This window comes from Alphaproteobacteria bacterium (assembly GCA_040216735.1).
GTDB lineage: Bacteria > Pseudomonadota > Alphaproteobacteria > SHVP01 > SHVP01 > CALJDF01.
Map to the genome: position 1 here is coordinate 57,672 of JAVJOO010000005.1, position 56,877 is coordinate 114,548.

Genomic DNA, 56,877 nt, shown 5'->3' on the forward strand with positions numbered 1-56,877 from the left:
GTACGGCGGATTGTTTGTCGCCTTCGGCCTTGAGGATTTCGGCACGCTTAACGCGCTCGGCCTTCATCTGCATCGCCATGGCGTCGACCAAGTCGCGCGGTGGGGATAAATCCTTGATTTCGACGCGGGTGACCTTCACCCCCCAGGGGTTGGTTGCTGCGTCGATCACCCGCAACAGGCGTTCGTTGATGTCGTCGCGCTTGGACAGCACGTCGTCGAGCGGCATGGACCCGATCACCGACCGAATGTTGGTCATGGTGATGTTCGTCATCGCCCGAGGTAAATCGCGGACTTCGTAGGCCGCGCGCGCCGCATCGACAATTTGGAAGAAGCATACTGCGTCGCAGGTGACCGAGGCGTTGTCCATCGTGATGACGTCCTGCGCCGGGATATCGAGCACACTTTCCTGCATCGACAGGCGGTGCCCGATTCGATCGATAAAGGGAACGATCAGGTGAAGGCCCGGCGAGAGCGTGCGGGTGTAGCGGCCAAAACGTTCGAGCGTAAACTCGAACGCCTGTGGTACCTGTTTCACGCCGGAAAAAATAAAAACGATCGTCACGAGGACGACCGCAATCACGAAAAAGAGAAACGGACTCGGGGTAAAGGCCTGCACTGCGTCCATATACGATCCTCCTAATGTCCGACCTTATGTCAGGTTCAGACGGGATTTCCGCCGAAGTCTACTTGCCAACTGGACACGGAGTCCAACCAGGACCACAAGGCGCAGCTCTCAATATTTCATTTAATATCAATTATTTATTGGAATAACCTTATTCAGTGCATTAGGACTCAGATAGGCCAAGCAGCTCCTGGCGCAAAACCTTCATTTCCTTGAGTTCGAAATTGAGATCTTTGATCTTGCCCGCTTTACGGGTGATGAGGTCCCCTAGCCGTTTGATGACGCGATCGACGGTTCGAACGACCTCATCAATCTGACCTTGGTTGCGACACGCCAAGACGACCTCCTGGTCCATCATCAACGTGGCGTAGGCCTGCACGTTGTTCTTGCCGAGTTCGGTGAGCTTGGCGTCGAGTTCTTCCCACGCTTCCCGCCAATCGTGATAAACCGACCCAGCGGGAGCCTGGCGACGCCCCTGTTTACGGCGCGTCACCTCGGTTTCCATCTGCACCATAATGCGCACGAACTGCCACACCACGATGCGAAGCTCGGTCATCGTTCCTACCTCTAGCGCCGTTTCTTGCGCTTGGTGATGTCGGGATCCCACACGGTCTTTTTGAGATCGAGCGGATAGCCGTAGGTATAGTCGTAGGACGGCTTGATCACGTATTTGCGGTCGAACGGCGTCCAGTTATAGGGCTCGCCCGAGCGAATAATGTGGGGCCAATCTGGGTGGGCGAACAACGGTCGCCCAACGGCCACGAGGTCCCCGGCGCCCGAGGTGATGACCTCCTCGATATCGGCGCCTTCGGCGATTCCGCCGTTCACGATCATCGGTTTGCCGCTGGCCTCGCGGAGAACCTCGGGCATGGGCCGGTCTGAATTGGGGTCGCGGTTGTCCTTCCAGTCGAAACTCGACCAGTGCAATGCGTCTACCGGCGCGTTCGCGAGCGCCTTACCTACCTCCGCAGCGTAACCCACACCACCCGGCCAAGCCCCGCCGAAGGCGTCCACACCGTCCTGGGACAAACGCAGAATGATGAGCTTTTGGGGGCCGATCGCGTCACGGACGAGTTGGCAGGCCTCTACCGCAGCGCGGACGTTGTTCTCGGCGGATCCGCCGTATTCGTCGGTCCGATTATTCTGCGTTGGATCGATGAACTGGTAGTAGAGATAACCGTTGGCACCGTGAATCTCGACCCCGTCGAACCCTGCCTCGACACCGCGTACCGCCGCCTCGGCAAATCCTTCAGCAATCCGGCGGATTTCGGCCTTGGTTGCTTCGCGGGCCGGCGGAAAAGTCACGAGCGGCCACGGCGGTTGCAGCCCACGATTGTGCATTTCTTCGTCCGTATCGGAATAGAGCACCGCACCCGAACTGTGGGTCGCACTGGCGCTTACCGGCGACTCCCCTTCATAGAGGCAGCGCGGATCCGAGACCCGACCGCCATGCATTAGCTGAAGAATCGCAAGCGCCCCGTTGTCATGGATCGCCCGAACGCTTTTTTTCCATCCCTCGACATGTTTGGGCGTCTCGCAGCCGGGTTGGTTCAAATAGGCGACCGACCCCAATTCGTCGTTGGTGTAGGTGCCTTCGGTAATGACCATCGCGACTCCGCCGCGGGCGCGCCGCCCATAATAGGCCGCCATCTCATCGGTGGGCGTACCGTCATCCTCGGACGACTGCCGGGTGAGCGGCGCCATGGCGATACGGTTCTTCAGGGTGAAGGTCCCTAAAGTGAGAGGTGAGAAGGCTTTGGGGAACCGTTCGGACATGCGGAGACCACTTCTGTTTGGGTTGATTGGATCGACGCGCCGCGCAATTGGCGGCGGCGGTACATTAACCAGACGGTACGCCGCTGAACAGGCCGGAGCAGCCCCTGCCACCGGCCCGGCCAAAGGTCCGGACGTTCTCTTGTTTTCCCAATGTAACCGGGTAGTCTAACCGCCGTTTTTGGGTCGCCTCGGTCGGGGCGATCGCGCGTGGGAGGAGCAATCGACATGGCACGAATCGGCGTCGACGTAGGCGGCACATTTACAGACCTCGTTCTAGAGAAGGGCCCGCGGGACGTTTACGTCCACAAAGTCCCAAGCACACCGGAAGACCAGTCGATCGGGGTTGTGCGCGGGGTCCGCGAGATTTGCGAAATCGGCAACGTGCGGCCCAAGGACATCGACCTGATCGTCCATGGCACGACGGTCGCGACCAACATCACGCTTGAGCACAACGGCTCCGAAGTCGGCATGCTGACAAGCCGGGGCTTTCGCGACATTCTCCACATCGCCCGGCACAAGCGTCCACACAACTTCTCCCTCCAATTCGACGCGCCGTGGCAAAGCATGCCCTTGGTCAAACGGCGTAACCGTATCTCCATTACCGAACGTGTGATGCCCCCGACGGGCGAGATCGAAACGCCGCTCAACGAGCAAGAGGTCCGCGATGCGTGCAAATTGTTCGCCGAACGCGGGGTCGAAGCGGTCATCATTTGCTTCATGTTCTCGTTCCTCAATCCAAAGCATGAGATGGCGGCGAAGAAGATCGTTCAGCAGGAACTCCCGAACGTCTTCCTGTCCACATCCTGCGAAGTGATCGACGTGATCCGCGAATACGAGCGGTTCTCGACGACTGCCATGAACGCCTATGTCGGCCCCAAGACCTCCAGCTATATCCGCAACTTGGATCGCAAGCTGAAGAGCGAAGGCGTCTCCGCCGAGCTGCGGATCATGCAGTCCAACGGCGGTGTCGCGACCGTCGACATGGCATCCGAGCGACCGGTCACTATCTTGATGTCGGGCCCCGCCGGCGGGGTCATCGGCGGACGTTGGGCGGGCGGCCTCTCGAAAGAGAAGAACGTCATTACCGTCGATATCGGCGGCACTTCGGCCGATATCTCGACGATTCCGAACGGCGAAATCCGGATCATGAACCCGCGCGATACCTACGTCGGGGATTACCCGGTTCTGGCGCCGATGATCGATCTGGCCACCATTGGCGCAGGCGGCGGTTCTATTGCCTTCATCGACCAGGGCGGCGCGTTCCGCGTCGGCCCCAAATCCGCTGGTGCCGACCCCGGCCCGGCCTGCTACGCGCGCGGCGGCACCGAGCCTACGGTCACCGATGCTCAGGTTGCGCTGGGCCGCCTCGACGTCGACAAATTCCTTGGCGGCGACATGACGATCAAGCCGGAGCTGTCGCAAAAAGTGATTGCCGATCGGATCGCCAAACCGCTCGGGATGAGCGTCAAGGATGCCGCCCTCGGGATCATCAAGGTGATCAATTCGAACATGGCGCTGGCGATCCGCGCCAACTCCGTCGCGCGCGGGTTTGATCCTCGCGAGTTCGCCCTGATGCCGTTCGGCGGCGCGGGGCCGTTGCATGGTGTCGCCTTGGCCAAGGAAGTTTCGGCTAAGGAGGTTATCGTTCCACCCGCCCCGGGGATTAACGCGGCGATCGGCCTCCTGGAAACCGACATGCAGTACGAGTTCACCCGCTCGGCGCCGTTGATCCTGGCGACCGCGACGGCAAAAGACTACACGCGGATCAACGCAGCGCTGGAAAAACTCGAAAAGCTCTGCCGCGAACGGTTGACCGCCGACGGCATACCGAAATCGAAGCAAAAACTCCTGCGCGTCGCCGAGTGCCGCTACCACGGCCAAGGGTTCGAACTGCGGGCCGATCTGCCGTCCGGCAAACTTTCCGACAAGAACAAGAAGGTCGTGATCGACAACTTCCACAAACAGCACGATCTCGACTACGGCTATACCTTCGGGTCCGACCAGGTCGAAATCATGACCCTGCGGGTCATCGGCGTTGCTGCCGTAGAGCCCCTCACCTGGCCAAAGCTGAAGAAAGCGCCTGCCGGTGCCGCTAAGAAGAAAGCATTGCAGGCCGCTTTCATGTACTCACGAAAGACCACGTTCGACGATGGCAAAACCGTCGATACACCACGCTACGACCGCGGCAAGTTGCTGGCCGGCCATGAAATCGCCGGCCCCGCTATCCTGTTGCAGCACAACTCGACAACGCTCGTCCCGCCCGGCTACCGGGCCCGGGTGAGCGATTTTGGTAACATTCACATCAAAAGTGTCTAAAATCCCGTCAGATTAGGAGTGCCCCATGGCTCGCAAGACCACGGCGAAATCAGCGAAAACTGCTTCGGCGCGCAAGACTACGAAAACCGCTGCGAAGCGAACGACCGCAAAACGCCCGGCCAAAAGCGCGGCAAAAGGTTCGGCCAAGAGGACCCCGCCGCGGGCAGCGAAGCGGCCCGCGAAGAAAGCGTCGGCGAAGCGAAAAAAGACCGGCGTTGATCCGATTACTTTGCAGGTGATCGGCGGCGCGCTCCACACGGCGGCGCGGGAGATGGGTCACGTGCTTTATCGGATGTCCTTCTCGTCGATCATTCGCGAGTCGGAAGATCTGGGCGCCGGCCTATTCGACGCCAACTACCAGACGCTAAGCGAGTCCGATTCAACCCCGCTGCACATCGGATCGATCCCGGGCTATCTGCGCGGCATGGCCGAAACGCTGCAAGACGGAGAGTGGTACGAAGGCGACGTTGTCATCCACAACCACCCCTACTACGGCGCCTCGCATTCGCCGGATATCGCGGTCGCGATCCCGATCTTCTGGGAAGGCAAGCTGGTCGGCTTCTCGGCCAATACGGCCCACCATGTCGATATCGGCGCGGCGACACCGGGGTTGATCATCGACATCCCGGACGTGTTCGCCGAGGGCATGTTGATGGCGGGCCTAAAACTCTACCGCAAAGGGGTCCGCAACGAAGGACTGTGGCAGTTCATCCAATACAACAGCCGCACGGCCAAGATGTTGATGGACGATATCGAAGCGCAGGTCGCTTCGGCCCGGCTCGGCGTCGAGCGCTACAAAGATCTGATCCGCCAGTACGGCTACGACACGTTCAAAGCCTCGTGCGACGAGCTGATGGACTACACCGAGCGGATGATGCGCCAGGAGATCCGCAAGATCCCCAACGGCACCTACCGTGCAGAAGGCTGGATGGACGACGACGGTCGCAATCGCGGTCAAAAGCTGCCGATCAAGGTAGCCGTCACCATCAAGGACGACACCGTCTCGGTCGACTTGACCGGATCGGCAGACCAAGTGCCGACAGGGTTCAACGTCCCCTTCGACGGCTCGACCAAGGTGGCCGTCTACTGCGCGTTCCGTTCGCTCCTTCTCGATCAAGCGCTCACCGAGGTCTATATCCCCTCCAACGAGGGGTCGTTCAGACCGATCGAGGTTATTGCGCCGCTGGGATCGATCTTCAATCCGAAGTTCCCAGCAGCAGCCGAAGCGCGCTTCACCCAGTGTAACCGCGTGATCGACTGTATCCTCCGCGCCCTTGCCCCCGTCATCCCGACGAAGGTAACGGCCGGCAACTCCGCAAGCCTGTCGTTCATTTCCTACGCCGGCCTCAAGCCGTCGGGCGATTACTGGGTATTCCTCGAGGTCAACGAGGGTTCCTACGGCGCGCGCGCGACCAAGGATGGCCCAGACTCCATCGACAACCTGATGTGCAACACCCGAAACAACCCGCTCGAGGATCTCGGGATGCACTTGCCAATGGTGTGCGATCGCTACGAATTACGCGACGATGTCATGCCCGGCGCCGGAAAAATGCGCGGTGGGATCGGTGTCGTGAAATCCCAACGTGTGCTGACCGAGGGGGTCATCACCCATGAGTGCGACCGGCATACCGATGTCCCCTGGGGCGCCTTCGGCGGCCACGAAGGCGCGGTCGGTAAGGTCGTTCGCTATAACACCAAGCGGGCCGGCTCCGATGTGGAGATGCCCGCGAAGTTCTCCGGGATCGGCATCGAAGCCAACGACGTCATCTCCTTTTACGGCCCCTGCGGCGGCGGCTACGGCGACCCGCTGGACCGACCGGCAGAGCAAGTCCTGGAAGATGTCTGGGACGACTTCTGCACGATCGACCATGCGCGCAAGGCCTACGGCGTTGTGATTTCCAAGAACCTGAAACTCGACGCCAACGCGACCGAGACACTGCGCAAACAGATGCGCCGGACATCGAAAGTTGCGGCGGAATAGTTTTCATACTTCGGTGGCGGGCCCGTCCTTATTAGGGCGGGCCCCGTCTTTGAGCGATGCGTCTTTTCGCGCCTAAGCCCAAGAAAACCCTAGGGCGCCCGGCCGGCGGCAAGTCCAATGCCGCCGACGGTCCCGAGGAAAAAATGACTCCGGGTGAGTTGGTTCGCATTGGCACCAAGCTCCACGGGCGGGAATGGCACGCGGCTCTGGCCGAGGACATCGGCAGCAAGTATGCCGACGTTCATTTCTGGGCGCAGGGCGAACAAGAAATTCCACGGAATGTCGCCCGGCTGGTACGCATTCTCAACCTTCTTCCTATGGGCGAGCGCGACCGGCTCGTCAAGAAAGCCCGCTCGGCCGCGCTCTAGCCTAAAACGCGAAAAGCCCCCTCCGGGGCAGGAGAGGGCTTTTCCGGTTCAGCGCCGAACCAAACATGACTCAAAATAGCGCCAACCGTGTATCGGATCGCTCGCTGAGCGAACCGTGACGGGAGGGAGAAAAGGTCACGATCCACCTTGGGGAGGCATAGGGTCTGTGACCCTGTCGCGGTCCGCTCAAGCGATCCTGGGACCTTATGTAGCCCGCCCCTGTCGTCTGCACTATTCGGACGAATCCCTAACCATGTACGTACATATGCATGATCCCGGCGGAGGCTAGAAGGGATATAGCAGGCCGTCTATGGCCATAAAAAAAGGCCGGCGAACCGGCCTTTTTCAAGTCTTCGGTCGTTCAGCCGCCAGGGAACAAGGACAGGAGAGCCTTTGGTCCGGCATTGGCGATTGCCAAGGAGCGCGCACCCAACTCTTCCTTGACCCGCGACGCCGACAGGTTCGCGGCCTCAGAACCAAGGTCCGCATCGACGAGATTGCCAACACCTTCCCTGAGTACGTTGTCCAGGCGGGTCGTAAACTCGCTCTGATCAGCGATCCGCTGCGCCGAGCTCCCAAGATTGGCCAAGCCCGAACTGGCCTGGGCGATCGCATTGTCGACCGCCGCGAGCGCCGACGCCGCATCGCCCGATGTCGCGACCGACAGACTGTCGATCCCGAGGCCCTGGGCACTGAAGTCCTGGGCGCCGACGTTGAACGTGTCGCCGTTTTCGCTAGCCAGCACAGCGAAGTCCTGGGCGCCATTCTCGATGAGGTTGGTCCCGCCGAAGGACGAAGAGGAGGTTACCGTATTCACCTGATCGACGAGTTGCTGAACCTCAGCACCGATCGCATCGCGGCTCGCTTGGTCCAGTGCTGGATCGCTCGCCTGAACGATCTTGCCTTTGATTTCTGTCAGAAGATCGCCCACGACCTGTCCGCCAGAGATCGCCGTCCCGACCACCGATTCGGCGCTATTGAGCGTTGTCTTGACGGCGGCCGCGCCAGCGGATTGCCCTTGGAGAACCTGTGCGATCGCGAAGATCGCCGAGTTGTCTTTCGGTCCGTTGATCTTCAGTCCCGTCGAAATACGATCTTGAGTCGTATTCAGGCGGCTAAGGGTCTTGTTGAACTGCTGGATTCCCAGCGCGGAATTCGAATTGATCGGATCTACCATGTTGGCTCTCTCGTGTTCGGCTTGTCTGCCAACGACATTCTATCGCGCCAACGCATCCTGCGCCTTGCGCTCAAGCCGATACGTTCCGTCCTGACGTTTCCGGGTTTGGTTGTGCCAGGGACACTCCAAAATTGGGACTTGTACCGGCGATCGTCAAGCGAAACAAACATCGCCATTTCTCTAAAATTTTGCCTAAATTGGAATCATTGTCGCGGCCCGGCGCACCGTATAGAAACGCGCCACACAGGGAGGACTCGTCCATGCTGAAAATCTGGGGCCGCGATACTTCGTCGAACGTCCAAAAGCCCCTATGGGCCGCGGAGGAGCTTGGGCTGACCTACGAGCGGATCGATGTAGGGGGACCCTTCGGCGGACTCGACGATCCGGCGTTCACCGCGATCAATCCCAACAAGAAGATCCCCGTGATCGATCATGACGGATTCGTTCTATGGGAATCCAATGCCATTACGCGCTACCTCGCCGGCCTCGATAGCTCCGGAAAACTGTGGCCGAAAAGTGCGCATGACCGCGCCCTCGCCGATCAATGGATGGATTGGTGCAATAGCCACCTGTGGCCGGTCTTTCCGACCGTGATTATCGGCCTGCTCCGTACCCCGCCGGAGAAACGCGACAACGCCGCGATCGCGCGGGCCAACGAGATATTGGAGACAGAATGGGCGGTGCTCGATCGCCAGCTCGCGAAAACGCCCTACGTTGCCGGCGATTCGTTCAGCGCCGGCGACATACCGGCCGGTGTCTTCGCGTGGCGGCGCTACGAGCTTCCGATCCAGCGCAACGCTCTGCCCAATCTCGATGCCTGGTATGGCCGCCTGAAGGAACGGCCGGCCTACCAGAAAATCGTCATGACGCCGCTGAGCTAAGGCGATCTACAGGCCTTTCAGGGTCTGACCGTCGTCGACGGTGATCACCGAGCCGGTGACGAAATTCGACTGCGGCGAGACCAAGAGGCGAAGAGCTCCGTCGAGATCGCGGGGGTGCCCGACTCGCTTGCGCAACAGTTTGGCAATCTGTCCCTTACCGGCTTCGGAATTGAAGTGCCCGGTGTTGATCTCGGTTTCGATGTATCCCGGCGCGATCGCGTTGACCTGGATGTCGAAACGCGCCCATTCGAGCGCCATGGCGCGCGTCATCTGAACGACAGCGGCCTTCGACATGCTATAGAGCGACAGACCGGTTAGCACACTGCTCGCCAGCACCGAGGCGATATTCACGATTTTGCCGCCTTGCTCGCGCGCGATCATCGCCTGCCCCACTGACTGCGCCACCAACCACGCACCGCGTTGATTGGTTCCCATCAAACGGTCGTAGTCGTCCAGGGTGAAATCCGTGATCCGTTTTTCGATGGAAATGCCGGCGTTATTGACCAAGATGTCGACCCCGCCACCGTCGATTGCGGAGGCGATGGCAGATGCAACGCTGCCGGGATCCGCAACATCGAGTTCGATCGCCCGGGCATCGCCGTGGGCGGCCTCGATCGACGCAACCAGACTCGTCAATCGGTCGACCCGACGCGCCGCCAGCAAGACCTGCGCGCCGTCCGCCGCAAGAACCTCAGCGAAACGCGCCCCCAACCCGCTCGACGCACCGGTTACCAATGCGCGCTTGCCCTTCAAAGTCTGTGTCGTCACGGAATGCTTCTCCTTGGCGGGTTCGCGTTCTCGCGCCCGCTTCCGATTTTGATCTATACTGTCGGTATCATGAAAATAGATATCATATCAGACACCATTTGCCCCTGGTGCTTCGTCGGCAAACGCCGCTTGGAAGCGGCTTTGGCCAAACGCCCCGATCTCGATGTCGACATTGTGTGGCACCCCTATCAGCTCAATCCTTCGACACCTAAAGAAGGCGTCGACCGAAAAGACTATTTGCGCGAGAAGTTCGGCAGCGAAAGCTATCCCGAGGGGATGCTCGACGCGTTGACCCAAGCAGGCGAATCGAGCGGTCTCGACTTCAAGTTAAACACGATGAACCGCGTGCCCAACACCATCGATTCCCACAGAGTACTTCACTGGGCACGCGATACAGGCCATCAGAACGCGCTCGCCGAAATTCTCTTTCGTCGCTACTTCCTCGATAACGAAGACATCGGAGATGCCGAAACGCTGATCGCTGCGGCGGTCGAGGCCGGCATGGACGGGAATACCGTTCGCGCCCGCCTGGGCGACGATACAGATGACGAGGCGGTGCGTGCTGAAGCGCAGCATGCCTCACAGATGGGCATCACGGGCGTTCCGACGTTCATCGTCAATAATCAGTACGCCGTGCAGGGCGCCCAAACGTCCGACGTTTTTCTTCAAGTCTTCGAGAAGATCGCCGAGCTTCAGGCAGCCGGCGACGGCGCCGCGGTGGCGGCCGGCGACTGAGTCGCGATCGCCGCGAGGTTTCGGACGAGGTGGTCGACGCCTCGGATGCGCTCGCGCTCCTCGGCCCAATCCCGTCCGTACACCAAGGTGTGGTCGGGCCGTAGCTTGGCGGTTGTCGCATGGCGACCGATGAATTCGACGAGTCCTGCGGGATTGGTAAAGCGATTCTTGCGAAAGACGATGGTCGCGCCGCGGGGTCCCGCGTCGAGCTTCTCGATACCCGCAACCCGGCACGACGCCTTGACCTTGACGACATCCAGTAGATGTTCGACCTCGCTCGGGAGGTCGCCGAACCGATCGATCAGCTCGGCGCCGAACGCGTCGATCTCGCCCGCTGTTTCCAACCGACTGAGCCGACGGTAGAGCCCCAAGCGGGTATCCAAATCGTCGACGAAACGTTCCGGGATCAGGACCGATGTGCCGAGGTTGATCTGGGGCGACCAATGGGCATCGTCTTCCGCCTGATCCGTGCCATGCCGCGCGGTGGCAACGGCCTCCTCCAGCATCTCCTGGAACAGCTCGATCCCGACCTCGCGGATGTGGCCGGACTGTTCCTCCCCGAGAAGGTTGCCCGCGCCGCGAATATCGAGGTCGTGACTGGCCAAGGTGAACCCGGCGCCGAGTTGGTCGAGCGTCTGCATAACTTCAAGTCGCTTTTGAGCGTGCGCCGTCGGCACGACACCCGGAACGACCGTCAAATAGGCATAGGCCCTTGTCTTGGACCGGCCGATGCGGCCGCGGAGCTGATAGAGCTGCGCTAGACCGAACATATCGGCCCGGTGAATGACCATGGTATTGGCCGCCGGCACGTCCAGGCCGGATTCGACGATGTTGGTCGAGATCAGGACGTCAAATCCGCCCTCGTAGAAGGACCGCATGATATCGTCGAGGTCCCGCGCATTCATCTGCCCGTGGGCGACCGCAAACTTCACCTCTGGCACCTGTTCGCGCAAATAGGTTTGGGCCTCGACCAAATCCGTGATCCGAGGGCAAACGTAGAACGACTGGCCACCCCGGAAATGTTCCCGAAGCAATGCCTCGCGCACCGTGACCGGGTCGAACGGCATGATGAATGTCCGCACCGCCAGTCGATCAACCGGCGGCGTCGCGATGAGACTGAGTTCACGCAGACCCGACATCGCCATCTGGAGCGTGCGTGGAATGGGAGTCGCCGTCATGGTGAGAACGTGCACTTCGTTGCGGAGCCGCTTCAGCCGTTCCTTATGGCCAACCCCAAAGTGCTGCTCCTCGTCGACGATCAGCAAACCGAGATCGCGGAACTTCACATCCTTGGCCAAAAGGGCATGGGTCCCGATCACGATATCGACCGCACCTGCAGTGAGCCCACGCTTGGTTTCGGACGCCTGTTTCCCAGTCACCATGCGCGAAAGCTGGCCGATATTGACGGGCAGACCGGCGAACCGGGTCCGAAAGGTCTCGTAGTGCTGCCGGGCTAGGAGGGTCGTGGGTACGACGACGGCAACCTGGTGCCCCGCGAGGGCCGCCACGAAAGCCGATCGCAAGGCAACCTCGGTCTTGCCGAAGCCCACGTCACCGCATATCAACCGGTCCATCGGACGCCCCGAACCTAGGTCACCGACGACCTCGGCCACCGCAGTTTGCTGATCATCCGTCAACTCGTAGGGAAAACGCGCGCAGAACTCCTCGTACGCACCGGGCGGCGGGACGATGGGCACGCCCTTTCGCGCGACGCGTGCGGCGGCGACCTTGATCAACTCCTCCGCCATATCCTTGAGGCGCTTCTTGAGTTTCGCACGGCGCGACTGCCAACCCGTGCCCCCGAGGCGATCCAAGTTCGCACTCGATTCGGCGCCGCCATAACGCGAGAGCACCTCGATGTTTTCGACCGGGACAAAGAGCCGGGCGTTGTCTGCATAGGTCAATGCAACGCAGTCGTGCGGCGCACCCGTCACATCAAGGGTCTGCAAGCCCTCGTAGCGCCCGATACCATGGTCGACGTGCACCACGAGGTCGCCCGGTTCCAGGCTTGAAACCTCGCTGATGAAGGTTTCGGCTTTGCGCGACGACCGGCGGGCGCGCCGGGTCAGCGTATCGCCCAGGATGTCCTGCTCGGTCAGGACGGCGATATCGTCGGCGACAAACCCGTTTTCGAGGGGAAGGACGGCAAGGGCAATCGCCGTTCGCGGCAACGCCAGGACCTCGGGCCAAGAATCGACGCGCGCCGTCGCACCGGCTTCCTGCGTCGCCAAAAGGCGCTCCGTTCGATCGCGCGTACCTGCGGTATAGTTGGCAACGACCACGCGTCGCCCCTCGCCCTGCAGTTTTCGAATGTGGTTCAGGAGGGCGCCGACCAAATCAACGTCGGCCTGCGCCCGTTCCGGCGCGAAGTCCCGCCCCACGGCCCCGCCGGCCTCGACGATCCGGCGTTTCCCTGCGGGCGCGCGAAACTGGTCGAATGACAGACTTGCCCGGGCCTCCCTAAGGGCATGCCACTCGTCAGGGGTCAGATAAAGCGTGTCGGGTGGCAGCGCCCGGTACACCGTCGCGGCGTCGAGCCGTTTGGTCAGTGCCTCGCGGCGCGCGTTATAGGCGTCGTCCACCGTCTCGAAACGCGCCTTGGCCGCATCGTCGGCGAGATGGTCCAGAGCAACGGTCGCGTCCGGTAGAAAATCGAACAGGGTGGCGAGCCCTTCATGGAACAAAGGCAGCCAGTGCTCCATCCCGGCATGACGCCTCCCCTCCGACACCGCTTCGTAAAGCTGGTCGCCGTCGATAGCGTTGCCGAAACGTTGGCGGTAGGCGTTGCGAAATCGATCGATCGCGGTTTGGTCGAAGGGAAATTCACCGACGGCTTCCAGCCGCAACTCGGTCAAGCGGGTGCGCGATACTTGGGTCAGCGGATCGAAGGTCCGCACCGCCTCAAGATCGTCGCCAAAGAGGTCGAGCCGAACGGGTTCGGCGGCGCCGGGCGAAAAAACATCGATGATCCCCCCGCGCACCGCGAATTCGCCGGGCTCGCGGACCGTACCCACTCGGGCATATCCGTGGCGGACCAGATAGTCGGTGAACTCGGCAACTCGCAAGGGTTCGCCCGGTTTCACGACATAGGATGCTTGGAGAACGCTGTCGCGCGGCGGCACCCGCATCAGCGCGGCATTGACGGTAGCCACGACAATCGCGGGGGCGCCGGGCGTCGTCTTCGCCAACTGGGTCAGCCCCGTCATGCGCGCCGCGACGACTTCTTGGTTCGGCGACACCCGGTCGTAGGGAAGGCAGTCCCAGGACGGAAAGACGATGACCGGAAGGTCGGGGGCGAAAAAGCGCAGCGCATCCGCGAGGGCCGCTTGGCGGTCGCCGTCCCGGGCGACGAAGATCACCTGGGGCGCTATACCCGAACGCACCAAGTCGACAAGAACCCGCGCGTCATGTCCCGGTGGGGCACCTTCGATGACGAGCGACGACACTTTCTTTATTTCTATGTTTCTCAATAAGTTATTCATAAATTCTAAAGTCAAATATTAACTCAAGAATAGGACTGCGAACGGCCGCAGGCACAGGCGCCTGCCCCATGTACCAGGCCATCAAATCCGGTTCCGGCAGTTCGAGGACAGCTTCGAATTGGTCCAGCGCCACGGCGTCCATCGTGGCGAGGTGCCGGTCGGCGAATCGGCCGAGCAGCAGGTCGGCCTCTTGGGTACCGCGATGCCAGCTTCGGAACAAAATTCGTTTCCGGCGGGAAACCGTGGCTTCGTCGTCGTTTTGCATGCTCTCAACACAAACGGCCACGACCCGGGGCCAGAATGACACCGGGTGTGGCAAAGATCGGGGCCCTAAGCTAAGGTCACCGCTTCCCCCGAACAAGAGCCCCTGAACGGTGGCCCAGCGTCCGGAAATTCTCTTTCCCCTCTTCAAGCCGGTAACGACGCTCCCTGGTGTGGGCCCAAAGATTGGCGCCCTGATCGCCAAGGTAACCGGCGACCGGATCGTCGATCTGTGCTGGCATCTGCCGTCCGGTCTGATCGATCGGCGCTTCGCCCCCAAGGTTGCCGAGGCGCCCGAGGGATCGATCGCCACGCTCACAGTCCGCGTCGATGCCCACACGCCCGCACCGACGCGGCGATTACCCTACAAAGTGCGTTGCTCGGACGAAACCGGCTTTATCACCCTGACCTTTTTTAATGCCCGCGCGGATTACTTGAAGGCGCAGTTGCCCGAGGGTGAAACGAGGGTCGTGAGCGGGCGAATCGAACGGTACGGCGCGGAGCGCCAGATGGCGCATCCCGACTGGATCACCAAACCCGAAGAGGCCCAGGACATCATCGGCGTCGAGCCCACCTACCCGCTGACCGCAGGTCTGACGTCAAAACCCCTGTTGAAAGCCATCGCCGCGGCCCTGCGTCAAGTGACCGCGCTTCCCGAATGGCAAGACGAGGCGGCCCGCACGCGACATGCTTGGCCGACGTGGCACGAGGCATTACTCGCCGCCCACAAACCTGAGGAATTGGCCGACCTCGAGCCGAACGCATCGGCGCGCCAACGTTTGGCCTATGACGAACTGTTGGCCAACCAACTCGCCCTATCCCTGGTACGCCAACGCACCCATCGCACCCGCGGCGCACCGCTTGCCGGCACCGGCGCGCTGCAAAGGAAGGTGATCGAGAATCTGCCCTTCACCTTGACTTCGGCGCAGACCCAGGCACTGGCAGAAATCGCCGGCGACCTTGCCGCGCCCCACCGCATGTTGCGCCTCCTGCAAGGCGATGTCGGCAGCGGCAAGACCGTTGTGGCACTGCTCGCGATGCTGATCGCCGTGGAGAGCGGTTACCAAGCCGCCTTGATGGCACCCACTGAACTCTTGGCGCGCCAGCACCTGAGGGTTCTAGAGCAGCTCGCGGCGCCAGCCGGCATTTCCATTGCCCTCCTGACCGGCCGCGAGAAGGGAAAGGCGCGCGACGCCCTGCTCAGCGACCTTCAGGACGGCACGACGCATATCGCCATCGGGACTCATGCCCTTTTTCAGGAAGGCGTAGCCTTCAAGAATCTCGGACTGGCGATCATCGACGAACAGCATCGGTTCGGGGTGCACCAGCGGCTTGCCCTGACCGCCAAAACCAACGCTACTTCGGGCGAGACCAACACACTCCTGATGACGGCAACGCCGATCCCACGGACGCTAGCGCTCACGGCTTACGGCGACATGGACGTTTCACGGCTCATGGGAAAACCGCCCGGTCGCCAGCCCGTCGACACCCGGACTATTCCGCTCTCCCGACTGGCGGAAGTCAGCGAATCGCTGCGCCGTGCGATCGACGGCGGCGCGCGCATCTACTGGGTCTGCCCCCTGGTGGCGGAATCCGAACTTATCGACGTCGCCGCGGCGGAAGATCGAGCGGACGATTTGCGCCAGCGGTTCGGCGGGCGTGTGGGGCTCGCCCACGGCCAAATGAAGGGCCCCGAACGCGACAACGTCATGGCCCAATTTGCCGCGGGCGATCTGGACATTTTGGTCGCGACGACGGTGATCGAGGTCGGCGTCGACGTCCCCGAGGCGACAGTGATGGTCATCGAACACGCCGAACGATTCGGGCTGGCGCAGCTTCACCAACTGCGCGGCCGCGTCGGGCGCGGCAGCGGACGCTCGACCTGCCTGCTGCTCTACGCGCAGCCCCTTGGCGAGACTGCGCAGGCACGGCTGACAATTATGCGGGAGACCGACGACGGGTTTCGCATCGCCGAGGAAGACCTGCGCCTGCGCGGCGCCGGCGAGGTCCTGGGAACGCGTCAGAGCGGCCTCCCCGATTTCCGTCTCGCGGACATCGAGGCGCATCAAGCGCTCCTCGAAGCCGCGTCCGACGAAGCGCGACTGATCCTCGAAACGGACCCCGAGTTGAAAGGGCCGCGCGGCAAGGCGTTGCGGGTGCTGCTATACTTGTTCGAGCGTGACGCGGCGGTGCGCTATTTACGCTCCGGTTGAACGACCGTTTGCCCCTGGGGCTCCAGGAATTCCGGCTGGTCCAACCGCGAGTTTATGACCGGCGATTTTTGCGCCGATGTTTTGCGCGGATCTTTGGGTGTCACTAGGCCGCCGGAGATCACCATCTTGATGCCCTCCTCCACTGACATGTGCAGCACCACAAGATCGCGGCGCGGCACGAAGAGAAGGAACCCCGAGGTCGGGTTGGGCGTCGTTGGCAAAAACACATTCACTACGTCGTCCTCGGTGAGATTTTGGATTTCCCCCCGGGTCGAACTGGTGACGAAGCCCACCGCCCAGATGCCGCGGCGCGGATACTCCACCAGCACGACCTCGCGAAACGAGGAGGACGATTGCTGAATCACCGCGTCGAAGATTTGCTTCAACGCCCCGTAAATCGAGCGGATGACAGGCATCCGGTCGACCAACCGTTCGCTATAAGCGAGCAACGACCGGCCAAGGTAATTCCGCGTCAGAAATCCGATAATCGTCAGAAGAACCAAGACAATGACGACCCCGGAACCCGGTAAGCCATACTGGGTATAGACGTCCGTATAGCGCGCAGGAATGAATCCAGCGACCGAGTCGTCGATAAACTCGACAACCTGGACCGCTAACCAAATTGTGATCCCAATGGGGGCCGAAACGACCAACCCGGTGAGGAAATTGGCCCGGAGCCGTCGGAAGCGACCCGGCTTAGGGATATCGTGGATTAACGGCTTCGGCCCTCCGTCCGGCAGAGGGGTCTCGTTTGGCGTATCATCCATGACTACACTTCGGTGCGGGGTGAGCGTGGGCCCTTATATGGAAGTCCGCACGGTGGTTGTCCAGTTACAAGCGGCTAGTGCAGCCTTACCATCACCCGAGTGAAACAAATGAACGCCTCCGCATCACCGCGTTTGCTCTCGCTAGCAACCGTTGTCCCACCCCACCGGTTGAATCAGGACGAGGTCCTCCCGGTCGCGCAATCGCATTTCGGGCCGAACAACCCCAATTTCGAGCGACTGATGTCGGTCTATCGTAACGCCGCGGTCGAAACACGATATTCGTGCGTCCCGCTGAGTTGGTATACGTCGGATCACACCTTTCGCGAGCGCAACGAACTGTACATCGAGAACGCAACCGCGCTCCTCGTCGAGGCAGCCCGGCGCGCGATTGCGGAAGCCAGCCTGGAAATCGCCGATATCGGCGGAATCGTGACCGTTTCCAGTACCGGCGTCGCCACCCCCAGCCTCGATGCCTTGGTCATGGAACGGTTGCAGTTGCCACGCGACATTGTACGCCTTCCCATCTTCGGCCTGGGTTGCGCGGGCGGCGTCGTCGGCCTGTCGCGCGCCGCCGCGTTAGCGCGGGCCGAACCCACGCGCCGTATCTTGTTCTTGGTTGTCGAACTGTGTGGCCTTACCTTTCGCCACAACGACTTTTCGAAAAGCAACATCGTCGCAACCGCCCTCTTCGGCGACGGTGCCGCAGGTGCCGTGATCGGTTGCGAAGGCGACGGGCCGGCTATCGCGCATTGGGGCGAATACACCTGGCCCGCAACCCTTGGCATGATGGGTTGGGATGTGCGCGACGACGGTCTGGCCGTCATTTTCTCGCGCGACATTCCGACGTTCGTGCGGCGGGAAATGAGGGACGCCCTGGAGCGGTTTCTCGCGACCAACGAGATCGCAAAGGGGCAATTCGATACCTTTGTCAGCCACCCCGGCGGCGCTAAGGTTATCGACGCCCTTGAAGACATCTTTGGGCTGGCCACTGGCGCCCTCGCCGATTCGCGTACGGTCCTGCGGGACTTCGGCAACATGTCCGCGGCCACGGTTCTTTTCGTCCTGCGGGGCGCCCTCGACGCGGATCGCGCCATCGGGCGAACGCTGCTCACCACGCTGGGCCCCGGCTTTACCGCCGGTTTCCTGACGTTGAACACCTGACAATGGAATGGCTCTACCCGGTCTTGGTTTTGGTCGCCCTCCAGCGCATCGCCGAGCTTATGCTCGCTCGATACAACACTACGCGCCTGCGCGCGGCGGGTGCGATCGAACACGGCGCCGCCCACTATCCCCTATTCGTCGTTCTTCACGGCGCGTGGTTGCTCTCCCTTGCCGTTCTCGTTCCCGGCGATCAGGCACCCAACTTCATTCTCCTTACCATTTTCGCCGTTCTGCAAATTGGGCGTATCTGGGTGATTGCGTCGCTCGGGCGGTATTGGTCGACGCGAATTCTAACGATCCCCGGCGCTCCTTTGATGCGCCGTGGCCCCTACCGATTCTTGCGCCATCCGAACTATGCTATCGTCGTCGCCGAAATCGCGATACTGCCACTCGCGTTCGAAGCCTGGGCTGTCGCTACGACGTTTTCCGTTCTAAACTTGGCCCTCGTCGGTTGGCGCATACGGATTGAGGACGCCGCCCTAAATGAACGCAGAACCCTATCGAGCGATCGCAAAACGCCTTAGCGCGGCCACCTTGCTGGCGTTTTTCGGAACGGTCGTTTTCATCGCCGATTCGCGCGCGGACTACATCCAAGGCGAACAGGCCTACAGTCTGCGTCAGTTCACCCGTGCAATCGAAGAATTCAAGCCGCTGCTTGAACGCGGACATTCGGGCGCGGAAATGATGACCGGGCTAATGTACCTCCAAGGAGATGGCTACCCGCGTAACCCAGCAAAAGCTGCAGTGTGGCTTTACAAGGCGGCAACCAAAGGCGACCACAGCGCCCAACTGGTCTTCGGGTCGCAGCGCCTCTATGGGCACGGGGTCAACCGCGACCTGGTCGATGCGTTCAAGTGGCTCACCCTTGCTGCAAGCTCGGAGAACGCCGGCGTCGTGCAGCAGGCCATCGTCTTCCGCGACGCCGCACAAGCGTCCATGACGTCACAGGAGATCGAAGCCGCCAGGAAAAGCGCCGCGCGATTTCGTCCGTGGCGCGACGGGTTCGTGAACGAAGACTAGCGGGTAAAGATTTCCGGCGATCGACTCGCCCCGGCGCGCTCCCATAGCGCGAGCCAGCGTCCGCGAAACGGTTGAACATAGAGCGCGGTGCCCTCATCGATATCGTCGCGACGCCGATGTAGGTAGACCGCGACCCCGTCAGGATGGGCGTCGAACCACGCGACCACCTCGTTCCCGTCGATCACATCCAGCGGCTTCTCCAGTCGTCCCAAGTACTGGAACTGACCATGATACTTGCCGATGTGCGCGACCGGCTTCCCGGCATCGAATACCGTGCGAATCCGCTGGGCCGGTTCGCGGAGGTCATAAAGATGTACCAGGGCCGGCCCGGCGAAAATATGTACCGCGACGACTGCGACGGCGGCCTGGACCGCAAGCGTTTGCACCTGCCTGTTGACGTCCCGGCCGACCCCGCCAAACCCCAGCACGACAACGATGAGAAGCAGCGCACCTGCAATGACCGACTCCTGTCCCACCCGGATCGGCGCATCGCTCGCCAATGCGATGGCGAGATCCGGTCGGATCCCGACGACAACCATCGCACCGCCGACAAGGACAAGAAAAATCAGAGGGATAGCCAATGTCCACTTGGGCGCTTCGAACGCGCTGATCGTCGTGAGCGCACGGGCCGCTAGGAGCGCGAACGCCGGTACGGCAGGCAGGAAATAGTGCGGCTGTTTGTCGGTGAACAGCGACAGGACGACGAACGCGGCAACAAGCCATACACCGGCGAAGCGTACCCCGGGGTCGCGGCGCCAGTCGGCAGCCCATAGCCCGCGCCACAGCGTTGGCCAAAGAACCCACGGGAACAAAAGCGCGAGAAGCGCCGGCGCGTACCACCAGAACGGCCGGCCATGGGAAAACGATCCCGCGATCCGCTCGGTCGTTTGCCCCAGGAAGATGGCCCGCGCAAATGCCTCGCCGCCCGACAAGGCGGCAGGGATCGCCCAGGCAAGGGCAATCCCCGCACCAGCGATCACCGCGACGAGAAGGAGAGGATACCAATTGCGCACGCCGACCCTCACGCGCGCTTCCGCCGGCGCCCACCACACAGGTGCTAGGAGGGCCGCAGGCAGCGTGAAAACCAAGACGACAGGGCCCTTGGCGAGGACGCCCAAACCGACACCGAGCGCAAAAAGGATCCAGCCTTGGACGAACTTGCCGCGCTTCAGCGCACCGCCGTCCGCCCGCGCCGTCGCCGCCACGGCGATCCCGACCAGCGCCGTCAATACGCAAAACATGACCATCGTATCGAACATGCTGAGCGTCGTGGTCCCGAGCCAGAGCAGCGTTCCACTGAGGATCCACGGCGCGCTTAGTTGTGCGGTACGGGAACCCGGCCAAAGTAGGCGCGCCAACCGAAAGGTCATAAAGACAGAGGCAAGACCGAACGTCGGAGCAACCAACCTGGCCCATACCTCGACCGGCCCGAAGACGTACCAGCCCGCATTGATGAGCCAGAACAACAGCGGGGGTTTGTGGCTGTAGAAGGTGCCGTTCAGTTCGGGAACGAGCAGGTTCCCGCTTCGCCACATCTCCCAGGCTACGGCGAGATAACGCGTTTCGTCGAGCGGCATCAAGGGCCGCATGATCAGGCCGGTCGCTACCGTCCCCCCCCACAGAAGCGTCCAGGCCAAAAAGTGTGGCAGATTCTTATTCATACGCGACGCAATGGGCCCCCGCCCCGCGCACTACGCCCCCGGCGCCGAAGCTGCGCGCCGCTCCCGGAAAATCAAATAGAGATTACGCGAATAGATCAGCAAACCCGCCGCCTGCCCAACAATGAATACTGGGTCCTCACGGTAAATCGCATAGCTCAGAAGCGTCACCCCGCCAGCTAGACTAAAGTACCAAAAGACCACCGGCACAACGCTCCGCTTGCGCCATTCGCTCGCGATCCACTGGGCCAGGAACCGGCCGCTGAATAATGCCTGTCCGGCAAAGCCCACAATCGTCCAAAGGAGTGTTGTACTCATCGCCTAGTGACTCCTGGAATCGCGATTCTGTTCATCGGCATCTACCACTACCCGCCGCCGTTGTAACCACATTACCCCGACCAGGTCGACAAGCCCGACCGCAAGGCGCCCCCACATGCCGTAATGCGAACGGCCGCCGCCCCGCGGTCGATGTCCGACGTTTTGCGAAATGACGGTGCCGCCCAGCCAGATAAACAATGCCGGCAGAAAGCGATGAAAGTGATTGAAGTGGGGCAACGTCAGCATCGCATCACGCGGGAAAAGTTTTAGGCCGCAGCCCGTGTCCGGCGTCCGGTCCCCGAGCAACCGCGCGCGAACACCATTGGCAATGCGGGATTGGAGCCGTTTGCGCACCGTGTCGCGGCGCTTGTGACGGCGTCCGGCAACCAAAAGCGGTCGGCTTGTGTCCGCCGCGTCGCGAACGGCCAACAACTTGAGGATGTCAGCCGGGTCGTTCTGGCCGTCGCCGTCTAGGGTCGCGATCCACGGCGCTTTGGCCGCCCGCGCTCCGGTCAGGACCGCGGCGCTTTGCCCTGCCTGGCGCCGGTGCCGGATGACCCGAAGCTCGGGCGTCGTCTCCAACAATGCCGCCCAGGTCGACGGCGACGCATCGTCGCTGGCATCGTCGGCAATCACCACCTCGAACGACACGTGCCCCCGGAGGGCCGCGACGATCTCCTCCACGAGCGCACCGATATTGTCGGCTTCGTTATGAACAGGGACCACAACCGAAAGATCGCAGCCGGACGATCCGGCGGCGGCGCTAGCCTGCTCCTCAGCGGGATATGAACCGGGATCGACGGAACTCACTGCCGGTCAGTCGACCGCGTTCAGGTTTTGTGGACTGGCCACCTTTGGCATGACCATCCCCTCCGGAGAGGACAGCTCCGCAAGACGCTCGAGCCGCTCTTTGTCGCGCACGTAGAGCGCCTTGCTCTTGCGCTCGACGATCCCCGCTTGCGCCAACTGACCGAGAACCCGCGCGACGGTCTCGCGTGTCGTACTGGCGCGACTCGCGATTTCACTGTGGCTCAGCATCGGGCGAATGACCCAAAGATCGGGCACTGCGACGTCCCGGTCGGTCAAGCGAAGCAGTTCAACGTAGACCCGTTGCACTGCGCGCAGCGTACTCAGGTCCATGATTCGATCGTCGGCGACGCGGATGATCCCCGCCATGCGTTGGAGAACATGCATCGCGACGGTCGGGTGCTTCACCAACAAGCGGCTGAATACCGCTGGTGTGATCGAGGCAACGGCACAGTCGGTGATGGCTACGACATTGGCCGAGCGGCGCTGGCCGTCGACCGCCGAAAGTTCGCCGAAGTAGCTGCCGGAATTGACGGTTGCCAATGCGATCTCCCGCCCCGAGGTGGAGAAGTTGACGATCCGCACAGACCCGCTCACCACGAAATAGACATCGCGGTTGTCGCTGTCCCGCTCGACGATTTGCCCGCCGGCTGGATAGGTGTTCCATTTGCAACGGCTCTCCAGAGCCGTCACTTCCTCGGGCGGAAGATTCACAAACAATTGAATGCCGCGAAGGGTTTTGTCAGAAGACGTCGACATGTGGATGCATCAATCGGTGATTGGCAGCCCTAAATTGGGGTCTCGGTGCCCAAGGCACCAGCCTTTTCCTAACACGGCCCGTCATGCGCCGCATGGCCAAATCGCAATAGGGGAGCCAAAAATGCCTAAAGCTCTATGGAACGGTGCTGTGATCGCCGACAGCGACACCGTCGAGGAAGTCGAAGGAAACATATATTTTCCGCTGTCGAGCGTCCGGCCAGAGTTTCTGAAAGACAGTGCCAAAACGTCAGTTTGCCCGTGGAAAGGAACCGCCAATTACTTTTCCCTGGTCGTGGAAGGCGCCGAGAACACCGACGCCGCCTGGACCTATCGGGCGCCTAAGGGCGCAGCCGGCAAGATCAAGGATCATGTCGCGTTTTGGCGCGGCGTCGCCGTCGAACGTTAGCTATACGGCAGGCAGCGACGCCAACGACAATCGGCCAGGGAACGAAACCGCACTATCCCCAGACGCGACCGGGCGCTAAATTCCAACGTCCGTCATGATCGGTTCGGAGCACGAAAGCGATCGCCAATCTAGGTATTTTCCCTCTGTCCAGCCGCCAGCGCGCCGCGCTGCGGCAGGTTGTTTTCGGACTGACAGCCTCCTTGACTGCCTTTGCGGCAACCACGGCGATAGCGTTCCCGAGCGCCCCTTCCCTGCCCGGCCACCTTGTGGTCCGCGCAGCGGTGGAGGATCGCCCTAGCCCTGGACCTGACTTTCTCACCGATTTCGTCCGGCAGTCGGCGTTGATCTCACGCATACAGGATGTCCTTGCCGATTTAGGGATCTACGCCGGCCCCGCCGACGGCGAAATGACGCCGGCGACGGAGCGGTCGATCCGCATCTACCAATCGCAGGTCAACCTTGCAGTTACAGGTCGCGCAACCCGTGACCTCCTCGACCACTTGGAGACCGTCGGCCGCGCCAACAAACTCGTGGGGCGCCTTGCCGAGACCCGCGACCGAAATCAAGAAACCGCGCGCCAAGTTCTTCTCACTAGCCAGATCGCAGATCGATTACGCAGCGACGGCGATTCGCAATCCGCCAACCCTTTGCGCGATCCGTCCGCCTGTTTCGCCAAGCCGACACCCGACTGCTTGCTCGATGAGAGTTTTGAAAGCGCCAAAGCGGTGGCCGACACCAAGTTCCGCGATTGGGCACTCGGCGATGTCGCCGTGGCGCGGGCAGCGACCGGATCGACCGATGCCGTCTATCGAACGATACGGCTTATCGAGGACCCCAGACTGGTCGTCGCATCATTGCGCGACGCCGCCGTCGAATGGGCAAGGCTAGGCAAGACTGCCGAGGCACGTGAAGCTATCAGTGGGATGCCGGATCCGATGCATGCCGCCGCGATCCTCGCGGCAATAGCGGTCGCCCAAACCGCACACGGCGACAGCGAAGGGATCGGGATGACGCTGGGCGAATTGCTCATCGTCGCCAACGCTGGAAAGAAACCGGTCGAAACCGTCGTTCTTCTTGCAGGCCTCGCCTTCGATCTTCACAAGAACGGTGCCGAGGTTGCAGGCGACGACGTTCTCCGGGTCGCCGTGGACACGACCCACGATGCGGCATTGGAACCGCGCGACCGCGATCGCGCCATCGGCGAAGTCGCGGCTGTATACGCTAAACTCGGCCAGACCGAAACCGCGCGCACGCTGATGAGCGGGATCGCCGATCCAACCTTGCGCCGCCCGGCTTTGATGGCGCTCGCCGAAAGAAGCATGGAAGTCGGCGAAGCCCCCGCTACACTTCAAGACGCGACAGACGTTGAGGACTCGCGCTACCGGGTCGTGGCGTTGAGCTACGTTGCGATCGCCCAGGTCCGGGCAGGCGACCTGAACGCGGCGCGCCAAAGCGTTGACAAGGCACGCACAGATATCGACTTGATCGACCCGCGCTTCACCTACGCGAGAGCCTTCGCGGTCAGCCGCGTCGCGACCGCCCTCGCAGAAATGCGCGGATACCAGGACGCCGCCTCGGCCGCGGACGAAATTGAAGACGACAGCCTTCGGGCCCAGACCCTTTGGCATCTGGCATCGGTTCAGGCTCGCGACGGCAACGCGGCGTCATCCGAGACACGAAAGCTGGCCCGGCGGGCTATCGACGATATTACCAGCGACATCGATCGCTCTTGGACGCTATCGCGCCTAGCGCTGAACAGCGCGAGCCGCGGCGAGGATGAACTTGCAACGGCAACGTTCGGTGCGGCGCTCGCGGTTGCCCAGGAAATCGGCAACAGTTTTGCGCGGGCTACTGCCCTCGCCAATCTCGCCAAAACGCTTGTCCAACTGGAAGCCTCCGGCCCTTAGGCCGCAGTCTGGCTTTTCTCTTCGAAGGCCTGGGCGATGTCCTGCGCCGTCGCCTTGAGTTCGCCGAGATACTTGTCGACAGCGGTCGATACCGACATTGCCGAATCGATATAACGCAGACTGATCGCGGCCACGACACGGCCATGCGGCAGGACCGGGACCGCCACCGCGCTATCGTTGAGGTGAGGTCGGGTTGTCGTGGCATACCCCTTCTCTTGGACCTCTCCGAGGATCTTCCGCATCAGGCGGGGGTTACGGGCCATCATATCCGACGGGTGGGTATCCGAACGGGAGAGCACATCGAGCATCGTTTCCCGCTGCTCCTCGGGACAAAACGCGAGGTAGGCTTGGCCGGCCGAACTGGCCAGGATGGGAAAACGGAAACCGCCGCTGATCCGGCGCAGCGCCAGCGGCGAGTTCTTGTCGGTCGTTTCGCGCACCAGCATGGTGGTGCCATGAATCGTGGCGATCGCAATCGGCCACACGACTTTCTTGCAGAGCGCTTCGATCCTGGGCTTGGCGATCTCCGAAACCCACGATTCGTCGCTGAAGCCGTCGCTCAGCCCGCGGACCATGATCGTCAGCCGGTAGCGCGCGTCGGCCGAATCGCGAAAAACGTATCCAGCCTCCCGCAGAGTTTCGAGCATGCGGTAAACCGTGCCCCGCGACAGGTCGGTTTCCTCCGCGACCTCGGTCACCGTGGCGCCGTTTCGGCGGTTGAGCGCCTGGAGGATATCCAGCCCCCTGACGAGCGATCGAACTGGTCGAAACTGTGTCATTTTTGTATCTTGGTGGCGGTCCTGGACATCGGCGCACGGTGTACGCAGATTGAACAAACCATACGTTCACGATGCGGGCAAGAGCCCGACGGATGTTCAGGTCCGGGCCTGGCGACAGATTGGGCTTGATCCGTCTGTACCAGGCATGTCACTCGAAGGGTAGTGCGGCGTAGCAGGCAATGTCAGTGAACGCAGACGACACAAAGAATTCGAAGCCTGCGGTCCCTGCACGCGAGCTCCCAGGCGAAGGCGACCCGACCGGTCGCCGGTTCCGCAATATGCTGGGCCAGTTCGCCACGGGGGTCGCCGTGATCACGACCTGTGCGGAGGACGGCACCCTAGTGGGGGTTACCTGCAACTCCTACACATCGGTTTCGCTCGAACCGCCGCTAATCCTTTGGAGCATCGCCAACGCCTCGGCGAGCGGGCCCGCGTTTACCAAAGGCCGCGCCTTTGCCGTGAACATCCTTGCCGCAGCCCAAGAGGACCTGGCGCTACGCTTCGCCAAAAGCGGCGAGGAGAAGTTTGTAGGTACGACCTGGGAACCGGGACTCGATGGTGCCCCGCTTCTTGAGGGGTGCGTCGCCTACATGGAATGCCGGGTCGAGGAACGTTATCCCGGTGGGGATCACGCCATCATTCTCGGCGCCGTTGAGCGTTATGTGAACCTCGAACGCGAACCGTTGCTATTTCATTCCGGGGAATTTCGCCGCCTCACCCGCCCGTGAACCGCGCGTCGCCGCCGCGCTGCACACCCTGAATCCGTCCAGTGTCATAGTCGAATACCGCCGTGCGCCTGCGCCCCAAAAAGGTTGCAAATAAAGTCCCGAGCAAACCCATACCGAGCCGTACTATTCGCTGTCGAATGCTTCGTCGCGGCCAAGACGACCGCCACACCGACTGTGGGATTCTAGGAAATTGGAGCCGTTATCCCACGTTTACTTGCCGAAAACTAAATCTAGTGGACAAGACACTACATCTATGCACAATCTCCGACCTGAGAACCTTTGCAGTCGTGTAGCAATCCTATAAGGGGGAAACATGCCTGATATTTTTGACAGAGTTCGGACCTGGATAGGCCAGATCGTCAGCGTAGTACTCGTACTTATTCCGCTCGCTTTGGCCGCTCAGATCTTGGTGGGTGGCAACAACGTGCCCTTCCTGGGGGACGGCGGCGTTGCCCAAAATCTGATGGACCTTATCGGCACACTCGGCAACAACGGTCTCGTTGGCTTGATCGCCTTGGGGATCATCCTCTACCTATTCCGCGGCATGTCGAAATAGCCGTAGTTTAGTTCCTGGGAAAGCCCGGATCTGGTCGTCAGGTCCGGGCTTTTCTTTGCCCCGGGCACCATGACAGACAGTTTCTGGATCATGCTCGGCGCTATCCCCCTTGGGATCGCCCTTCTCAGCATCGGTTTACTGCGATTCGCCGCCGGCAAGGACCTCGGCGGTCGGATTGCGAGCACCGGCACAGGTATCGGCCTTCTCGCAGCCTACGCCCTTGTGCGCCCGAGCGCGCCGCTTTTCGAAGACCGAGTAGCGCTCCTCCTCGTCGTCTTCCTTATGGCCGGCGTGCTCGGCGATCTTCTTTTCGGCAAGATCAAGATTCTCGTCCAGACGATGACCATCGTGTCGCCGTTGCTGGCCCTTGCCTGGCTCGCCAGCGGCGTCCTGGAGAGCGCTTCGACCGGGACCATGGTCGCGTTCGGCCTTTCATTTGCCGCCATCGCCGGCATCGGCTTCAGCCTTTCTAGCGCCGATCCAGCGCGCACCGGCACGACCATTCTCGTTGCGATGGCCGGGCTCGGGATCGGATTGGTATTGCTTTTGGGGGGCGATCGCGTGACCGCCAATATCGCGTTGGGTGCTGCGGCGGTTGCCCTTGGGTTCTTCCTATGGAATTGGCCGGTGCCGCGATTTCTTGCCGGCGCAGGCCTGCTCGTCGGAGTTGCCGGTCCCCTCCTTGCACTTGCCGCCGCTGCTGCCATCGATGGAAGCGCCAACCGACTTGGCCTAGCGCTCGTCGCCTTGGTGTTCTTCGCCGACAAAATGTTTCGATTGCCGGCGACGGGTGGGAGGATCGGTCGCGCCACCGAACCGCTTTTACTCGCCGCCGTCAGTGCAATTGTTGTCCTGGCGGCTATCGCTGCCACGACATTCATTGCCCTCTAGCTAGGGCCTGAAAATCAATATTTTGTAGTAAATTCGGGTAGATATACCTCTAATTTGAGGTAATAAATCACATCTTGCCCCGGCGCCAACACGGTGCGATAAGACGGTGGGGCGCTATTGTTCTGGGGGAATTTGTGGGCCGACGTGTCGGTTTTTTTGGTGTGTTGGTTGCGGCGGCACTGGTCACAGGCGCGACGCTTAATACCGCCCACGCCGACATCGACGTAGGCGCAACCAACGACAGCGCTGTCCAAACCCGAAAACTGCAGACCGAATTGATGGTCTCCGCGCTCTATTGCGGGCAACAGGCCCGCTACAACGCATTCGTCCGCAGGTTCGAAGCCGAACTGGTCGTATCGGGGCAAAAACTTAAAGCTCTTTTTGTTTCGCAGCACGGTACCCGACAGGGGTTGCCGAAGCTCGACACATACCTGACGCGACTCGCAAACGAAGAGTCCCAGCGACGTCTGACGCTAGGAACACGCTACTGCGAAGACGCCAAGGCGCTCTTTACCGAAGTTTTGACGCTGAAACAGGCCGAACTTGTCGCCTTTGCCGCAAGCCGCGCATCGACGCCGCTTCCCTTCGGCCGCGTCACGCTTCTTCAAAACCGTCTCAATTAATTCAGAATAATCTGAACGCGGCGATTGCGTGGCTCACGCACGCCGTCGGGCGTGGGCACAAGCGGTTCGCTTTCACCGCGCGCGAAGATCTCAACCTCACTCGCCGCGATGCCCTGTCGCACAAGCGCCGCACGAACCGCTTCAGCCCGCCGTAGAGAGAGGCCGAGGTTGTAGGCATCCGGCCCCGATCGATCGGCATGCCCTGTGGTTGCAATCCGGGCCGAGCCAACCTTCTTGGCGTTGTCCGCCGCAGCGCGGATGATTTGATCGGCCTCGGCGGTGATGTCCGCACGGTCCCAATCGAAGAAAACGAGATACTCACGCGGTATTTCTGCAAGCTGCTCTTTCGGAGCGACGGCGGGTGCGGGCGCCGGTGGCGCCGCTTCCGCTTTAGGCGCAGGTGGCGGCGGCGGAGGGGGTGGCGGCGGTGGCGCTGCCGCTACCTGGGCCATCTTTGGCGCCGGAAACTTCCAACGCAGTCCGACCATCACCCGACGGTCCTCGTAATTGGGTGAAACGGCGGCGCCGGCCCGGGTCGTAAGATCGAGGCGCTGGCTGCCGCGGAAACGCAGATCGCCGAAGGCCGAAAGCTGTTCGTTAATCGCGTAGGAAGCGCCCGCAATGGCTTGGATGTAGGGGGCGGTGCTGCTGTCGTCCAAAACCGACGCGCCGACCGGGGAAACCGTATCCAAATTGACCCGGATCATGCCGGCGCCGAGCCCGACATAGGGGGTCAGCTTCATCGCCGGGAGATGGAAATCGGCAATCATGTTGCCGCCGAACGACAGCCCGGTCACGTCCCCATTGCCCGCCACCCCCGACACGGTATCGACATCGTGCCGGCTGTAGGCGAACTCAAGCTCACCCCGCAACCAATCGCTGAAGTATCTGCCGACGGCAGCGGCGATGCTGCCCTCGGTATCGGTGTCGATTCGGGCCAGAAACGTATTGGAATCGGCGGTGACGTCCCGCAACGCGGAAAGACCGGCGGCGCCCGCGACATAGACCTCGCCCTGTTCGGCACTTGCAGTTGTCGCTGTGGTCAACAGCAATGCCCCGGCGAGGGCAACACGAATTCCGCGCATCAACAGTATCCCTGTGAAGGTGGGCTGCCCGACGGCAGCACTTCACGCGATACTAAAACGCGCGCTCCGAATCCGCAAAACCAATCGCTGTTGCGTGCCGGGGTTAGCTCGTTTTGTTAGCCCGCTTGTAGGCTTTGACCGCCGCGTCGAGGGATCGGCGCTCGGCGCAAAAGGCACAAAGCGTCTTCAGCGACGCCAGCAGCGCATCGGCTTTCTCAAGCTGATCCGTCTCCAGGTAGGAGATCCCGAGATACTCGTGCGCGCCCTTATGCTTGGGATCGATCTGGAGAGCCCGCTGATAATGGGTAAACGCCATGTCGTAGTTCTTGAGCATTCGGTAGGAGAGACCGGTCAGGTTCTCCGCGTCGGCATTTTGCGGCTCGGCCTGCCGAACGTCGGCGAGGAGCGTGAGCGCTTTCTGATAATCCTTCAGGTCGATGGCTTCGACCGCGCCGGCCCAGTTCGGGTGAGCGCTTTGCTTGGCCCCACTGCTGTCCATGGCTGCCGCGCCGGACACACCGAATATGACTGCAAGGGCCAGGGCTGCGGCGAATGCTGAAAGAGCTTTCATTTCTACGTCCTTACCAGTTCACGCTATATCGATGTTAACGCCGTTCGCGCCCGGAATCTTCCATTGGACGCCAAAGTGCGTCCGGTCTGTGTAATACACCAGGCAGCCCTAGCCGGTTTCAATATCTCGCGATTCGGCCCTAGATCACGCCCCGTTCACGCAATTCTGAGATTTCCGTCTCTTTCAGCCCGAGAAGTTGCTGAAAGACATCTTCGGTGTCCTGTCCCAACGAGGGGCCCAAATGATCGATCCCGCCCGGCGTCGCGGTCAACCGGGGAACGACATTGGGCACGCGGACCCGCCCAATCCTCGGATCCTCGATTTCGCGGATGTTCCCGCGGGCCGCGTAATGGGGATCTTCGAAGATTTCGTCGATCGCGTAGACCGGACCGCAGGGTACCTCGCCCTTACCGCACAGGTCGATCACCTCGTTGCGATCGTGCTGGAGCGTCCAATCGGTGACGAACTGATCGACCTCGGCGCGCGCAGCCTCGCGTTTAGCCAACGTTCCGTAAATCCCCTCGCCCGTTACGTCCGGTCGGTCCATTACCGTCGCGAGCCTGGCAAAAATCTTGTCGTTGGTGCAAGCAATGGCGACCCAGCGGTTGTCCTTGGTCGGGTAATGGCTGTGCGGGACGACATTGACCGTTCCCGGCCCCATGCGTTGGCGCACAAAACCGAATTGATCGAACGCGGGGGCAAGTTCGTCGAGGATGCGAAAGATTGGCTCGTAAAGTCCAATGTCGACGACCTGACCCTCACCGGTTTGTTCCAGCGCCCGAAGCGCGAACATCGCCCCCAGGGCGCCGTAAATTCCTGCCAAATAGTCCGGCAAGGTGGCCGAACCTGGTGTTACGGGGGGACGATCCGGATACCCGGCCAAAAAGGAAATCCCGCCAAAGGCGTTCGCGATTCTGCCGAAACCGGGCTTTGGACTGTTCGGTCCGGTTTGCCCATAGGCGGAGATCCGCACCATCACCAAACGCGGATTGCGGGCCTTGAGAACATCCCAACCGAGGCCCCACTTCTCTAGGGTCCCAGGCTGGAAATTCTCAATCAGAACGTCCGACTTCTCGACGAGCTGCTTGAGGAGTTCCGCGCCCTCGGGTTTGCGCAGATCGAGCGTGACGGATTTCTTGTTGCGGCCTTCGCTGAGCCACACCAGCGTCTCGCCGCACTCGGTCTTCGACCCGAACTTTCGCACCGGGTCGCCGCTGCCGGGAAGTTCAACCTTAATGACTTCGGCACCGAATTCCGCGAGCTGGGTGGCGCAAAAAGGTCCTGCAATGAACGTCGCGCAGTCGATGACCCGCAGGCCCTCTAGCGGTTTGTGTGTTTGTGCCGTCTCAGTCATCGAGGTTCCCTCAGTCGGATCGGTTCAGATGTTCGGACATTCATAGGGGCCGGTTGCCGTCCGTCAAGCGTTCCGCTTGTTACCTCTCGGCGGTCTGGTCGCCGTCCTTTGGAAAGAGAACGGGGGTCAAGAACCGGGCGACGTCCCGGTTCGATTGGGCCCGGACCTCATCGTCGCGTCCAATGAGATACCCTTCGCGCCCAACGCAAAGCGCCAGAGCCGTAATGCGTAACCATCGGTTGGACATCATCAGTCCGGTGCGGAGGTCTTGGACTCCGCCGCTGCGTTCAACGCGGAACCGGCACGGGGCGAGGTTGCGACCGATCATGCGCGAGCCGGGAAACGCGCCATCCCATTGGTGATGAGCGTCCGGGTACGTCACGCGCTGGACCCTCGCCCCGCCGGCCTCCAGATCGGCATCGACTTCGGCACACCGAGTTGGATCGACGATCGCGTCCCGACCTCCATCCACAAACAGAATAGGTGCTCCGGTCGCCCGCGCATCGGCGAAGCGCGCAATACACGGGGCGTAGAACGCCACATGCGCGGCAAACCGGTTGCCCTCGGGGGCGTAGCGCTCGCTCACCTGGGCGTGGGCGGCATAGGTCGTCGCCATGCCGCCGTAGGAGAATCCGACGAGCGCAATTCTATTGCCGTCGATATCGCCACGGTTGGCCAAATACCTCAGGCCCGCGAACGCATCGGCGAGCATCATGGCCTCGGTGACATCGATCAGGCGGCGGGCGAAGCCCCTTCCCCGGCCCCCGCGCGCGCCAAACACATCGACCACCAATGCCGCCACGCCCATCGCCGCATATTGCCGGCCATAGGTCATCTCGCGCGCTGCAAGGACCCCGCCGGCACCGTGGAGAAGAATAACGGCCGGTACCGGCACGCTGAGGTCGTCGGGAAGAAACAACGTGGCTTTTGCGGTCGTCCCCGGCGTGTCCGCGGTACCAACTTGGCGCAAACCGAACGGACTCGCGGTCTCGAACGAAACGGCTTGACCGGGAGCAAGCGCATCGGGTTGCGGCCAGATCGTCGGTATTTCCGCCTGGGCGGACGAGGCCGACACGGCGACGGCGCAGAGCACACCGCAGATCAACACCTTCTGGAGAAAATTTCGCAACCCGCCGCCTCCACAGGAATGGTAGAGAACAACCGTACTTTGGGAGGACGGGCGTGGCGAGGAACGATGGATGAATACGACTATCTTGTGATCGGCGGCGGAATCGCCGGATGCTCGGTCGCCTACTTTTTATCTGAACACGCGCGTGTCGCCGTCCTTGAGCGCGAATCTCAACCGGGCTACCACACGACCGGTCGCTCCGCCGCGTCCTACACGACCGTCTACGGCAATGTGCCTATTCGCGCGCTAACCCTCGCAAGCAGACGTTTCTACGATCATCCGCCGCGCGGGTTCACCGCCGCACCCCTTCTCACCCCGCTCGGCGCGCTTTTCTTCGCCGATCAAGATGGATTACCGGCGCTAGAGGCGTTGCTCGACAGCGTCAACGACCCCGCTCGCTTGGTCCGCCTCAGCGGCAATGAAGCTCGCGCGATCGTTCCTGTACTAGGCAATCAAGTAGTCGCCGCGGCCCATGAACATGTTGCCAGGGGGATCGACGTTCACACGCTTCACCAGGGGTTCATCCGGGGTCTTCGCGAAAACGACGGACACCTTCAAACCAGCGCCGAGGTCCGTGGCCTCACCCGCGCGAACGGCTACTGGGAAGTCGAAACGGGCGACAAAACCTACAAAGCGCCGGTCGTGATCAATGCCGCCGGCGCATGGGGCGATGTCGTCGCTGGCCTCGCTGGGATCGAGCCGCTCGGCCTACAACCGAAGCGCCGCACCGCGCTAACCTTTCGTCCAGATGCCGATCTGAATTTTGCCCATTGGCCGTTCGCGGTTGAGATCGGCGAATCTTTCTACTTCAAACCCGAGTCCGGTCTATTGCTGCTGTCCCCAGCCGACGAAACGCCAGCGCCACCCGGCGATGCCCAACCCGAAGAAATCGACATCGCGGTCGCGATCGACCGGCTTCAGTCGGCAACCACGTTGCGCGTCGATCGCGTTGCCCATAAGTGGGCCGGCCTCAGAACCTTTGCCGCCGACCGGACGCCCGTCGCCGGTTTCGATCGGCAAGAACAGGGGTTCTTTTGGCTGGTCGGGCAAGGCGGCTACGGCATTCAAACGGCGCCCGGCCTCGGCCAAGTTGCGGCAGCACTTGCAATGGAAAAGGACATCCCGTCCGCGATGGCCGATCAGGGCGTACGTGCCGCCGATCTAGCCCCGGCGCGCCTGCGTCAACGCTAGACGGTTGGGAGTGTGTAGTCGGCAAAACGCCGGCGCAGCTCGGTCTTGAGCAACTTGCCCGTTGCGGTGTGGGGCAGTTCGTCGACGAACACGACATCGTCCGGCAGCCACCACTTGGCGACCTTGCCGTCGAAGACCGCCATGATGTCTTCTTTGCTCGGCGACGCTCCCTTCGCCGGGACGACGACCAACAACGGGCGCTCGTCCCATTTCGGGTGCGACACGCCGATAACGCAGGCTTCGGCGACGGCGGGATGCCCTACGGCGATGTTTTCAAGCTCTATGGAACTGATCCATTCGCCGCCCGACTTGATGACGTCTTTGGTGCGATCGACGATTTGGATATAGCCGTCGGGATCGATGGTGCAGACGTCGCCGGTCGAGAACCACCCATCCGCGTCGAACGCAGGATCGCCCTCCCGTTCGAAGTAGCGTTGCGCAATCCAAGGACCGCGAACCTTTAACGCGCCGAAGGCTTTGCCGTCACGGGGAAGTTCCCGCCCGGAATCGTCGACGATCTTCAAATCGACACCGAAGATCGCGCGCCCCTGCTTGACCTTCAAGTCGAATTTCGCCTCGCCCTCCAGGTTCTCAAACGCGGGTTTGGGGGTGTTGACGACACCGACGGGATTCATTTCGGTCATCCCCCAGGCATGGAGCAAGCGAACGTCGTGGACATCCTCGAACTCTTGAATCATCGCGCGGGGGGCGGCCGATCCGCCGCAGACCACCCGCTCCAGGTGCGGCAATTTTTTACCGGTCTCGCGCAGGTATTGGAGCAGCAGAAGCCATACCGTCGGAACCCCAGCACTGAGCGTGACAGCTTCGGCGTCCATCAACGCGTAGACGCTTGCACCGTCGAGCGCCGCCCCTGGGAATACCAGCTTTGCACCGGTCATCGCCGCGCAATAGGGGATGCCCCAGGCATTGACATGAAACATCGGCACGACCAGGAGAATCGAATCGCGGGCGCGGACCCCCAGCACGTCGCCCATACAACTCGCGAACGAGTGCAACATCGTCGACCGGTGGCTATACAGCACGCCTTTCGGATCGCCCGTCGTGCCTGACGTATAGCAAAGCGCGGCCGCAGCATTCTCGTCGAAGATCGGCCACTCGAAGACATCAGACTCCGGCGCGATCAGATCCTCGTAGCACAGTGCATTCGGCAACGAGGTTGCGGGCATGTGCGCACGGTCGCACATCACGACGAACGCCCGCACGTTTGGCATTTGTGGCGCTAGTTGCTCGGCCAGAGCGACGAACGGCAGGTCGACGAAAAGGATGCCGTCCTTCGCGTGGTTGGCAATGTAGACTATCTGATCGGGAAACAGGCGTGGGTTGATTGTGTGACAGACGCCGCCCATCCCAGAGACGGCGAAGTAGATTTCGAAATGCCGATAGGTATTCCACGCGAGGGTACCGACGCGCTCGCCCTCCTGCACATTCAGCTTCTTCAAAGCGTTCGCGAGTTGCTTCGAGCGCCGCGCCGCCGCGGCATAGGTATAGCGATGGATTGCACCTTCGGCGGTGCGCGACACAATTTCCCGTTCGCCGTGATAGGTCGCGGCGAATTCGATGAGCGATGACACCAGCAAGGGCCGGTTCATCATGTCGCCGTGCAGCATGGCGCCTCCAGAAATCGAAGTATCGGAGGCGGTATTATGGACGCCAAATGTGCATCCCGCTCCATCGTTTTGGGGTAGAATGGCCATCATGCGTAAAACACTCCTCATGCCCCTGGTCGTGGCCTGCCTGTTCTGGGCCGCCTCTCCGAGCGCCTTGGCCGGGCCCGCCCACGACTTCTCGTTCCGCGCCATCGACGGCGGCGACCTGCCGTTGTCCGCCTATCGCGGGAAAGCCGTTTTGGTCGTCAACACCGCATCGTTCTGTGGGTACACCGGTCAGTACGCCGACCTCCAAGCGGTGTGGTCGAAATACCGCGACCGGGGATTGGTTGTTGTCGGTGTGCCTTCCAACGACTTCGGTCGCCAGGAACCGGGCACCGCCGAGGAAATTCAGAAGTTCTGCCAAGTCAATTTCTCGGTCGACTTCCCAATGGCGGACAAGGAAGTCGTCAAGGGGGAGAGCGCCCACCCCTTCTACGTTTGGGCGCGCGAAACGCTTGGCGTCGGCGCGGCGCCAAAGTGGAATTTCCACAAGTACCTCGTCGATCCGGACGGCAACCTCGTCGCCTGGTTTCCAACCTCGGTTCGCCCCAACGCCGCCCGGGTGACGGATGTCCTCGACACGATGCTCGCGCCCAAATCCTGACCTGCCGTTGCTCCCCACGGCATGCTAGAGTGATGAACACTCAAGAACGTCAGCAAGGTAGTTGCGCGCATGCAGGTCATCTTCGTTCAAGTCAAATGCGATCCGGGCAAGGCTTACGATGTCGCATCGAAGATCATGGACGACGTCGAGGAAGTCGGTGAGCTCTACTCCACCTCGGGGAAATACGACCTTCTGGTCAAATTTCACTTGGAGGAAGGCACCGACATCGGCCACTTCGTCACCGAACGCGTTCAGAAAGTGGCCGGAATCAAGGACACCTTCACGACGATGACGTTCAAGGCGTTTTAGGGCCCCCCTGGGCCGCCATCAGCGCGAGAAGTTCCTCGACGGGACGGATATCGGCAAAGACCTGGGCGACGGTGCGCAAGCCGGCAAGGTGATCGTCTTCAGTGCGCGCCGCCGCCGCATCGTGCGGCATGAAGACCTTGAAATCCAACATCATCGCATCGCGCGCCGTGGACTCGACGCACATGTTCGTTTGTACGCCCGTTACAATCACGGTGTCGATGCCGCGTTCGCGCAAGACCCATTCCAGGTTGGACGACGTCCGGATCATCGCGCTGTAGCGCCTTTTCTCGATCCGTAGGTCGGCCTCGTGCACATCGAGGTCGGGCTCCAAATTGCGAAACTGACTGCCCATTTGGATCGCCGCAAGCGCTCCCTCGCGCTGCGCATCGGAAACGAAGTTATCGAGGTAGGTTGCCCAGTATTCGGGCGTTCCCGGCGGACCGGTCACATGCTGAACCCAGACGACCAAGCCTTGGTGCCGCACCGCCGCGGCCATGCGGTTGATCGGGTCGATAACCGTGCGGGCCTGGGGGAAGTACCACGGCCCTGCCGGATCGGTCCACGCCCGCTGCATATCGATGGCAAGCAACGCGGTCTTTGACACATCGATGGAATCGAAGACCGCAAGATCGTCGCGACGCCCTGACAGAACCCGCCGGAGATCGTCCGGAATTCCCGAACTCATCGTTTCTCCCTCCGGCGAAGCGCCAAGGTAGCGGATGCATCGAGTTCGCCCTGTTCGCTCACGACCACGCCGTAGGACGCGCGCGCAGCCTCGACGCTGACCAAACCAGCCCGCACTTCCTCGGCGACGTCAGCGGCCTCCCGGGCAAACGGATCCCCGAACCCACCCCCGCCCGGCAGGTTTGCATACAGCCTTTGGCCCGGCGGTATGGTGTGGACCGCCTTGGTGCGGAAACTTGCGCCACCGACCAGGCCGAAGGCCCCGGGCGACCCGTTGTGACCCCCGTGGCGTCCGCGGGCCGGGTTCTGGAGCCGGTCGAAGGTGGCCGCCGACACCGTGAACGGCAGCCCGGATCGCGATTCGACCTCGACCACTTGGGCGAATCCGCCGCGATGCCGACCGGGGCCTGCGGAGTCCGGCAGCAGCTCGCGGCGCCGAAACACCAGCGGCGACCCGGCTTCGGTGACCTCCACCGGGATCGCCCCAACCCCTGACGGAAAAGCGGTCGAGTTAAGACCGGACTTGGTCGGGCGTCCACCAACCCCGCCGACGCTGACGCTCATCGTATTGAACCTGCCCTCGGCATTGCCGATACGGGTGCCCCCCGAGGCGGCGAGAACCCAAATCGACCCTGCGCTCTCGGCCTGCACCCCGCCGTCGATCGCCTGATCGAGGCATCCAAAAACAATGTCCGGCAACATCTGCCCGACGACATGACGTGCGGTAACCGGCGACGGGCGCTGCGGATTGACGATGGAGCCCGGCTCCGCTTCGACGATCATCGGTTCCAGCGATCCGGCGTTATTGGGAATCTCGGGACCGATGATGCACTTGAGGCCAAATATCGAATAGGCGTCGGAATAGCATTTCGGCGAATTGATGCCATACCCCGACGCCGCCGACGATCCGCCGTAATCGAGGACGATGCGTTCGTCCTCGACCGTCATGCGGAGCTTCAGGCGGACCGGTTCCTCGTAACCATCGAGCGTCATTTGCGCTTCGTACCGACCGTTGGGCACGCGCCTAATCGCCTCAATCATCGCCTTGCGGGAGTTGTCCAGGATGTGCGCGGCAAGATCGTCCAGGGACGCCATCTCGAATTCGCGCATCATATCGACGAGCCGGCGGCAACCGGTGTCGTTGCAACTGACCAACGCCAAGAGATCGCCTTTGACCTCGATCGGTTCGCGTACGTTGTTGGCGATAAGTTCGATCAACGGGTCGTTGAGCTGGCCCCCATCGAACAGGCGAACGTGCGGAATGAAGATGCCTTCTTCATAGACGCTGCGCGCATCGGCGGTAAATCCACGCCCGCCCACATCGACCAAATGGCAGGTCGAGGCCAACAAGGCCACCAGCCGCCCATCGAGGAACGCCGGCGTGACCACCACGAAATCGAACAGGTGGCCGGTGCCCAGCCACGGATCGTTCGTGGTGAAAACATCCCCTTCCTTCATCTCAGCGAGTGGGAACCGGTCGATGAAATGCTGGACCGCGACAGCCATCGTGTTGACGTGGCCCGGTGTCCCGGTAACCGCTTGGGCCAGCATTCGGCCCTGAAGATCGTAGACCCCAGCCGATAAATCGCCGGCTTCGCGGGCGACCGATCCGAATGCAGTGCGCAAGAGCGCTTGCGCCTGTTCCTCGACGACCGAAATCAGCCGGTTCCACATAACCTGCATATGGATTCGCGCCAGGGGATCCGACGTCATGCGTCATCCAACCTTTCAAGATGAAGAACACCGCGCCCGTCCACCGTGACCTTCCAGCCACGATCGACGACCGTCGTCGTATCGTCTTCGGCAATGAACGCCGGTCCGTCGATGGTCTGTTCCGGAACAAGGTCGTCGCGCCAATATTCGGGGATCTCCGCGGACTCTCCCCGAAGCGGTTCAAAGAGGGCCCGGACGCCGACCGGTTTTCCGTCGTGCTCCCCACCCGCCAAGGCTGTGGTCGCTGACGCCTCTTCCGGTTTTGACGCGACAGTGACCGACCATGTAATCGCCTCGACAGCCATGTCGGGGATGGTCAATCCGTAGTGCGCGCGGTAGAGCGTCTCGAAGGCAACGACCAACTCTCGAACGTGACCGTCGGTGACGCGACCGGGCGGGACCCGCACCGTCAGTTCGTGCCCTTGCCCGGTGTAGCGCAGGTCCACTTCGCGCAAAACATCGAAGGTCGCACCGGGTGCCCCGGGGGTCACGATCTCACGCGCCTCCGCCTCCATCGCGGCGAGCATCGTGTTGATGGCATCGATGTCCGTGCGAGCGAGGTTTTGCTGAAGGCTGCGTACCACTTGATACGAAACCGGAGCACGCAGGAAGCCGATCGCCGACCCCACCCCGGCGCCCTTCGGCACGACGACCCGGCGGATGCCCAATTTGGCGGCAAGGCGGGTGGCGTGGAGGGGCGCGGCCCCGCCGAAGGCAATCATGACGTGACGGTCGATCACGCGTCCGCGCTCGATCGCGTGGACACGGGCCGCATTGGCCATGTTCTCCTCGACGATCTCGGTGATTCCGGCGGCCGCCCACCGACCGGTAAGCTCTAGCGGTGCACCGACCGCTGTCGCCACCGCGGCCTCCGCCGCGGGCCCGTCCAGACCGAAGCGTCCCCCGGCAAAACGCGATGGGTTGAGTCGGCCCAGGGCGAGATTGGCGTCGGTCACCGTCGCGTGGGTTCCACCGCGCCCGTAGCATGCCGGGCCCGGCTCGCTGCCCGCGCTGTCCGGTCCCACGGTAATACGTTGCATCGCATCGACCCGAGCAATCGATCCGCCGCCGGCGCCGATCTCGACCATTTCGATCACGGGAATCCGGACCGGCCACCCGCTGCCCTTCAGATTGCGGTACGCACGGGCGACTTCAAACACGCGCGCCCGCTCGGGTTCGCCGTCGGCGATGAGGCAGATCTTCGCCGTGGTACCTCCCATGTCGAACGACAGCACCTCGTCCAAATCGTATTCGCGGGCAAAGTGGCTTGCCAGAATGGCGCCGCCCGCCGGCCCGGATTCGACCAAGCGGATCGGCAATCGCTGCGCCGTTTCGAGCGTCGTCAGCCCGCCGCCGGACATCATCAGGAGCAACGCGCCGCGAAAGCCCTTTGCCGTCATCGCGGTCGACAGTCGTCCGAGATATCCAGCCATCAGCGGTTGGACATAGGCATTGGCGCACGCGGTTGAAAACCGGTCGTATTCCCTGATCTCGGGACTGACGTCCGATGACACGGTGATCGTCACGTCGGGCAGATGCGCGGCAAGAACCTCGCGGGCGCGCCGTTCGTGGGTCGGGTTAACGTAGGAGTTCAGAAAGCCGACGGCTAGGGCCTCGACGCCTGCGGATTTCAGCGTCGGCGCGAGGAGCGCCAGCGCGTTTTCATCCAGGGGGGTCAGAACCGTTCCGTCGGACGCCGTCCGCTCGGACACCGTCAAGCGCAGATGCCGCGGGACCAAGGGCGGCGGCCGGTCCATGAAGACGTCATACTGTTCGAAGCGTTTCTCGTACCCCGTCTCGAGGACGTCGCGGAATCCTTCCGTCGTCACGAAGGCGAGCTTGGCCCCTTTGCGCTCGATCAACGCGTTGGTCGCAAGGGTGGTGCCGTGCAAGAACACATCGACATCGGCAATGGTCTTGCCGGCCTTCCCGAGTGCGACGGCCAGCCCCTCCAAGACGCCTTCCTCCGGCGCACGTGGTGTGGTCAATACCTTGGCGGTGTGCCGCGCGGCGCCGACCTCAAGGGCCACGTCCGTGAACGTTCCGCCGATATCGGCGGCAACGCGCAGGAGCGATTGTGGAGTCTTTGCTAGTGTCATGCTCGGAAGCCGCCAAGGAAGAGCGCTAACTTAGGCGATCCCCACACAATTGCCCACGCCCTGATACAATGCCACCCATCACCGCTAGGAAATCCAACCAGTGCCCATCTCACGCGAAGACTGTCTTGCCGAAGATCGCGGCGACCCCCTCGCCGCGATCGGCGACCGATTCATTCGGTCCGCCGGTACGGGCGATCGATCGCGCATCTATATGGATGCGAACTCGATCGGCGCACCGCCGCGCGACGTGGCGGAGCGTTTGCGCCGCACTGTTGAAGACAACTGGGGGATGGCCCGCCGCCGCAGTTGGGGCGAAGCCGGGTGGCTCGAGGCCGCCGCGACTCTCGGCGATGGGATCGCCGCCATCGTTGGGGCAGCGCCCGGCGAGATCGTCGTCGCCGACTCGACCACGATCAACCTGTTCAAAGCCGTCGTCGGCGCGCTCCAGCTTCGCAATGAGCGCCGCAAGGTCGTGTCCGAGGCCGTCAATTTCCCGACCGACCTCTACGCGACACAAGCCGCCATCGATCTGCTGGGAAAAGTCCACACGCTGGCGCTGGCAACCGACGGCAGCGACTCGGACGACGATATCTGTGCGCTGATCGACGCCGACACCGCCGTGGTCGTCTTGAGCCTGGTCGACTACCGCACCAGTCGTCGGCGCAATCTTGCCAAGATCAACGCGGCGGCGCATGCCGCAGGCGCGTTGACGGTTTGGGACCTGTCGCACGGCGCCGGCGCGGTGCCGATCGACCTGAACGGCACGCAGACGGACTTCGCGGTCAGCTGCACCTACAAGTACCTGTGCGGCGGCCCCGGTGCACCGGCGTTCTTTTTCGCTGCAAAGCGACACAACGATGGACTGGATCTTGGGCTCAAAGGATGGCTCGGTCACGCCGACCAGTTCGCGTTCGAACTCGGTTATCGTCCCGCCGACGGGGCGAAGCGGGCATTGATCGGCACCCCGCCGGTCCTCAGCACCGTCGGACTGCAAGCCGCAATGGCGATTTGGGCCGATGTCGATCCCACTGCTGCGGCGCGCAAGCATGGGAAACTCTCAACCCTGCTCCTCGACCTGACGGACCAAGAGCTTGTCCCGCTGGGTGTGGCGATTGCTTCGCCGCGGGACTATGACGCGCGCGGCGGACACATCGCGCTCCGCCACCCCGGCGGCAATGCCTTGGTCGAAGCCCTGGCAGAGGCCGACGTCATCTGTTCGTTCAGGACACCGGACTCCATTCGATTTGGCGTCAGTCCGCTGACGACCCGGTACGTGGATATTTGGGATGCCCTCGCACGCTTTCGCGCGGCGCTTGAAAACAACACCTGGCGCGACCCCCGTTTCGCCGGCCGGACGTCGATCTAGGACGGCGCTCGCAACCACGTCTCGTGCAAATGGAGCCACGCGACCCCGCCGGGCCGAACCTTATCAAGCCGCAGCACGGCAGAAGCCAAAATCACAGATTGCTCGGAAGCACCGTGAAACCAGTGCTCCTGATACACCGTCAACGCCGTGTCGTCGGATAACGGGCGCACGTCCTCGTGGGTAATCCGGATGGAAAAATCTCGCCCGCCGCGCTCGCCATGACGCAACCGAAAGCGCGGCACAACGTCGGTAGCGGCTTCCCGCGCGCCGTTTGGGTTAACAATCTCGAAGGTTGGCGCGAAGGCATCCGCGAAGCCCGCAAATCCGTCGTCCGTGTCCGGAATGGTGCCTGTCGTCCAATCCGCGATCACCCGGTGGAGACGATGGACCTCACCGACGCACGTATCTACAAGGGTTCCGGTGGTCATTTAGGGTCGGGCAATCGCGCCTCGCGCGACACAATTCGCCGCTCCCGAAGAAGTCCGGCAGGCCGGTAGAGAAGCATTACCGCTAGGATCAAACCGATCAAAACGATACGCGCCGCCGCGGCTTGGGTCTGGATCGTCGGCGGCAAGATGCTGGAGATGATTTGATCGCTGCCCGACCAAATGCCCCAAACCACCAGGCCGCCGAGCAGCGCGCCCAAATTATTGCCGCTCCCGCCCACGATCAACATCACGAAAACCTGGAAGGTAAAGATCGGGATGAAGTCGAGCGGGCTAATGAAGCCGAGGAAGTTGGCGTACATCGCACCGGCCAGCCCCATGACCGCCGATCCGACCACGAACGATTGCAACCGCACGGCAAAGACGTTCTTTCCGAGCGCCGCGGCGGCGACTTCATCGTCGCGAATTGAGCGCAGGACCCGCCCCCAGGGGGAACGCACCATGCGCTCGAAGGCCCAATAGACGACGGCGATGATCGACAGGCAAAGAATCAGATATAGAAGATTGTCGAGCGTGCCGGACTCGAAATAGCCGGAGAGCGGTCGCGGCAACGAGTACATCCCGTTGGGGCCGCGCGTCAGCGACTCGAAATTCAATGTCACCAGTTGAATCGAAACCGCGATACCAAAGGTCGAGATCGCCAGAAAATCCTCTCGCAAGCGTAGCGTGACGAACCCGATAAGAAACGCCGCGAACCCCGAGGTGAGAATCGCCCCGACAAAGCCGATGGGGAACCAAAGGCCGAACCCACCGAACATCGTATCGGGATAGGCCGGACCGGTCAGAATCGCCGAGGTATAGGCACCGATGGCAAAGAACCCAACGATGCCGACGTTGAAGAGTCCGGTGAAGCCCCATTGAAGGTTTAGGCCCAGGCTACTAAGCGAATAAAACGAGGCGAAGATCAGGAAAAAAATCAGGAATGAAAGTTCGCCCCCCATTACTCTTTCTCCCCCAGAAGTCCCTGCGGTCGCAGCATGAGAAACCCGATCATCACCATGAACGTGACAGCGGCTCGATATCCCGATAACCCTATGTAGACGGCCAACGCCTCCGTCAGGCCGACGACGACGGCTCCAAGAATGGTGCCATAGAGATTGTTCGCCCCCCCCAGGATCAGCGCGGCAAACATCGGCAGCAACATGTCAAAACCCATTTCCGGCCGGAGCTGCGTGTTGTGGGCCAAGAGCGCTCCGGCCACGGTCGCGAGCGATGCGCCGATGATCCACGTCCACCGGATCACCGCCCGAACATCGATCCCGTTGATCTGCGCCAGCGTCGGGTTTTCCGCGACCGCGCGCATCTGGCGGCCCATCGATGTCCGGTTCATGAAGGCAAACAGAATAACAAAGGCGATCACCGAAATAGCCACGATGGCTAGGTCGTCGGGCCGAACGCGCATCCCGGGCAACAGTTCGAAGGTTTTGGGAATGTAAAAATCGAAGTACTGCGGCTCATGGCCCGCGATCAAGGTAACCGTGTTGCGTCCCATAAGGGAGACACCGAACGCCGCCATGATTAACGTGATGCGCGAAGCCCGTTTATCGCGCAACTGCCGGAACAGCAGCCAATCGACAATCAAGACTACGATGCTGGTGAGCCCGATTGCGACGGTGATCGACAACAACAGCGGCCAACCGAACGCGATCGGCCCCATCGTCCCGATCCCAAAACCCAAGACGCCCATCACCAGCAAAGTGAAATAGGCGCCGACGGTCAGGATTTCGCCCTGAGCGAAATTGGCAAAGCGGAGAATGTTGTAGGTCATGCTGATGCCAATCGCGCCCAGCGCAATCAAGGCAGCATTGACCAGACCATCGGCAACAAACTGAATCATCGGCGGGCCAGCCTCGATTTGGCGCCGAGATAGAGCGCACCGACTTCGGGGTTCTCCAACAACGACGACGCCGGGCCATGGACTTTCTCCTGTCCTTCGGCCATCACGTATCCACGGTCGGAAATTTGCAGCGCCGCGCGGGCGTTCTGTTCCACCATCAAGATGGTTACACCTGCCTCTTTGACTTGGACCAACTGCGTGAAGACAACCTGGGCCAATTTGGGCGACAGCCCCGCAGAAGGTTCATCCACCATGAGCAACTTTGGCGCGGCCATGAGAGCGCGCCCGACCGCCACCATTTGCCGCTGTCCGCCAGACAGTTTGCCTGCCGCAAGGTGGCCGAGGCGCTCGAGATCAGGAAATAGATCGAGAACCCGGCGCCTCTGGGCCGCATATTGGGTTGGATTGTGCAGGGTGCCGAGAGCAAGGTTCTCTTCCACCGATAGGCGCGCAAACACGTTCTCCGTTTGCGGCACATAGGCAACGCGCGCGCGAATTAGTTGGTGCGTCTCCAACCCGGTGATGTCGCGGCCCTCAAGCGCCACCGTGCCATTGGAAATCTTGACCAGACCGGCAATCGCCTTAATCAGAGTCGATTTGCCGGCACCGTTGGGACCCAGGACCGTCACGATTTCGCCTTCGAAAACATCAAGCGACACATCGCGCAGAATTGGCAACGACGGGCTGTATCCAGCTTCGATGTTCCGGATCGAAAGGATCGGATCAGCCAACGCCGCCCCCCTCTTCTTCCACAACGCCGCCAAGAAACGCTTCGAGAACGCGGGAGTCCGTTTGGACTTGTTCGGCGGTGCCCTGCATGAGCAGTTTTCCGCCTGCCATTACGATGATCGGATCGCACAACGTCATGACCAAGTCCATGTTGTGCTCGATGATCAGAAACGTGATGCCGCGCTGATTCAAGATTGCAATTCGCTCGACGATTTCGCCCAACAACGTCGGGTTAATCCCGGCACCGGGTTCATCCAATAGGATCATTTTGGGGTCGGACATCAACGCGCGACCGAGTTCGAGCAATTTCATTTGCCCGCCTGAAAGGTTGCCCGCCTCTTCTTCGGCGAGCCGCGTTAAACCGAGGAAATCGAGAATCTCGACAGCCTTGTCGCGAAGACGCAGTTCCTCGGCACGCACGGCCGCAGGCCGGAACCAAGTATTCCAAAACCGCTCTCCGAGTTGCCCGCTCGGGACCATCATCAAATTCTCCAGAACGGTCAGGCGGCCGAACGGGCGTGGGATCTGGAAGGTGCGCACCAAGCCAGCGCGAAAGGTCAGATGCGCGGGAAGCGCGGAAATATCAGAACCGTCGAAGCGAATCTGCCCCCGGGTCGGCGGAAACGCTCCGGCAACCATGTTGAAGGTCGTGGTTTTGCCGGCGCCATTCGGACCGATGAGGCCAGTTATCGTGCCTTTACCGACCTCGAACGACACGCCGTCAACGGCATGAAGCCCACCAAAATCCTTGACGAGATCGACGACGCTCAGCACACCAAATCCGTTTGATACAGAGCGATGACCCTGCTCCCCCCATTTGCGCCGTGACTCCCGGTTCCGGCGGGCGGTATTATGGTGAATTCAAAGCAACTTACAAACGTTGCCAGCACACTAGGGAGGTCAATCCATGAAAGTTCGAACACTCGTAGCGCCGTTTGCGCTTGCGGGCGCAGTATTCGCCGCGTCGGCAGGACTTGCGCCAAGCGCCAAAGCCCAGAATTGTAATCACACCATTGGTGCGATTTTGTCGCTCACCGGTTCCTACGGGGCCTTCGGCGTACCGATTTCTCGGGCAGCCCAATTGGGTGTGGAACAAGTCAACGAAGCCCGCGCCAACGTGGGTGTCGGTTGCGCGATCAAATACGACGTGCGCGATTCCCAGACCCAACCGACAGTGGCCGTGGATGCCGCCCAGAAACTCATCGACATCGACGGGGTCACGTCGATTGTCGGGCCGATCTCCTCTGGCATTACGGGCCCCCTGCTCACGTCTGTCACAGTGGACAAAGGTGCCGTCTTGATCGTCACGGCATCCACGTCGTCGACGTTCACCCAGATGTCGCGCGAAGGTAAGACCAAGGGCTTGTTCTTCCGTACGCTGCCCGCCGACTCCTTACAAGCCGTCGCAACCGCCCGGATGGCCTACGATGCCGGCTTCCGCAAGGTTGCCATCATCCACCTCAACAACGACTGGGGCAAAAACAACCAGGCCGAGTTCACGCGCGCCTTCAAAGTCTTGGGCGGCGACATCGCGAACGTGGTGGCGTTCAACGCCGACCAGCCCTCGTACCGCTCGGAAGTGAACAAAGCATTGGAAGGCAAACCCGATGCGCTCTACCTGCTGAGCCAACCGCAGGACGGCGCCAAGCAAATGCGCGATTGGATCGGCTTCGGCGGCGCCAGCGGCTTTGTCTTCGCACAGGGAATGAACGATCCAGCTTTCGTCGGCGTCGTCGGTGAAGACGCCCTCAAAAACGGCTGGTTCATCAGCCCGGCCTCGCCGGACACCCCGTCCTTCAGGACGGTCAACGCCGATATCCAGGCGTGCTGCGATCTGACGATCGACGGCGGTCCGGGCCGCACCTCGGGATACGATTCCGGGGCGCTCCTGGCATTGGCAAATGTCGCGGCGGACATCAAAGGGATCAAGCCCACCGGCGCGAACATCGCCAAGCTGGTCCGTGAAATCACCGGACCGGAAGGCGAGGTTGTGTACGCGGGCGTCAAAGGCTTCGAAGCCGCGATCAAGTTGCTGCAAGAGGGCAAGGACATCGCCTATGTCGGCGTAACCGGTCCGATCCAGTTCGACCAGTACGGCGACGTGTCGGCCGCGTTCTCGGCCCAGCAATACCGTGACGGCGCCTTCAAGGAGATGAAGGGAATCTCGTTGGATGACATCAACAAAGTGAAAGCGATGATCAACTAGTCCGCATTCGCTTGACCATTAAGGCAAACCGGCCAGACTCGTTCTGGCCGGTTTTCTTATGACCATAAAGAACAATCGATTGGGCTTCATCGTGCCAGCGATCAACGTGGTCGCCGAGGACGATTTCATCACGCTAGCCGCCGCCGATGTCGGCGTTCACTTCGCGCGTGCCGATGTCGATACCAGCCGCGAGATCTCCGCACAATTCGACCAAATGATCGATGCAGCACCGGCGCTTGCCCGGTCCTTGGCCAAGGCAGGCGTCTCGGTGGTCGCGTTCGCCTGTACCTCGGCTAGTTTTTTTCGCGGGGAGGGCTCGGATCGGACCATCGCCAACGCGATGACAGCCGCGGCGGCGATCCCTACCCTCACGACAGCCACCGCCGCGGTGAATGCACTCCAGGCCGTCGGGGCCCGGCGCATCGCGATCGCAACGCCTTACCTTTCCTGGGTCTACGAGGCGGAACAGGCGTTCTTTTCCAGCGCCGGTTTCGAGGTCGTCGCCGTTAACGGACTGGAACGCCGGGGCGGATCCGACATCAACACGATCCCGGATGAAGCGATCCGGTCACTCGTCAAGGATGTCGACCGCGCCGAGGCCGACGCGCTCTTCGTGAGTTGTACCGACCTGCCGGTTCTCGGTCTGATCGACGAACTTGAAGCGACCCACGGTAAACCCGTTGTCACCAGCAATCAGGCGACCTTCTGGGCCTGCGCCAAGATCGCAAATATTGCCTCGGTTGACGGATACGGCATCCTGCTGCGCAAACACCTTCAGTGACAGTCCCGTCGGTCGAGATCGTTCCTGGATACCGGATCAGCCAACTTATCAAAGGCGGCTGGCAAACGATCGGGCGCGGCGCAGACGCCATCGACGACCTTCTCGCGTTCGTGCGCGCCGGTGTGACCACCTTCGAAACCGCCGACAGCTATGCCGGCGGCGAGGTACTTATGGCCGCGTTGCGGGGGGCAGCCCACCAACGGCTTGCGCCCGAGGTCGCCGAGGCCGTCAAGATTCACACCCGTTTCACGGCGCCCCTAAGCGGGGCCGCACCGACCGAAGGGGATGTGCGCGCCGATGTGGAACGATCGCTCAAAACCCTCGGCGTCGAGCGCATCGATCTCGTGCAGATCCAATGGTGGAACCCGCAGATTCCTGGGCTGATCGATGCGGCCATGGTCCTTACCGATTTGCAACGTGAGGGAAAAATCGAACTCCTTGGCACCTGTAATCTCGGGGTCACCGATTTGCGTGGGCTCATAGACGCCGGTATGCCAGTCGCGACCAGCCAAGTGCTGTACGCGCCGATCGATCGGCGCGCCGAAAACGCGATGGCCGACTTTTGCCGGACCAACGGCATCGCGTTGCTGACCTTCGCCCCGCTCGCGGGCGGTTTCATCAGCGACAGGTGGCGCGGGGCCGACGATCCGGCGTCGACCGGGGCGCGCTACAGCAAGGAATACCGCGCGCTCATTGAGGTCGGTGGCGGTTGGGCCCGGTACCAGACCCTTCTCGGGGCGTTCGCCAGCATCGCCCGGCAACTGGACCGGCCACTGGCAACGGTCGCGCTGCGATGGGTTCTCCAGTTCGGACCGGGCCAAGCCATCCTGTTCGGTGCATCGAGCGCGGATCGGTTGACGGACCTGCTGTCAGTCTTCGACTTTACGCTCGATGAAGCTGCACGGGCGGAAATCGACGCAACCGACTTCGTGCGCTCAACCCTAGACATAGGCGAAATCGAACGGGCCCCTGACTCCGACATGATGCGCGCAATCCGGGGGGATATCTCCTAGGCCGGCGGCGTCTCCAGCGCATTTTGGTTGTAGCGCATGATGCTGCCGTGGCGGCCTTCTTTGTCACGCTCCAGATCGTAGCAATCGCCAGCTGGACCTTGCCTCCGCGCCAATACCGATCGGATCGCTGCGTTGTCCTCATCGTCGAGGGCAAACGAAAAGACCTTGAGGTTTTCATCGACATGACGGACCGACGTCGCGCCGACGATAGCCGCGCCGACATTCGGCTGATCTAGGGTCCAACGGAGCGCCACAAGGGCAACGGTGACGCCGTGCTTGTCCGCGGCGGTTTTCATGGCTCCGAGCAACTCTTGAAACAGCGACCAGCCTCCAAAATCCTCGATGATAAGTTTGTATTTGGTCAGGGAGCGGTTGCCGAGGGGCTCGAACGGTTCCGGCTTGCCTAGCCAACCGGCGGAGAAGAACCCGCCCGCCAACGTGCCATAGCACAGTTGAACGATCCCCTGCTCCATACAATAGGGGATCAGGTGGCTCTCGGGCCGGCGGTCGACTGGCGAGTATTGCGGCTGGTTGGTCGCGATGGGCACGCCCGCATCGACGAGCATCTTCAACTGACGGGTATTGAAGTTGGTGGCGCCGATCCGCGCGATCTTGCCCGCGTCCTTGAGATCTTTCAGCATCAATCCGGTCTCGACGAAGCCGGGCCTACCGTCCGGATCCCACCAATAGTACTGGACGACATCCAACCGTTCGACTTTGAGCCGCTTGATCGAGCGATCGATGATGCGCTCGACATAGTCGCGTTTGACGTTGCCGAGCTTTTCGTAATCCGGAACAAATTTCGTGTGCACCTGGACCAGCGGCGCGAGGCTGGGGTGGCTTTCGCGAAAGTCTCCGATCATTTCTTCCACGCCGGTATAGTGGTCGGCGCAGTCGAAGGTCGTGATCCCCTTTTCGACAAACACTGCCATGTCCTTGATCGCCTGGGTGCGGTCGACATCGCCATGGCCGCCGGCGAGATGCCAGCCGCCCTTGATCAATCGCGAAATATCGTAGCCCGGTGCGACTTGAAAGCGTTCAACGGTCATGTCTTGTCCTTGTCGCGCTTGACGGCGGTGGTTTCGGAATGGCGGAAGGTTCGTGTCCCAATCCGGCTGATCCGGAAACGCGACCCGCAGTTGGGGTCGAGGCAAGCAATATCGGTGTCCGTCGTCATCCAGTCGTTCGGATCGGTCATGCGTTGTTTGGCCGGCAACAACGGTAACAAGATCGACATCGTATAGATCGACCACTTGACGCCCGGCGGTATCTCAATGTGTTCGCCGCTCAACAAGAAATGATCGCCTTCCTTGGCGCCGCACCAACATGGCCGGTCGCCGGCGATCCATTCGACCTTGAGGTCGTGCAGGGTGAAGCTATCGTCGTCGCTCATCGGCTCAGTCCCATTTGGGCGCAAGCGGCCTCGAAAAGCGTTCCGCCCGCAGCCGAATAGTCGTCGACGATCGAAAAGTGGTTCAGGCCCTCGAGGTTGAGTGCCTCGCAGGTCAGCCCCCCCGCCCGCCAGGCGTCTACATAGTCGGCCTGTTGGCGGCTGAACTCGGCACCCTCGTTCGTTCCGACGCCCATGATCATCGACCCCGCCGCTGCCGGTATGGCCAGGATGGGCGAAAGCCGCTGAACCTCCGCCTCGGTGATCCCGAGGGTTTCGTTCATCGTCAGGTGGCGGATGGGTTCGAGGTCGTACAGACCGCTGATAGGCATGGCGCCTTTGATCATGTCGTCCGGCAAGGCTGCGTCCAAGCCCGGCCAATCTGTGGAGATCAGCGTTGCCGCGAGGTGTCCGCCGGCCGAGTGGCCGGAAACATAGAGCCGGCTGGGGTCGCCGCCCCATGTTCTCGCGTTCTTGAAGATGTGTGCAAGGCAAGTGCGGCACGATTCGACGATGTCGGTCATCGTGACGGAGGGAGCGAGCGGATAATTGATGCTGACCAAGGTTGCGCCGCGCGCCACGAACGCCGGCGCCATTGATTCGAACACCGTTTTGTCCTGTGAGTACCAATAACCGCCGTGAACAAAGACCTGGACCGGCGCACTTGGTCCTGCACGAAACACATCGTAGGTCTCAGCGTCGTTCGGGCCGTAGCGCACATCCAACACCGTATCCAACGACGCCCGGGCCGCAGCACTTTCGGCAGGCCAACGCTTCAAGTATCCGTCGTAGCCGTCGATTCGGTGGCGCTGGGAGTAGAGCTGGTCCAGCTCGTCCTTCGTGTGCCCCCGGTAGATCGCATCGCTCATGTTTGCCCCCCCAATGGGGGCATCTTCCCCCGAAGGCGTGCGTCAATCAGAAGAATTTCCACCTCGTGAAACGCACGCAACCGACGCCAGCGTTCGTCCGTCATGTCCTTCGGTCGCCAGCCGAGCAGCGTGATCATGCATTCGTCGGCGCTATAGCCAAAGTCCGGCCCCGGCACGACCTTAACCGACACCCGCATCGTCAATGCCGTAGGCGAGCTGCCAACCTCGTACTCGACGATACCGGCGCCGGAACCTTCGCGCACCCGGAAATAGCTGTTCTCGGTGCCATCGAGCAAGGAACGGCCAACAAAGACCCCTGCGTGATCGGGGACGGGCCGTGTCGCCCACGTGCCGAGTGCCCAGGTGCCGACGTTTTCCGGCGCACGCAAAAACGCGACCGCCGCGGTCGCGGAAACCGGCGCAACAACGGTGGTCGCGTGGCAGTTTGTATCTTCGTTCATCGATCTCTCATCGCAAGGCCGCGCAGGCGCGGCGTCCAACTCTAGTAGCTTCCGCCACACGGGCAAGGCTCCTGGCCGGTCCTTGATTGTTGGGGGCAGATGACAAACAATCGCGCGCCTCTGTCCAACCGGGAAACCGCTCATGTCTCGCAAAACCTTCTTCTCCGGCTCGAAATTCGAAGACCTGGCCGGTTATTCCCGGGCGATTGCCGACGGCCGCTGGGTTTTCGTTGCCGGCACCTCCGGGCATAACGCCAAGACCGGCGCCATTTCCGACGATGTCCAAGAGCAAACGCGGGAATCGTTGAGAACCATTGCCGCGGCCCTGAAGGAAGCCGGTTCCGGTTTGGAGGACATTGTTCGCGTCCGCGTTTACCTCGCCGACCGCGACTACGTAATGCCCGTGAGCGCCATCCTCAAGGAGACCTTCGACAAGATCCGGCCAACCAACACGACCATCGTGTGCGATATGGCCGCCGAGGGTATGAAGGTAGAGCTCGAAGTTACTGCGTTGCGCCCCGAGTAGTCCTGCGCCGCGATGTCCTATCGAGTCGGGATCGATATCGGCGGAACTTTCACTGACTTCGCCCTGCTGTCCGAGAGCGACGGACGGCTGTTCATCCACAAACAATTGACGACCCCGGACGACCCGGCTCAATCGGTTTTGTCGGGCGTCCCGATCCTCTTGGAAAAAGCCGGTGTCGGTGCTGCGCAGGTCAGTGCGGTGGTCCACGGCACCACCCTCGTGACGAACGCCGTGATTGAGCGGCGCGGTGCCAAGACCGCTATGATCGTGACCGACGGATTCGGCGATATCCTCGATATCGCCCGCGAACGGCGCTACGACATGTACGATCTAGCGATCACCTATCCGGCCCCGCTGGTGCCACGCGCGCTGCGCCGCGAAATCAAAGAACGGATCGGTCCCGATGGGTCGGTCGACACACCGCTGGTCGAAGACGACGTTGCCGGTGTGTTGCAGGAACTAGCGGACCAAGGGGTGACCGCCGTCGCAGTATGTTTCTTGAACAGCCCGGTCAATCCGGCGCACGAACAAGCTGTCGCACACATCGCCGCGGAACGGTTTCCAGATTTGTTCGTTTCTGCATCGTCGGACGTCTTTCCGTTTCTGCGCGAATACGAACGCTGGACCACGGCGACGATGAACGCCTACACCGGCCCGCTCTTCGATCGCTACTTGGCGCGTCTTGAGGACGGTTTGCGCACAACCGGGTTGCAGGGTGATCTATTCATCATGTCGTCGTCGGGCGGGACAGTGACCCCCGATGTGGCGCGCCAATTTCCGGTACGAATGTTAGAGAGCGGTCCGGCCGCCGGCGTATTGCAAAGCGCAACCTTGGGACGGCAATTGAAGCGCCCCAATTTACTGTCTTTCGATATGGGCGGCACAACGGCCAAGGGGGCGTTGGTGCGCAACGACCAACCGTTGAAGCGATACGAAATGGAGGTCGCCCGGGTCCACGAGTTTCGCGCAGGATCGGGCCTGCCCGCCAAAATTCCCGTGATCGATTTGATCGAAATTGGGTCGGGCGGCGGATCGATCGCTGCGATTGACGCGCGCGGTACGATTGCGGTCGGGCCCCACAGCGCCGGCGCCGTCCCTGGCCCTGCCTGCTATGGGCAAGGCGGCGGCGACCCGACGCTGACTGACGCCAACCTGACGCTGGGCTATCTGGACGACGCGTTCTTCCTGGGCGGCGAAATGCGGCTCGATACCGCTGCCGCCGCCAAGGCTATCGACGCTAGATTAGGCACGCCGCTCGGGATCGAGACGCTGCGCGCGGCTTGGGGCATCCACGAATCGGTCAACGAGGACATCGCCCGAGCGTTTCGCAACCATGCCTCCGAGCGCGGGTTCGACTACCGCGCCTGCGCCATGGTCGCATTCGGCGGATCGGGCCCCGCGCATGCCTGTCGCGTTGCCCGCAAACTGCGCGTCCCGACCGTGATCTTCCCAGTCGGCGCGGGCGTCATGTCGGCGGTGGGGTTACTCGCCAGTCCGCTGTCGTTCGAGACCTTTCGGGCCGAGCGGATGGGCCTCGAAACCCTAACCACGGACGCTTTTTCCGAGCGCTTCGATGCCTTGGTCCGCGAGGCCCAGGCCTTTCTCGGCCGCGCGGCAACGCCCGGCGAGCAGACCGTCATTAGGCGCCGCCTCGACATGCGCTACCGTGGTCAGGGTTACGAGATCGAAGTCGATCTGCCCGCCGGGGCCGATGTCGATTCGGTCGCCGGACTGTTTACCGCTGCTTACGAACGCATCTTCACCAAGTCGTTCCCGTCGGAGGCTCTGGAGATCACCAACTGGAAGATCGAAGTCGCTTTGGTCCGAGCAAACGCCGATGCGGCCTACCACCTCGAAGTCGCGCCCGGAAAGGCCGCGATCAAGGGGCATCGCCTGGCCTACTTTCCGGAGAACCCTGCCCCGGTGCGTACCCCGGTGTACGACCGCTACGCGCTTGCGCCCGGCGAAACCTTTAGCGGACCGGCGCTGGTCGAGGAGCGCGAATCGACCTGCGTCATCGGTGCAGGCGACCACGTCGCCATCGACCCCGCGGGCAACTTGATCGTGTCAGTCGCCGGTGGACGCGCCTAGGGATGAAAGCGCTATGAAGCAAATCGACCCGGTCGACCTTGGCATCATGTGGGATCGCCTGATCGCGATCACCGATGAAATCCTGTTGTCCATCGTCCGCACCGCCTTCTCGGTTGGCGTGCGCGAGGCCTGGGATCTAGCCTGCGTCGTCTTCGATGCAGAGGGCCGTAGTATTGCCCAGGCCACATTGTCGATGCCGGCGTTCATCGGCACCGCGCCGTTGACGATGCAGCACATGCTGAAGAAGTTCCCGGCCCATACTTGGAAGAGCGGCGACGTCGTCGTCACCAACGACCCGTGGCTCGGCACCGGACACACGCCGGATATCTGCATCGCCCGGCCGGCCTTCAAGGACGACACCCTGGTCGGCTTCGTGATGACGATCAGCCATCTGCCCGACATCGGCGGCGTGGGTCTGTCAGTGATGAACACCGAGGTCTACCAAGAAGGCCTGATGCTCCCGGTTTGCAAACTTTACGACGCCGGCGAACCGGTGGCCTACCTGCATGACTTGATCGCCGGCAATGTGCGCACGCCCGAACAGGTATTCGGCGACATCATGGCCGATATCGCGGGGTGCACGGTCGGCGAACGACTGATCGGCGAGTTCATGGACGAATACGGGATCGTCGATCTACAAGCATTAGCGGACGGTATCGTCGGGCAGTCCGAGACGGCGATCCGCAAGGAAATAGCGGCGATTCCCGACGGCATCTACCGCAACCGGATCGAGGTCGAGACGGTGACCGAGTCGGTCACCCTCGCCTGCGCCGTCACCGTCGACGGCGATTCGGTGGCGGTCGACTTCACCGGCACCGGACCGAACGCGCCCTTCGCGATCAACGTGCCGTTTTGCTATACCCGGGCGTGGGCGACCTACACGATCAAGACGCTGACCACACCCACCATCCCCAATAACCTCGGTGCCTTGCTACCGGTCACCGTGAGCGCCCCACCGGGGTGCATTCTCAATGCCCAGCGGCCGTCACCGACGGGCGGGCGCCATTCGATCGGCTGGTTCATCGTGCCGTTGATCATGGGCGCGCTGGCCGAGGCGATGCCCGACAGGGTCCAGGCCGACTCCGGCATGGCATCGCTGTTCATTTGCCACACCAGTCCGTCGGGCGGCGAAGCCGGATCGACGCAGTACTTCCTCGCTGGCGGCGTCGGCGGCATGAAGGGCCTCGACGGACAACACACGACACCCTCGCCGACCAACAACGCCGTGGTTGCGAGCGAAGTGTGGGAGAACGAAACCGGCGTTCGAGTGAACTATCGCCGCCTGCTTCCAGACTCCGGCGGACCCGGCGAATTCCGCGGCGGCCTTGGGCAGGTCGCGTCATTGACGAATACCCGCGCCGACACCGTAGCGATCTTCATGTTCGGCATGCGCACCGAATTTCCGGCGCGTGGAACACTTGGCGGCAAGCCGGGGTCAACGCGGCAATTCCTGGTCGACGGCAAACCGGTGCCGCCGAAGGGCCGACTCGAACTAAAACCTGGCGAAACCTTCACCATCGCCGAAGCGGGCGGCGGCGGCTACGGCGATCCGCTCCGGCGCGATCCAGCCCGGGTCTTGGCCGACGTACGCACCGGCGCGGTAACGCCCGAAGGTGCGCTGCGGGATTACGGCGTTCGCGTCGATCTCGACCAGGACACCGCCACGCGCGTTTAAATCGTTTCGCCGAAGGCGAGAAACTTCATCGGATCGGTCAAAGGCAACTGGGAACGCACCGGCACGCCGCCAAGGCGCCGAACAGGAACTGTAATCGGCGGAAACCGCGATCGCGACC

At 61.7% G+C, this 56,877-nt stretch carries 56 protein-coding genes (1 of these 56 cut by a window edge); 26 read left to right on the forward strand and 30 right to left on the reverse strand.

Annotated features, from left to right (window positions below):
• The 3 genes from RID42_13495 to RID42_13505 all read right to left on the reverse strand — a co-directional run.
• Positions 1–625, reverse strand: the 5' portion of a protein-coding gene (locus RID42_13495) for an SPFH domain-containing protein (GenBank protein ID MEQ8248684.1). Its footprint begins 365 nt before the window's first position; 625 of the gene's 990 nt are visible here — the first part of the coding sequence; the start codon lies at positions 623–625; its stop codon lies beyond the left edge, outside the window.
• A 160-nt stretch (positions 626–785) separates the two neighbouring features.
• The gene (locus tag RID42_13500) at positions 786–1,178 is read right to left on the reverse strand and encodes a hypothetical protein (protein ID MEQ8248685.1); all 393 of its coding nucleotides are present in this window, start codon (positions 1,176–1,178) and stop codon (positions 786–788) included.
• A gap of 11 nt (positions 1,179–1,189) precedes the next feature.
• Complete coding sequence (locus RID42_13505) at positions 1,190–2,398, reverse strand: NADH:flavin oxidoreductase (protein ID MEQ8248686.1); 1,209 nt, start codon at positions 2,396–2,398, stop codon at positions 1,190–1,192.
• Positions 2,399–2,623: 225 nt separating this feature from the next.
• On the opposite strand from RID42_13505, the gene RID42_13510 reads away from it, so the two are divergent.
• Genes RID42_13510 through RID42_13525 form a run of 4 tightly spaced genes read left to right on the forward strand, consistent with a single transcriptional unit; the run spans position 2,624 to position 7,063 of the window.
• Complete coding sequence (locus RID42_13510; protein MEQ8248687.1) at positions 2,624–4,714, forward strand: hydantoinase/oxoprolinase family protein; 2,091 nt, start codon at positions 2,624–2,626, stop codon at positions 4,712–4,714.
• An 18-nt stretch (positions 4,715–4,732) separates the two neighbouring features.
• Complete coding sequence (locus RID42_13515) at positions 4,733–4,933, forward strand: hypothetical protein (protein ID MEQ8248688.1); 201 nt, start codon at positions 4,733–4,735, stop codon at positions 4,931–4,933.
• Positions 4,934–4,937: 4 nt separating this feature from the next.
• Positions 4,938–6,695 (forward strand): hydantoinase B/oxoprolinase family protein, encoded by a 1,758-nt coding sequence (locus RID42_13520; protein MEQ8248689.1) that lies wholly within the window; start codon positions 4,938–4,940, stop codon positions 6,693–6,695.
• A gap of 56 nt (positions 6,696–6,751) precedes the next feature.
• Positions 6,752–7,063 carry a hypothetical protein gene (locus tag RID42_13525; GenBank protein MEQ8248690.1) on the forward strand — a complete coding sequence of 104 codons (312 nt, stop codon included), beginning with the start codon at positions 6,752–6,754 and terminating at the stop codon, positions 7,061–7,063.
• A gap of 361 nt (positions 7,064–7,424) precedes the next feature.
• Here RID42_13525 and RID42_13530 read toward each other — a convergent pair whose 3' ends face one another.
• Positions 7,425–8,240 carry a flagellin gene (locus RID42_13530; GenBank protein MEQ8248691.1) on the reverse strand — a complete coding sequence of 272 codons (816 nt, stop codon included), beginning with the start codon at positions 8,238–8,240 and terminating at the stop codon, positions 7,425–7,427.
• Between the two features lie 260 nt (positions 8,241–8,500).
• Between RID42_13530 and RID42_13535 the strand changes: the two genes are divergently transcribed.
• Positions 8,501–9,121 (forward strand): glutathione S-transferase family protein, encoded by a 621-nt coding sequence (locus tag RID42_13535; protein MEQ8248692.1) that lies wholly within the window; start codon positions 8,501–8,503, stop codon positions 9,119–9,121.
• A gap of 6 nt (positions 9,122–9,127) precedes the next feature.
• On the opposite strand, the gene RID42_13540 is transcribed toward RID42_13535, so the two are convergent.
• Positions 9,128–9,889 (reverse strand): SDR family oxidoreductase, encoded by a 762-nt coding sequence (locus tag RID42_13540; protein ID MEQ8248693.1) that lies wholly within the window; start codon positions 9,887–9,889, stop codon positions 9,128–9,130.
• A gap of 69 nt (positions 9,890–9,958) precedes the next feature.
• Between RID42_13540 and RID42_13545 the strand changes: the two genes are divergently transcribed.
• Positions 9,959–10,624: a DsbA family oxidoreductase gene (locus RID42_13545; protein MEQ8248694.1), complete on the forward strand. Its 666-nt coding sequence runs from the start codon at positions 9,959–9,961 to the stop codon at positions 10,622–10,624.
• Here RID42_13545 and mfd read toward each other — a convergent pair.
• Both mfd and RID42_13555 read right to left on the reverse strand, forming a co-directional pair.
• Entirely contained in the window at positions 10,582–14,070 is a 3,489-nt protein-coding gene (gene mfd, locus RID42_13550) for a transcription-repair coupling factor (GenBank protein ID MEQ8248695.1), read from the reverse strand. The two genes, RID42_13545 and mfd, sit on opposite strands and share 43 nt — an antisense overlap.
• 28 nt (positions 14,071–14,098) lie before the next feature.
• Complete coding sequence (locus RID42_13555; protein ID MEQ8248696.1) at positions 14,099–14,371, reverse strand: succinate dehydrogenase assembly factor 2; 273 nt, start codon at positions 14,369–14,371, stop codon at positions 14,099–14,101.
• A 109-nt stretch (positions 14,372–14,480) separates the two neighbouring features.
• On the opposite strand from RID42_13555, the gene recG reads away from it, so the two are divergent.
• Positions 14,481–16,580: an ATP-dependent DNA helicase RecG gene (recG, locus tag RID42_13560; GenBank protein ID MEQ8248697.1), complete on the forward strand. Its 2,100-nt coding sequence runs from the start codon at positions 14,481–14,483 to the stop codon at positions 16,578–16,580.
• On the opposite strand, the gene RID42_13565 is transcribed toward recG, so the two are convergent.
• Positions 16,562–17,347, reverse strand: coding sequence for a DUF502 domain-containing protein (locus tag RID42_13565; protein MEQ8248698.1), 786 nt, complete (start codon positions 17,345–17,347; stop codon positions 16,562–16,564). The genes recG and RID42_13565 overlap by 19 nt on opposite strands.
• Positions 17,348–17,455: 108 nt before the next feature.
• On the opposite strand from RID42_13565, the gene RID42_13570 reads away from it, so the two are divergent.
• The 3 genes from RID42_13570 to RID42_13580 are packed head-to-tail and all read left to right on the forward strand — an operon-like array spanning position 17,456 to position 19,528.
• The gene (locus RID42_13570) at positions 17,456–18,508 is read left to right on the forward strand and encodes a type III polyketide synthase (protein ID MEQ8248699.1); all 1,053 of its coding nucleotides are present in this window, start codon (positions 17,456–17,458) and stop codon (positions 18,506–18,508) included.
• Positions 18,509–18,510: 2 nt separating this feature from the next.
• Entirely contained in the window at positions 18,511–19,032 is a 522-nt protein-coding gene (locus RID42_13575; GenBank protein MEQ8248700.1) for an isoprenylcysteine carboxylmethyltransferase family protein, read from the forward strand.
• Positions 18,992–19,528 (forward strand): hypothetical protein, encoded by a 537-nt coding sequence (locus RID42_13580; protein ID MEQ8248701.1) that lies wholly within the window; start codon positions 18,992–18,994, stop codon positions 19,526–19,528. Before RID42_13575 ends, RID42_13580 begins: the two co-directional genes overlap by 41 nt.
• Here RID42_13580 and RID42_13585 read toward each other — a convergent pair.
• From RID42_13585 to RID42_13600, 4 genes are all read right to left on the reverse strand, one after another.
• Positions 19,525–21,189, reverse strand: a complete 1,665-nt coding sequence (locus tag RID42_13585) for a glycosyltransferase family 39 protein (GenBank protein MEQ8248702.1) — start codon at positions 21,187–21,189, stop codon at positions 19,525–19,527. The genes RID42_13580 and RID42_13585 overlap by 4 nt on opposite strands.
• Positions 21,190–21,219: 30 nt before the next feature.
• A complete protein-coding gene (locus RID42_13590) occupies positions 21,220–21,504 on the reverse strand; it encodes a lipid-A-disaccharide synthase N-terminal domain-containing protein (GenBank protein ID MEQ8248703.1) in 285 nt (94 codons plus the stop codon).
• 3 nt (positions 21,505–21,507) lie between these two features.
• Positions 21,508–22,230, reverse strand: a complete 723-nt coding sequence (locus RID42_13595; GenBank protein ID MEQ8248704.1) for a glycosyltransferase family 2 protein — start codon at positions 22,228–22,230, stop codon at positions 21,508–21,510.
• Between the two features lie 90 nt (positions 22,231–22,320).
• Positions 22,321–23,070 carry a Crp/Fnr family transcriptional regulator gene (locus RID42_13600; GenBank protein ID MEQ8248705.1) on the reverse strand — a complete coding sequence of 250 codons (750 nt, stop codon included), beginning with the start codon at positions 23,068–23,070 and terminating at the stop codon, positions 22,321–22,323.
• Between the two features lie 121 nt (positions 23,071–23,191).
• Between RID42_13600 and RID42_13605 the strand changes: the two genes are divergently transcribed.
• Entirely contained in the window at positions 23,192–23,476 is a 285-nt protein-coding gene (locus RID42_13605) for a DUF427 domain-containing protein (GenBank protein ID MEQ8248706.1), read from the forward strand.
• Between the two features lie 200 nt (positions 23,477–23,676).
• The gene (locus tag RID42_13610) at positions 23,677–25,383 is read left to right on the forward strand and encodes a peptidoglycan-binding domain-containing protein (protein MEQ8248707.1); all 1,707 of its coding nucleotides are present in this window, start codon (positions 23,677–23,679) and stop codon (positions 25,381–25,383) included.
• Here the strand turns inward: RID42_13610 and RID42_13615 are convergent.
• A complete protein-coding gene (locus tag RID42_13615) occupies positions 25,380–26,162 on the reverse strand; it encodes a helix-turn-helix domain-containing protein (GenBank protein MEQ8248708.1) in 783 nt (260 codons plus the stop codon). The genes RID42_13610 and RID42_13615 overlap by 4 nt on opposite strands.
• Positions 26,163–26,341: 179 nt before the next feature.
• Here RID42_13615 and RID42_13620 point away from each other — a divergent pair, with 179 nt between their 5' ends.
• From RID42_13620 to RID42_13635, 4 genes are all read left to right on the forward strand, one after another.
• A complete protein-coding gene (locus RID42_13620) occupies positions 26,342–26,890 on the forward strand; it encodes a flavin reductase family protein (protein MEQ8248709.1) in 549 nt (182 codons plus the stop codon).
• Positions 26,891–27,203: 313 nt separating this feature from the next.
• Positions 27,204–27,446 (forward strand): hypothetical protein, encoded by a 243-nt coding sequence (locus RID42_13625; protein MEQ8248710.1) that lies wholly within the window; start codon positions 27,204–27,206, stop codon positions 27,444–27,446.
• Between the two features lie 69 nt (positions 27,447–27,515).
• Positions 27,516–28,337, forward strand: coding sequence for a hypothetical protein (locus tag RID42_13630; GenBank protein MEQ8248711.1), 822 nt, complete (start codon positions 27,516–27,518; stop codon positions 28,335–28,337).
• Between the two features lie 134 nt (positions 28,338–28,471).
• Complete coding sequence (locus RID42_13635; protein ID MEQ8248712.1) at positions 28,472–28,960, forward strand: hypothetical protein; 489 nt, start codon at positions 28,472–28,474, stop codon at positions 28,958–28,960.
• On the opposite strand, the gene RID42_13640 is transcribed toward RID42_13635, so the two are convergent.
• The 4 genes from RID42_13640 to RID42_13655 all read right to left on the reverse strand — a co-directional run bounded on the left by RID42_13640 (position 28,957) and on the right by RID42_13655 (position 33,099).
• Positions 28,957–30,045 carry an OmpA family protein gene (locus RID42_13640; GenBank protein ID MEQ8248713.1) on the reverse strand — a complete coding sequence of 363 codons (1,089 nt, stop codon included), beginning with the start codon at positions 30,043–30,045 and terminating at the stop codon, positions 28,957–28,959. The genes RID42_13635 and RID42_13640 overlap by 4 nt on opposite strands.
• 103 nt (positions 30,046–30,148) lie before the next feature.
• Positions 30,149–30,616, reverse strand: a complete 468-nt coding sequence (locus tag RID42_13645; GenBank protein MEQ8248714.1) for a tetratricopeptide repeat protein — start codon at positions 30,614–30,616, stop codon at positions 30,149–30,151.
• A 139-nt stretch (positions 30,617–30,755) separates the two neighbouring features.
• Entirely contained in the window at positions 30,756–31,970 is a 1,215-nt protein-coding gene (locus RID42_13650) for a CoA transferase (protein MEQ8248715.1), read from the reverse strand.
• 79 nt (positions 31,971–32,049) lie between these two features.
• On the reverse strand, positions 32,050–33,099 hold the full coding sequence (locus RID42_13655) for a dienelactone hydrolase family protein (protein MEQ8248716.1): 1,050 nt from the start codon (positions 33,097–33,099) through the stop codon (positions 32,050–32,052).
• Between the two features lie 66 nt (positions 33,100–33,165).
• Between RID42_13655 and RID42_13660 the strand changes: the two genes are divergently transcribed.
• Positions 33,166–34,290 carry an FAD-binding oxidoreductase gene (locus RID42_13660; GenBank protein MEQ8248717.1) on the forward strand — a complete coding sequence of 375 codons (1,125 nt, stop codon included), beginning with the start codon at positions 33,166–33,168 and terminating at the stop codon, positions 34,288–34,290.
• Here RID42_13660 and RID42_13665 read toward each other — a convergent pair.
• Positions 34,287–35,918 carry a 3-(methylthio)propionyl-CoA ligase gene (locus RID42_13665; protein ID MEQ8248718.1) on the reverse strand — a complete coding sequence of 544 codons (1,632 nt, stop codon included), beginning with the start codon at positions 35,916–35,918 and terminating at the stop codon, positions 34,287–34,289. The two genes, RID42_13660 and RID42_13665, sit on opposite strands and share 4 nt — an antisense overlap.
• A gap of 88 nt (positions 35,919–36,006) precedes the next feature.
• On the opposite strand from RID42_13665, the gene RID42_13670 reads away from it, so the two are divergent.
• Positions 36,007–36,564, forward strand: coding sequence for a glutathione peroxidase (locus RID42_13670; protein MEQ8248719.1), 558 nt, complete (start codon positions 36,007–36,009; stop codon positions 36,562–36,564).
• Positions 36,565–36,633: 69 nt separating this feature from the next.
• Positions 36,634–36,873, forward strand: coding sequence for an Lrp/AsnC ligand binding domain-containing protein (locus RID42_13675; protein ID MEQ8248720.1), 240 nt, complete (start codon positions 36,634–36,636; stop codon positions 36,871–36,873).
• Here RID42_13675 and RID42_13680 read toward each other — a convergent pair.
• From RID42_13680 to RID42_13690, 3 genes are read right to left on the reverse strand one after another with little or no spacing between them, the layout of a single operon-like run.
• A complete protein-coding gene (locus tag RID42_13680) occupies positions 36,860–37,558 on the reverse strand; it encodes a cysteine hydrolase (protein ID MEQ8248721.1) in 699 nt (232 codons plus the stop codon). The genes RID42_13675 and RID42_13680 overlap by 14 nt on opposite strands.
• Positions 37,555–39,270 carry a hydantoinase B/oxoprolinase family protein gene (locus RID42_13685; protein MEQ8248722.1) on the reverse strand — a complete coding sequence of 572 codons (1,716 nt, stop codon included), beginning with the start codon at positions 39,268–39,270 and terminating at the stop codon, positions 37,555–37,557. The genes RID42_13680 and RID42_13685 overlap by 4 nt, the downstream gene beginning before the upstream one ends.
• Entirely contained in the window at positions 39,267–41,369 is a 2,103-nt protein-coding gene (locus tag RID42_13690; GenBank protein ID MEQ8248723.1) for a hydantoinase/oxoprolinase family protein, read from the reverse strand. Before RID42_13690 ends, RID42_13685 begins: the two co-directional genes overlap by 4 nt.
• Positions 41,370–41,469: 100 nt before the next feature.
• Here RID42_13690 and RID42_13695 point away from each other — a divergent pair, with 100 nt between their 5' ends.
• A complete protein-coding gene (locus tag RID42_13695) occupies positions 41,470–42,735 on the forward strand; it encodes an aminotransferase class V-fold PLP-dependent enzyme (GenBank protein MEQ8248724.1) in 1,266 nt (421 codons plus the stop codon).
• On the opposite strand, the gene RID42_13700 is transcribed toward RID42_13695, so the two are convergent.
• The 5 genes from RID42_13700 to RID42_13720 are packed head-to-tail and all read right to left on the reverse strand — an operon-like array spanning position 42,732 to position 46,521.
• On the reverse strand, positions 42,732–43,163 hold the full coding sequence (locus RID42_13700) for a hypothetical protein (GenBank protein MEQ8248725.1): 432 nt from the start codon (positions 43,161–43,163) through the stop codon (positions 42,732–42,734). The genes RID42_13695 and RID42_13700 overlap by 4 nt on opposite strands.
• On the reverse strand, positions 43,160–44,122 hold the full coding sequence (locus tag RID42_13705; GenBank protein MEQ8248726.1) for a branched-chain amino acid ABC transporter permease: 963 nt from the start codon (positions 44,120–44,122) through the stop codon (positions 43,160–43,162). Before RID42_13705 ends, RID42_13700 begins: the two co-directional genes overlap by 4 nt.
• A complete protein-coding gene (locus RID42_13710) occupies positions 44,122–45,018 on the reverse strand; it encodes a branched-chain amino acid ABC transporter permease (GenBank protein ID MEQ8248727.1) in 897 nt (298 codons plus the stop codon). The genes RID42_13705 and RID42_13710 overlap by 1 nt, the downstream gene beginning before the upstream one ends.
• On the reverse strand, positions 45,015–45,749 hold the full coding sequence (locus tag RID42_13715) for an ABC transporter ATP-binding protein (GenBank protein MEQ8248728.1): 735 nt from the start codon (positions 45,747–45,749) through the stop codon (positions 45,015–45,017). The genes RID42_13710 and RID42_13715 overlap by 4 nt, the downstream gene beginning before the upstream one ends.
• Complete coding sequence (locus RID42_13720; GenBank protein ID MEQ8248729.1) at positions 45,742–46,521, reverse strand: ABC transporter ATP-binding protein; 780 nt, start codon at positions 46,519–46,521, stop codon at positions 45,742–45,744. Before RID42_13720 ends, RID42_13715 begins: the two co-directional genes overlap by 8 nt.
• A 133-nt stretch (positions 46,522–46,654) precedes the next feature.
• Here RID42_13720 and RID42_13725 point away from each other — a divergent pair, with 133 nt between their 5' ends.
• From RID42_13725 to RID42_13735, 3 genes are read left to right on the forward strand one after another with little or no spacing between them, the layout of a single operon-like run.
• A complete protein-coding gene (locus tag RID42_13725; GenBank protein MEQ8248730.1) occupies positions 46,655–47,953 on the forward strand; it encodes an ABC transporter substrate-binding protein in 1,299 nt (432 codons plus the stop codon).
• A gap of 58 nt (positions 47,954–48,011) precedes the next feature.
• Positions 48,012–48,734 (forward strand): aspartate/glutamate racemase family protein, encoded by a 723-nt coding sequence (locus tag RID42_13730; GenBank protein MEQ8248731.1) that lies wholly within the window; start codon positions 48,012–48,014, stop codon positions 48,732–48,734.
• Positions 48,731–49,747, forward strand: a complete 1,017-nt coding sequence (locus RID42_13735) for an aldo/keto reductase (GenBank protein MEQ8248732.1) — start codon at positions 48,731–48,733, stop codon at positions 49,745–49,747. The genes RID42_13730 and RID42_13735 overlap by 4 nt, the downstream gene beginning before the upstream one ends.
• On the opposite strand, the gene RID42_13740 is transcribed toward RID42_13735, so the two are convergent.
• The 4 genes from RID42_13740 to RID42_13755 are packed head-to-tail and all read right to left on the reverse strand — an operon-like array spanning position 49,744 to position 52,467.
• The gene (locus RID42_13740) at positions 49,744–50,796 is read right to left on the reverse strand and encodes an aldo/keto reductase (GenBank protein ID MEQ8248733.1); all 1,053 of its coding nucleotides are present in this window, start codon (positions 50,794–50,796) and stop codon (positions 49,744–49,746) included. The two genes, RID42_13735 and RID42_13740, sit on opposite strands and share 4 nt — an antisense overlap.
• Positions 50,793–51,140, reverse strand: coding sequence for a TIGR04076 family protein (locus RID42_13745; GenBank protein MEQ8248734.1), 348 nt, complete (start codon positions 51,138–51,140; stop codon positions 50,793–50,795). Before RID42_13745 ends, RID42_13740 begins: the two co-directional genes overlap by 4 nt.
• Positions 51,137–52,006 (reverse strand): alpha/beta hydrolase, encoded by an 870-nt coding sequence (locus tag RID42_13750; protein ID MEQ8248735.1) that lies wholly within the window; start codon positions 52,004–52,006, stop codon positions 51,137–51,139. The genes RID42_13745 and RID42_13750 overlap by 4 nt, the downstream gene beginning before the upstream one ends.
• Positions 52,003–52,467 (reverse strand): hypothetical protein, encoded by a 465-nt coding sequence (locus tag RID42_13755; GenBank protein MEQ8248736.1) that lies wholly within the window; start codon positions 52,465–52,467, stop codon positions 52,003–52,005. The genes RID42_13750 and RID42_13755 overlap by 4 nt, the downstream gene beginning before the upstream one ends.
• 142 nt (positions 52,468–52,609) lie before the next feature.
• Between RID42_13755 and RID42_13760 the strand changes: the two genes are divergently transcribed.
• Genes RID42_13760 through RID42_13770 form a run of 3 tightly spaced genes read left to right on the forward strand, consistent with a single transcriptional unit; the run spans position 52,610 to position 56,759 of the window.
• On the forward strand, positions 52,610–52,993 hold the full coding sequence (locus tag RID42_13760; GenBank protein MEQ8248737.1) for a RidA family protein: 384 nt from the start codon (positions 52,610–52,612) through the stop codon (positions 52,991–52,993).
• A 12-nt stretch (positions 52,994–53,005) separates the two neighbouring features.
• A complete protein-coding gene (locus RID42_13765) occupies positions 53,006–55,084 on the forward strand; it encodes a hydantoinase/oxoprolinase family protein (GenBank protein MEQ8248738.1) in 2,079 nt (692 codons plus the stop codon).
• 13 nt (positions 55,085–55,097) lie between these two features.
• On the forward strand, positions 55,098–56,759 hold the full coding sequence (locus RID42_13770) for a hydantoinase B/oxoprolinase family protein (protein MEQ8248739.1): 1,662 nt from the start codon (positions 55,098–55,100) through the stop codon (positions 56,757–56,759).
• Positions 56,760–56,877: the final 118 nt, after the last annotated feature.

Excerpts from the sequence above, each read along its gene's own strand:
- RID42_13710 (MEQ8248727.1), bottom strand. The coding sequence starts at position 45,018 with ATGATTCAGTTTGTTGCCGATGGTCTGGTCAATGCTGCCTTGATTGCG.
- RID42_13740 (MEQ8248733.1), bottom strand. The coding sequence starts at position 50,796 with ATGACCGTTGAACGCTTTCAAGTCGCACCGGGCTACGATATTTCGCGA.
- RID42_13575 (MEQ8248700.1), top strand. The coding sequence starts at position 18,511 with ATGGAATGGCTCTACCCGGTCTTGGTTTTGGTCGCCCTCCAGCGCATC.
- RID42_13650 (MEQ8248715.1), bottom strand. The coding sequence starts at position 31,970 with ATGACTGAGACGGCACAAACACACAAACCGCTAGAGGGCCTGCGGGTC.
- RID42_13600 (MEQ8248705.1), bottom strand. The coding sequence starts at position 23,070 with ATGTCGACGTCTTCTGACAAAACCCTTCGCGGCATTCAATTGTTTGTG.
- RID42_13690 (MEQ8248723.1), bottom strand. The coding sequence starts at position 41,369 with ATGACACTAGCAAAGACTCCACAATCGCTCCTGCGCGTTGCCGCCGAT.
- RID42_13565 (MEQ8248698.1), bottom strand. The coding sequence starts at position 17,347 with ATGGATGATACGCCAAACGAGACCCCTCTGCCGGACGGAGGGCCGAAG.
- RID42_13760 (MEQ8248737.1), top strand. The coding sequence starts at position 52,610 with ATGTCTCGCAAAACCTTCTTCTCCGGCTCGAAATTCGAAGACCTGGCC.
- RID42_13705 (MEQ8248726.1), bottom strand. The coding sequence starts at position 44,122 with ATGGGGGGCGAACTTTCATTCCTGATTTTTTTCCTGATCTTCGCCTCG.
- RID42_13525 (MEQ8248690.1), top strand. The coding sequence starts at position 6,752 with ATGCGTCTTTTCGCGCCTAAGCCCAAGAAAACCCTAGGGCGCCCGGCC.
- RID42_13580 (MEQ8248701.1), top strand. The coding sequence starts at position 18,992 with ATGAACGCAGAACCCTATCGAGCGATCGCAAAACGCCTTAGCGCGGCC.
- RID42_13670 (MEQ8248719.1), top strand. The coding sequence starts at position 36,007 with ATGCGTAAAACACTCCTCATGCCCCTGGTCGTGGCCTGCCTGTTCTGG.
- RID42_13530 (MEQ8248691.1), bottom strand. The coding sequence starts at position 8,240 with ATGGTAGATCCGATCAATTCGAATTCCGCGCTGGGAATCCAGCAGTTC.
- RID42_13585 (MEQ8248702.1), bottom strand. The coding sequence starts at position 21,189 with ATGAATAAGAATCTGCCACACTTTTTGGCCTGGACGCTTCTGTGGGGG.
- RID42_13675 (MEQ8248720.1), top strand. The coding sequence starts at position 36,634 with ATGCAGGTCATCTTCGTTCAAGTCAAATGCGATCCGGGCAAGGCTTAC.
- RID42_13570 (MEQ8248699.1), top strand. The coding sequence starts at position 17,456 with ATGAACGCCTCCGCATCACCGCGTTTGCTCTCGCTAGCAACCGTTGTC.
- RID42_13500 (MEQ8248685.1), bottom strand. The coding sequence starts at position 1,178 with ATGACCGAGCTTCGCATCGTGGTGTGGCAGTTCGTGCGCATTATGGTG.
- RID42_13750 (MEQ8248735.1), bottom strand. The coding sequence starts at position 52,006 with ATGAGCGATGCGATCTACCGGGGGCACACGAAGGACGAGCTGGACCAG.
- RID42_13770 (MEQ8248739.1), top strand. The coding sequence starts at position 55,098 with ATGAAGCAAATCGACCCGGTCGACCTTGGCATCATGTGGGATCGCCTG.
- RID42_13645 (MEQ8248714.1), bottom strand. The coding sequence starts at position 30,616 with ATGAAAGCTCTTTCAGCATTCGCCGCAGCCCTGGCCCTTGCAGTCATA.
- RID42_13620 (MEQ8248709.1), top strand. The coding sequence starts at position 26,342 with ATGTCAGTGAACGCAGACGACACAAAGAATTCGAAGCCTGCGGTCCCT.
- RID42_13685 (MEQ8248722.1), bottom strand. The coding sequence starts at position 39,270 with ATGACGTCGGATCCCCTGGCGCGAATCCATATGCAGGTTATGTGGAAC.
- RID42_13680 (MEQ8248721.1), bottom strand. The coding sequence starts at position 37,558 with ATGAGTTCGGGAATTCCGGACGATCTCCGGCGGGTTCTGTCAGGGCGT.
- RID42_13545 (MEQ8248694.1), top strand. The coding sequence starts at position 9,959 with ATGAAAATAGATATCATATCAGACACCATTTGCCCCTGGTGCTTCGTC.
- RID42_13590 (MEQ8248703.1), bottom strand. The coding sequence starts at position 21,504 with ATGAGTACAACACTCCTTTGGACGATTGTGGGCTTTGCCGGACAGGCA.
- RID42_13745 (MEQ8248734.1), bottom strand. The coding sequence starts at position 51,140 with ATGAGCGACGACGATAGCTTCACCCTGCACGACCTCAAGGTCGAATGG.
- RID42_13765 (MEQ8248738.1), top strand. The coding sequence starts at position 53,006 with ATGTCCTATCGAGTCGGGATCGATATCGGCGGAACTTTCACTGACTTC.
- RID42_13625 (MEQ8248710.1), top strand. The coding sequence starts at position 27,204 with ATGCCTGATATTTTTGACAGAGTTCGGACCTGGATAGGCCAGATCGTC.
- RID42_13535 (MEQ8248692.1), top strand. The coding sequence starts at position 8,501 with ATGCTGAAAATCTGGGGCCGCGATACTTCGTCGAACGTCCAAAAGCCC.
- RID42_13510 (MEQ8248687.1), top strand. The coding sequence starts at position 2,624 with ATGGCACGAATCGGCGTCGACGTAGGCGGCACATTTACAGACCTCGTT.
- RID42_13660 (MEQ8248717.1), top strand. The coding sequence starts at position 33,166 with ATGGATGAATACGACTATCTTGTGATCGGCGGCGGAATCGCCGGATGC.
- RID42_13700 (MEQ8248725.1), bottom strand. The coding sequence starts at position 43,163 with ATGACCACCGGAACCCTTGTAGATACGTGCGTCGGTGAGGTCCATCGT.
- RID42_13615 (MEQ8248708.1), bottom strand. The coding sequence starts at position 26,162 with ATGACACAGTTTCGACCAGTTCGATCGCTCGTCAGGGGGCTGGATATC.
- RID42_13640 (MEQ8248713.1), bottom strand. The coding sequence starts at position 30,045 with ATGCGCGGAATTCGTGTTGCCCTCGCCGGGGCATTGCTGTTGACCACA.
- RID42_13505 (MEQ8248686.1), bottom strand. The coding sequence starts at position 2,398 with ATGTCCGAACGGTTCCCCAAAGCCTTCTCACCTCTCACTTTAGGGACC.
- RID42_13555 (MEQ8248696.1), bottom strand. The coding sequence starts at position 14,371 with ATGCAAAACGACGACGAAGCCACGGTTTCCCGCCGGAAACGAATTTTG.
- RID42_13605 (MEQ8248706.1), top strand. The coding sequence starts at position 23,192 with ATGCCTAAAGCTCTATGGAACGGTGCTGTGATCGCCGACAGCGACACC.
- RID42_13755 (MEQ8248736.1), bottom strand. The coding sequence starts at position 52,467 with ATGAACGAAGATACAAACTGCCACGCGACCACCGTTGTTGCGCCGGTT.
- RID42_13665 (MEQ8248718.1), bottom strand. The coding sequence starts at position 35,918 with ATGCTGCACGGCGACATGATGAACCGGCCCTTGCTGGTGTCATCGCTC.
- RID42_13725 (MEQ8248730.1), top strand. The coding sequence starts at position 46,655 with ATGAAAGTTCGAACACTCGTAGCGCCGTTTGCGCTTGCGGGCGCAGTA.
- RID42_13630 (MEQ8248711.1), top strand. The coding sequence starts at position 27,516 with ATGACAGACAGTTTCTGGATCATGCTCGGCGCTATCCCCCTTGGGATC.
- RID42_13730 (MEQ8248731.1), top strand. The coding sequence starts at position 48,012 with ATGACCATAAAGAACAATCGATTGGGCTTCATCGTGCCAGCGATCAAC.